Origin of the sequence: Streptomyces sp. NPDC101152, assembly GCF_044768275.1 — a bacterium.
Classification (GTDB): domain Bacteria; phylum Actinomycetota; class Actinomycetes; order Streptomycetales; family Streptomycetaceae; genus Streptomyces.
This window is the reverse complement of record NZ_JBIWPO010000031.1, coordinates 1-56,609: the sequence shown is the minus strand read 5'-3', so window position 1 is coordinate 56,609 and position 56,609 is coordinate 1. Positions and strand designations below refer to the sequence as shown.

The 56,609-nt window shown below is 70.9% G+C and carries 52 protein-coding genes (1 of these 52 running past the window's edge); 40 read left to right on the top strand and 12 right to left on the bottom strand.

Annotation, left to right across the window (positions count from 1 at the left end):
* The 7 genes from ACIRVK_RS31270 to ACIRVK_RS31240 form a co-directional block, all read left to right on the top strand.
* Positions 1-124 carry the 3' end of an enhanced serine sensitivity protein SseB C-terminal domain-containing protein gene (locus ACIRVK_RS31270; protein WP_404253043.1) on the top strand. Its footprint begins 635 nt before the window's first position, so only the last 124 of its 759 coding nucleotides appear in the window; its start codon lies beyond the left edge, outside the window; it ends in the stop codon at positions 122-124.
* 318 nt (positions 125-442) lie between these two features.
* Positions 443-1,450: an ABC transporter permease gene (locus tag ACIRVK_RS31265; protein WP_404252974.1), complete on the top strand. Its 1,008-nt coding sequence runs from the start codon at positions 443-445 to the stop codon at positions 1,448-1,450.
* A 71-nt stretch (positions 1,451-1,521) separates the two neighbouring features.
* On the top strand, positions 1,522-3,312 hold the full coding sequence (locus ACIRVK_RS31260; protein ID WP_404252972.1) for an ABC transporter substrate-binding protein: 1,791 nt from the start codon (positions 1,522-1,524) through the stop codon (positions 3,310-3,312).
* A 111-nt stretch (positions 3,313-3,423) separates the two neighbouring features.
* Complete coding sequence (locus ACIRVK_RS31255) at positions 3,424-4,422, top strand: ABC transporter permease (protein WP_404252970.1); 999 nt, start codon at positions 3,424-3,426, stop codon at positions 4,420-4,422.
* Positions 4,419-5,516, top strand: coding sequence for an ABC transporter ATP-binding protein (locus ACIRVK_RS31250; protein WP_404252968.1), 1,098 nt, complete (start codon positions 4,419-4,421; stop codon positions 5,514-5,516). The genes ACIRVK_RS31255 and ACIRVK_RS31250 overlap by 4 nt, the downstream gene beginning before the upstream one ends.
* A gap of 14 nt (positions 5,517-5,530) precedes the next feature.
* Complete coding sequence (locus tag ACIRVK_RS31245) at positions 5,531-6,775, top strand: ABC transporter ATP-binding protein (protein ID WP_404252966.1); 1,245 nt, start codon at positions 5,531-5,533, stop codon at positions 6,773-6,775.
* A 69-nt stretch (positions 6,776-6,844) separates the two neighbouring features.
* Positions 6,845-7,501 (top strand): trimeric intracellular cation channel family protein, encoded by a 657-nt coding sequence (locus ACIRVK_RS31240; RefSeq protein ID WP_404252964.1) that lies wholly within the window; start codon positions 6,845-6,847, stop codon positions 7,499-7,501.
* Here the strand turns inward: ACIRVK_RS31240 and ACIRVK_RS31235 are convergent.
* Positions 7,410-8,633, bottom strand: coding sequence for an alpha/beta hydrolase (locus ACIRVK_RS31235; protein WP_404252962.1), 1,224 nt, complete (start codon positions 8,631-8,633; stop codon positions 7,410-7,412). The two genes, ACIRVK_RS31240 and ACIRVK_RS31235, sit on opposite strands and share 92 nt — an antisense overlap.
* 156 nt (positions 8,634-8,789) lie before the next feature.
* Here ACIRVK_RS31235 and ACIRVK_RS31230 point away from each other — a divergent pair, with 156 nt between their 5' ends.
* Positions 8,790-9,650, top strand: coding sequence for a thioesterase family protein (locus ACIRVK_RS31230; protein WP_404252960.1), 861 nt, complete (start codon positions 8,790-8,792; stop codon positions 9,648-9,650).
* Here ACIRVK_RS31230 and ACIRVK_RS31225 read toward each other — a convergent pair.
* Positions 9,637-10,224: a TIGR03086 family metal-binding protein gene (locus ACIRVK_RS31225; RefSeq protein WP_404252958.1), complete on the bottom strand. Its 588-nt coding sequence runs from the start codon at positions 10,222-10,224 to the stop codon at positions 9,637-9,639. The two genes, ACIRVK_RS31230 and ACIRVK_RS31225, sit on opposite strands and share 14 nt — an antisense overlap.
* A 101-nt stretch (positions 10,225-10,325) precedes the next feature.
* Here ACIRVK_RS31225 and ACIRVK_RS31220 point away from each other — a divergent pair, with 101 nt between their 5' ends.
* On the top strand, positions 10,326-11,300 hold the full coding sequence (locus ACIRVK_RS31220) for a helix-turn-helix transcriptional regulator (protein ID WP_404252956.1): 975 nt from the start codon (positions 10,326-10,328) through the stop codon (positions 11,298-11,300).
* Positions 11,301-11,337: 37 nt separating this feature from the next.
* Positions 11,338-11,694, top strand: coding sequence for a hypothetical protein (locus ACIRVK_RS31215; protein ID WP_404252955.1), 357 nt, complete (start codon positions 11,338-11,340; stop codon positions 11,692-11,694).
* 4 nt (positions 11,695-11,698) lie between these two features.
* On the opposite strand, the gene ACIRVK_RS31210 is transcribed toward ACIRVK_RS31215, so the two are convergent.
* Positions 11,699-12,325, bottom strand: a complete 627-nt coding sequence (locus ACIRVK_RS31210) for a TetR family transcriptional regulator (protein WP_404252953.1) — start codon at positions 12,323-12,325, stop codon at positions 11,699-11,701.
* A 146-nt stretch (positions 12,326-12,471) separates the two neighbouring features.
* Here ACIRVK_RS31210 and ACIRVK_RS31205 point away from each other — a divergent pair, with 146 nt between their 5' ends.
* The 3 genes from ACIRVK_RS31205 (at position 12,472) to ACIRVK_RS31195 (ending at position 14,304) form a co-directional block, all read left to right on the top strand.
* Positions 12,472-12,627, top strand: a complete 156-nt coding sequence (locus ACIRVK_RS31205; RefSeq protein ID WP_404252951.1) for a hypothetical protein — start codon at positions 12,472-12,474, stop codon at positions 12,625-12,627.
* A gap of 44 nt (positions 12,628-12,671) precedes the next feature.
* Positions 12,672-12,950, top strand: coding sequence for a DUF4190 domain-containing protein (locus tag ACIRVK_RS31200; RefSeq protein WP_404252949.1), 279 nt, complete (start codon positions 12,672-12,674; stop codon positions 12,948-12,950).
* A 190-nt stretch (positions 12,951-13,140) separates the two neighbouring features.
* Positions 13,141-14,304: a cysteine desulfurase family protein gene (locus tag ACIRVK_RS31195; RefSeq protein ID WP_404252946.1), complete on the top strand. Its 1,164-nt coding sequence runs from the start codon at positions 13,141-13,143 to the stop codon at positions 14,302-14,304.
* Positions 14,305-14,602: 298 nt separating this feature from the next.
* On the opposite strand, the gene ACIRVK_RS31190 is transcribed toward ACIRVK_RS31195, so the two are convergent.
* The gene (locus ACIRVK_RS31190; protein WP_404252944.1) at positions 14,603-15,289 is read right to left on the bottom strand and encodes an N-acetylmuramoyl-L-alanine amidase; all 687 of its coding nucleotides are present in this window, start codon (positions 15,287-15,289) and stop codon (positions 14,603-14,605) included.
* Positions 15,290-15,349: 60 nt separating this feature from the next.
* Between ACIRVK_RS31190 and mnmA the strand changes: the two genes are divergently transcribed.
* Positions 15,350-16,474 carry a tRNA 2-thiouridine(34) synthase MnmA gene (gene mnmA, locus ACIRVK_RS31185; protein ID WP_404252942.1) on the top strand — a complete coding sequence of 375 codons (1,125 nt, stop codon included), beginning with the start codon at positions 15,350-15,352 and terminating at the stop codon, positions 16,472-16,474.
* Positions 16,475-16,479: 5 nt separating this feature from the next.
* On the opposite strand, the gene ACIRVK_RS31180 is transcribed toward mnmA, so the two are convergent.
* Both ACIRVK_RS31180 and ACIRVK_RS31175 read right to left on the bottom strand, forming a co-directional pair.
* Positions 16,480-17,265, bottom strand: coding sequence for an alpha/beta fold hydrolase (locus tag ACIRVK_RS31180; protein ID WP_404252940.1), 786 nt, complete (start codon positions 17,263-17,265; stop codon positions 16,480-16,482).
* A 37-nt stretch (positions 17,266-17,302) separates the two neighbouring features.
* A complete protein-coding gene (locus ACIRVK_RS31175) occupies positions 17,303-17,626 on the bottom strand; it encodes a DUF427 domain-containing protein (RefSeq protein ID WP_404252938.1) in 324 nt (107 codons plus the stop codon).
* Between the two features lie 51 nt (positions 17,627-17,677).
* Between ACIRVK_RS31175 and ACIRVK_RS31170 the strand changes: the two genes are divergently transcribed.
* The 5 genes from ACIRVK_RS31170 (at position 17,678) to ACIRVK_RS31150 (ending at position 24,658) form a co-directional block, all read left to right on the top strand.
* The gene (locus ACIRVK_RS31170; RefSeq protein WP_404252937.1) at positions 17,678-18,217 is read left to right on the top strand and encodes a TIGR00730 family Rossman fold protein; all 540 of its coding nucleotides are present in this window, start codon (positions 17,678-17,680) and stop codon (positions 18,215-18,217) included.
* Between the two features lie 17 nt (positions 18,218-18,234).
* Positions 18,235-18,933, top strand: a complete 699-nt coding sequence (locus tag ACIRVK_RS31165; RefSeq protein WP_404252936.1) for an SDR family oxidoreductase — start codon at positions 18,235-18,237, stop codon at positions 18,931-18,933.
* Positions 18,934-18,971: 38 nt separating this feature from the next.
* A complete protein-coding gene (locus ACIRVK_RS31160; RefSeq protein WP_404253041.1) occupies positions 18,972-19,928 on the top strand; it encodes a methionine synthase in 957 nt (318 codons plus the stop codon).
* 15 nt (positions 19,929-19,943) lie between these two features.
* Complete coding sequence (gene ligA, locus ACIRVK_RS31155) at positions 19,944-22,136, top strand: NAD-dependent DNA ligase LigA (RefSeq protein WP_404252934.1); 2,193 nt, start codon at positions 19,944-19,946, stop codon at positions 22,134-22,136.
* Positions 22,137-22,408: 272 nt separating this feature from the next.
* Complete coding sequence (locus ACIRVK_RS31150; protein ID WP_404252932.1) at positions 22,409-24,658, top strand: putative bifunctional diguanylate cyclase/phosphodiesterase; 2,250 nt, start codon at positions 22,409-22,411, stop codon at positions 24,656-24,658.
* 27 nt (positions 24,659-24,685) lie between these two features.
* Here the strand turns inward: ACIRVK_RS31150 and ACIRVK_RS31145 are convergent, their stop codons facing one another.
* Positions 24,686-25,273: a TetR/AcrR family transcriptional regulator gene (locus ACIRVK_RS31145; RefSeq protein ID WP_404252930.1), complete on the bottom strand. Its 588-nt coding sequence runs from the start codon at positions 25,271-25,273 to the stop codon at positions 24,686-24,688.
* Between the two features lie 97 nt (positions 25,274-25,370).
* Here ACIRVK_RS31145 and ACIRVK_RS31140 point away from each other — a divergent pair, with 97 nt between their 5' ends.
* The 12 genes from ACIRVK_RS31140 (at position 25,371) to ACIRVK_RS31085 (ending at position 37,255) form a co-directional block, all read left to right on the top strand.
* Positions 25,371-25,742 (top strand): DUF4267 domain-containing protein, encoded by a 372-nt coding sequence (locus tag ACIRVK_RS31140; protein ID WP_404252928.1) that lies wholly within the window; start codon positions 25,371-25,373, stop codon positions 25,740-25,742.
* A 26-nt stretch (positions 25,743-25,768) separates the two neighbouring features.
* Positions 25,769-26,260, top strand: a complete 492-nt coding sequence (locus ACIRVK_RS31135; RefSeq protein WP_404252926.1) for a cupin domain-containing protein — start codon at positions 25,769-25,771, stop codon at positions 26,258-26,260.
* Positions 26,261-26,342: 82 nt separating this feature from the next.
* A complete protein-coding gene (gene gatC, locus ACIRVK_RS31130; RefSeq protein WP_007384860.1) occupies positions 26,343-26,639 on the top strand; it encodes an Asp-tRNA(Asn)/Glu-tRNA(Gln) amidotransferase subunit GatC in 297 nt (98 codons plus the stop codon).
* A 6-nt stretch (positions 26,640-26,645) separates the two neighbouring features.
* Positions 26,646-28,139 carry an Asp-tRNA(Asn)/Glu-tRNA(Gln) amidotransferase subunit GatA gene (gatA, locus tag ACIRVK_RS31125; protein ID WP_404252924.1) on the top strand — a complete coding sequence of 498 codons (1,494 nt, stop codon included), beginning with the start codon at positions 26,646-26,648 and terminating at the stop codon, positions 28,137-28,139.
* Positions 28,140-28,186: 47 nt separating this feature from the next.
* On the top strand, positions 28,187-28,378 hold the full coding sequence (locus ACIRVK_RS31120) for a hypothetical protein (protein WP_099934423.1): 192 nt from the start codon (positions 28,187-28,189) through the stop codon (positions 28,376-28,378).
* A gap of 15 nt (positions 28,379-28,393) precedes the next feature.
* Positions 28,394-29,908, top strand: a complete 1,515-nt coding sequence (gene gatB, locus ACIRVK_RS31115) for an Asp-tRNA(Asn)/Glu-tRNA(Gln) amidotransferase subunit GatB (RefSeq protein WP_404252922.1) — start codon at positions 28,394-28,396, stop codon at positions 29,906-29,908.
* Between the two features lie 257 nt (positions 29,909-30,165).
* Entirely contained in the window at positions 30,166-32,409 is a 2,244-nt protein-coding gene (locus ACIRVK_RS31110) for an MMPL family transporter (protein WP_404252920.1), read from the top strand.
* Entirely contained in the window at positions 32,387-32,959 is a 573-nt protein-coding gene (locus ACIRVK_RS31105; protein ID WP_404252918.1) for a GNAT family N-acetyltransferase, read from the top strand. The genes ACIRVK_RS31110 and ACIRVK_RS31105 overlap by 23 nt, the downstream gene beginning before the upstream one ends.
* 35 nt (positions 32,960-32,994) lie before the next feature.
* Positions 32,995-33,549, top strand: a complete 555-nt coding sequence (locus ACIRVK_RS31100) for a hypothetical protein (RefSeq protein WP_404252916.1) — start codon at positions 32,995-32,997, stop codon at positions 33,547-33,549.
* Positions 33,550-33,743: 194 nt separating this feature from the next.
* Complete coding sequence (locus tag ACIRVK_RS31095) at positions 33,744-33,926, top strand: hypothetical protein (protein ID WP_404252914.1); 183 nt, start codon at positions 33,744-33,746, stop codon at positions 33,924-33,926.
* A gap of 59 nt (positions 33,927-33,985) precedes the next feature.
* On the top strand, positions 33,986-37,018 hold the full coding sequence (locus tag ACIRVK_RS31090; RefSeq protein WP_404252912.1) for an AAA family ATPase: 3,033 nt from the start codon (positions 33,986-33,988) through the stop codon (positions 37,016-37,018).
* 36 nt (positions 37,019-37,054) lie between these two features.
* Complete coding sequence (locus tag ACIRVK_RS31085; RefSeq protein ID WP_404252910.1) at positions 37,055-37,255, top strand: DUF6191 domain-containing protein; 201 nt, start codon at positions 37,055-37,057, stop codon at positions 37,253-37,255.
* Here ACIRVK_RS31085 and ACIRVK_RS31080 read toward each other — a convergent pair.
* Positions 37,252-38,397, bottom strand: coding sequence for a PQQ-dependent sugar dehydrogenase (locus tag ACIRVK_RS31080; RefSeq protein WP_404252908.1), 1,146 nt, complete (start codon positions 38,395-38,397; stop codon positions 37,252-37,254). The two genes, ACIRVK_RS31085 and ACIRVK_RS31080, sit on opposite strands and share 4 nt — an antisense overlap.
* Before the next feature lie 103 nt (positions 38,398-38,500).
* The gene (locus ACIRVK_RS31075; RefSeq protein WP_404252906.1) at positions 38,501-39,499 is read right to left on the bottom strand and encodes an aldo/keto reductase; all 999 of its coding nucleotides are present in this window, start codon (positions 39,497-39,499) and stop codon (positions 38,501-38,503) included.
* Between the two features lie 76 nt (positions 39,500-39,575).
* Between ACIRVK_RS31075 and ACIRVK_RS31070 the strand changes: the two genes are divergently transcribed.
* From ACIRVK_RS31070 to serA, 6 genes are all read left to right on the top strand, one after another.
* Positions 39,576-40,526, top strand: a complete 951-nt coding sequence (locus ACIRVK_RS31070; RefSeq protein WP_404252904.1) for a 2-hydroxyacid dehydrogenase — start codon at positions 39,576-39,578, stop codon at positions 40,524-40,526.
* Between the two features lie 432 nt (positions 40,527-40,958).
* Complete coding sequence (locus ACIRVK_RS31065) at positions 40,959-43,964, top strand: putative bifunctional diguanylate cyclase/phosphodiesterase (RefSeq protein WP_404252902.1); 3,006 nt, start codon at positions 40,959-40,961, stop codon at positions 43,962-43,964.
* 231 nt (positions 43,965-44,195) lie between these two features.
* Entirely contained in the window at positions 44,196-46,040 is a 1,845-nt protein-coding gene (locus ACIRVK_RS31060) for an acetolactate synthase large subunit (RefSeq protein WP_404252900.1), read from the top strand.
* A gap of 22 nt (positions 46,041-46,062) precedes the next feature.
* Entirely contained in the window at positions 46,063-46,587 is a 525-nt protein-coding gene (ilvN, locus tag ACIRVK_RS31055; RefSeq protein WP_404252898.1) for an acetolactate synthase small subunit, read from the top strand.
* A 109-nt stretch (positions 46,588-46,696) separates the two neighbouring features.
* The gene (ilvC, locus tag ACIRVK_RS31050; RefSeq protein ID WP_404252896.1) at positions 46,697-47,695 is read left to right on the top strand and encodes a ketol-acid reductoisomerase; all 999 of its coding nucleotides are present in this window, start codon (positions 46,697-46,699) and stop codon (positions 47,693-47,695) included.
* Positions 47,696-47,922: 227 nt separating this feature from the next.
* Complete coding sequence (gene serA / locus ACIRVK_RS31045; RefSeq protein ID WP_404252894.1) at positions 47,923-49,524, top strand: phosphoglycerate dehydrogenase; 1,602 nt, start codon at positions 47,923-47,925, stop codon at positions 49,522-49,524.
* Positions 49,525-49,555: 31 nt separating this feature from the next.
* On the opposite strand, the gene ACIRVK_RS31040 is transcribed toward serA, so the two are convergent.
* Entirely contained in the window at positions 49,556-51,049 is a 1,494-nt protein-coding gene (locus ACIRVK_RS31040; protein WP_404252892.1) for an MFS transporter, read from the bottom strand.
* Between the two features lie 97 nt (positions 51,050-51,146).
* On the opposite strand from ACIRVK_RS31040, the gene ACIRVK_RS31035 reads away from it, so the two are divergent.
* Positions 51,147-51,719, top strand: coding sequence for a TetR/AcrR family transcriptional regulator (locus tag ACIRVK_RS31035; protein ID WP_404252890.1), 573 nt, complete (start codon positions 51,147-51,149; stop codon positions 51,717-51,719).
* Here ACIRVK_RS31035 and ACIRVK_RS31030 read toward each other — a convergent pair.
* Both ACIRVK_RS31030 and ACIRVK_RS31025 read right to left on the bottom strand, forming a co-directional pair.
* Positions 51,706-52,359 carry an HAD family hydrolase gene (locus ACIRVK_RS31030; RefSeq protein WP_404252888.1) on the bottom strand — a complete coding sequence of 218 codons (654 nt, stop codon included), beginning with the start codon at positions 52,357-52,359 and terminating at the stop codon, positions 51,706-51,708. The genes ACIRVK_RS31035 and ACIRVK_RS31030 overlap by 14 nt on opposite strands.
* Before the next feature lie 2 nt (positions 52,360-52,361).
* Complete coding sequence (locus tag ACIRVK_RS31025; RefSeq protein ID WP_404252886.1) at positions 52,362-53,612, bottom strand: PucR family transcriptional regulator; 1,251 nt, start codon at positions 53,610-53,612, stop codon at positions 52,362-52,364.
* Positions 53,613-53,719: 107 nt separating this feature from the next.
* Between ACIRVK_RS31025 and ACIRVK_RS31020 the strand changes: the two genes are divergently transcribed.
* Together ACIRVK_RS31020 and pruA are read left to right on the top strand one after the other, a co-directional pair.
* Complete coding sequence (locus ACIRVK_RS31020; RefSeq protein WP_404252884.1) at positions 53,720-54,646, top strand: proline dehydrogenase family protein; 927 nt, start codon at positions 53,720-53,722, stop codon at positions 54,644-54,646.
* Positions 54,647-54,886: 240 nt separating this feature from the next.
* Positions 54,887-56,518 (top strand): L-glutamate gamma-semialdehyde dehydrogenase, encoded by a 1,632-nt coding sequence (gene pruA, locus ACIRVK_RS31015; RefSeq protein WP_404252882.1) that lies wholly within the window; start codon positions 54,887-54,889, stop codon positions 56,516-56,518.
* The last annotated feature ends 91 nt before the right edge of the window (positions 56,519-56,609 follow it).

Below are 56,609 nucleotides of genomic sequence, written 5' to 3'. Positions count from 1 at the left end.
TCCCGTCGCGCTGTGGATGCGGGCGAGTGCCCGCCCTTTCTACGACCGCGAGGCCCACGCGCCCGCGCCCGCTCAGGCTCCGGCAGGCGGATACGGCTATCCGCCGGCGCGCGGCGCATACTGAACACGCGGCTCATGGTCCAGACCGGACCCACCGAAGGTCTCCGCGCGTAGATAGCGCCGTAAGATCCTTTGATGTGCCGAATGTCCGAAAAGCCCACGTCCGACCCCCGTTACCCACTGTCCGGATAACGGAACCCTGCAGCCCGCATCACGTTTACGCATCCTTTCGCCGCCAAGTCTGGCAACAGATCGCCAAAGCGTTGAAGACTCCCGCTCCAGGGGACTTCGTCCCCGTGTACGAAGGACGGAACACCGCCGCCACAGCGGCAAGTGCGAGCCGGCTACCGCCGGTTGAATATCGAAGAGGGGTCCCTGCCAGATGACGGCACCATTGCACGAGCCGACCGCGGAAGCGGCCCCGAGCGCGGCCGAGGAAGCGGCTGCCGCCGCGGCCGGCGAGAAGGCCGTACAGGGACGTTCCCTGGGGCGGATCGCCTGGGAGCGCCTGAAACGGGACAAGCTGGCCCTCACGGGCGGCATCGTGGTGCTCCTCCTCATCGTGGTCGCGCTGCTCGCACCGGTGATCGCCAGCCTCTACGGCCAGGACCCCGACGCCTACCACGAGTCCCTGATCGACCCGCTCTTCAGCACCCCCAAGGGGTCGCTCGGCGGCGTCAGCGGCACCCACTGGCTGGGCGTCGAGCCCGTCAACGGCCGCGACATCTTCGCCCGCATCCTCTACGGCGCCCGGATCTCGCTCCTGGTCGGCTTCCTGTCCGCGATCGTGGCCGTCGTGCTCGGCACCGTCCTGGGCATCCTGGCGGGCTTCTTCGGCGGCTGGGTCGACTCGGTCATCAGCCGGATCATGGACGGTCTGCTGGCCTTCCCGCAGCTGCTCTTCATCATCGCGCTGGTCTCCGTCATGCCGGACAAGATGCTCGGCCTGACCGGGTCCAACGTGCGCGTGTTCGTGATGATCCTGGTCATCGGTTTCTTCGGCTGGCCCTACATCGGACGCGTGGTGCGCGGCCAGACCCTCTCGATGCGTGAGCGGGAGTACGTCGAGGCGGCCAGGTCCCTGGGCGCCGGGCGGTTCTACATCCTGTTCAAGGAACTGCTGCCCAACCTCGTCGCCCCGATCATCGTCTACACGACGATGATGATCCCCACCAACATCCTCACCGAGGCCGCGCTCAGCTTCCTGGGTGTGGGCGTCAAGCCGCCCACGTCGTCCTGGGGGCAGATGCTGTCCACCGCGATCGACTACTACGACTCGGACCCCATGTACATGATCGTCCCCGGCGTAGCGATCTTCATCACCGTTCTGGCATTCAACCTCTTCGGCGACGGCGTGCGGGACGCGCTCGACCCGAAGGGCTCCCGCTGAACCGCCGTACCGCACAAGCGTCCCGTGGCTCCAACACGGGGTCTCTCATCAAATCCGGAGGATCCGAGATCGTGACTACCCAACGCACCTCAGGGCGGCGTAAGCAGGCGCTGGCCGCTGCTGCCGCGGTCGCCGGGCTGCTGACCTTGGCAGCGTGCGGCGGCGGCAGCGGCAGCGGGGGCTCGTCGTCCGGCGCGGCCGGCTTCGACGCCGCGAACAACAAGGTCGCCCAGGCCGACCAGGTCAAGAAGGGCGGCACGCTGAAGTACGTGTCCACCCAGGACGCCGACTTCTGGGACACCACGCGTGGCTACTACGGCTTCATGTGGGACTTCGCGCGCTACTACAGCCGCCAGCTGCTGACCTACAAGACGGCGCCGGGCGCCGAGGGTGCCAAGCTCACCCCGGATCTCGCCACCGACATGGGCAAGGTCACCGACGGCGGCAAGACCTACACGTTCACGCTGCGCGACGGGAGCACCTGGGAGGACGGCAAGCCGATCACCTCCCAGGACATCAAGTACGGCATCGAGCGTGTCTGGGCGCAGGACGTGCTGTCCGGCGGTCCGATCTACCTCCAGCAGATGCTCGACCCGAACAACACCTACAAGGGTCCCTACAAGGACACCTCGCCGGACAAGCTCGGCCTGAAGGCGATCTCCACGCCCGACGCCAAGACGATCGTCTTCCACCTGCCGAAGGCGAACTCGGACTTCCCCGAGGTGCTGGCGATGGTCACGGCGTCCCCGGTCCGCCAGGACAAGGACACCAAGGCCAAGTACACCCTGCACCCCTTCTCCTCCGGCCCGTACAAGTTCCAGTCGTACAGCCCGGGCAAGGGCCTGGTGCTGGTCCGCAACACCAACTGGAAGGCGTCCTCGGACCCGGTCCGCAAGGCGTACCCGGACCAGATCACGCTGGACATCTCGTCCAACCAGAACGACTCCGACCAGCGTCTGATCAACGGCGACTACGACATCGACGCCAGCCAGACGGGCCTCGGCCCCCAGGCGCGTCAGATCGCCCTGAAGCAGCACAAGGACAACCTGGACAACCCGGTCTCCGGCTTCATCCGCTACGCGGTCTTCCCGCAGACGGTCAAGCCGTTCGACAACGTCCACTGCCGCAAGGCCGTGATCTACGCCGCCGACCACGTGTCGATCCAGACCGCCCGCGGTGGCCCGATCGCCGGTGGTGACATCGGCACCAACATGCTCCCGCCGTCGGTCGCCGGTGGCGAGGGCCAGAAGTACGACCCGTACGGCATCGCCGGTGCCAACAAGACGGGCAACGTCGACCTGGCCAAGCAGGAGCTCAAGGCCTGTGGTCAGCCGAACGGCTTCAGCACCACCATCGCCGTCCGCAACAACAAGTCGCAGGAGGTGGCCACGGCCACGTCCCTGCAGGCCTCGCTGAAGAAGGTCGGCATCAACGCCGACATCTACCAGTACGACGGTTCGCAGAGCTCCGGCATCATCGGTGCCCCCGCGAACGTGGCGAAGAAGAAGCTCGGCATCATCATCATGGGCTGGGGTCCGGACTTCCCGACCGTCCAGGGCTACGGCATCCCGCTGTGGGACAGCCACTACATCCTGCAGAGCGGCAACAACAACTTCGCCATGATCAAGGACCCGGCGATCGACGGCCTGTTCGACCAGTACATCGGTACGCAGGACGAGGCGCAGAAGACGCAGATCGCCACGCAGATCAACCACAAGGTGAGCGAGGGCGCGTACTACCTGCCCTTCACCTTCGAGCGGCTGCTGAACTTCCGTTCCTCGCGCATCGGCAACGTCTACACGTCGAACGCGTACAGCGGCTACTACGACTTCGTCAACATCGGTCTGAAGTCCACGAAGTAATCCCGGCACACCCGCCGAACGGCACGAAAGGCAGGTGAAGGCCGGCGCGGCGGGACCGTGGGCCACCGGACGACCTCCGGCGGCCCGCGGTCCTGCGGCGGGCCGTTAGCTGTGCTCGCTTACCTCATCAGGCGGCTCTTCGCCGCCGCAGTGATGCTGGTGGTCATCATCCTGGTGGTCTTCTGCATCTTCTTCCTCGTCCCCAAGTGGGCGGGCGTGGACATCGCCTCAAGCTTCGTGGGCAAGCAGGCCGACCCGGCGTCGGTGGCAGCGGTGCGCGAGAAGCTGGGACTGAGCGACCCGATCTTCGTTCAGGTCTGGCACTTCTTCAAGGGCATCTTCGTGGGCCGCACCTACGCGGCCGGCGGCGATGTCACCCACTGCGCCGCGCCCTGCTTCGGCTACTCCTTCCGCACCGAGCAGGACGTCTGGCCCGTGCTCACCGACCGCTTCCCGGTGACCCTGGGTCTGGCGCTCGGTGCGGCCGTGCTGTGGCTGGTCTTCGGTGTCGCGGCCGGTGTGCTCTCCGCGCTCAAGCGGGGCAGCCTGTGGGACCGCGGCGCGATGGTCATCGCGCTCAGTGGTGTGTCCCTCCCGATCTACTTCACGGGTCTGCTGTCGCTCGCGATCTTCAGCTACGGCCTCGGCTGGATCGACGGCAAGTACGTGCCGCTCACCGACAGCTTCTCCGGCTGGCTCGGCGGCATGATCCTGCCGTGGGTCACCCTCGCGTTCCTGTACGCGGCGATGTACGCCCGGATCACCCGCGCCACCATGCTGGAGATCCTCGGCGAGGACTACATCCGCACGGCGCGCGCGAAGGGCCTCACGGAGCCCGTCGTCATCGGCAAGCACGCCATGCGCTCCACGATGACGCCCATCCTGACCATGCTCGGCATGGACCTCGGCGCCCTCATCGGCGGCGCGATCCTGACCGAGACGACGTTCAGCCTGCCCGGCCTCGGCCAGGCGGTGCTCAACGCCATCAAGACCCAGGACCTGCCCATCATCCTGGGCGTCACCCTGATCACTTCTCTCGCGGTGCTGATCGCCAACCTCGTGGTGGACATCCTGTACGCCGTGATCGACCCCCGAGTGAGGCTCACATGACCGAACTGAGCAAGAGCGGAGCGGCCGTGGGTGAGCCCACGTCCACCTCTCCCGCCCCGACGTCCTTCCTGGAAGTGCGCGACCTGAAGGTGCACTTCCCGACCGACGACGGTCTGGTCAAGTCCGTCGACGGGCTCTCCTTCAAGCTGGAGAAGGGCAAGACCCTCGGCATCGTGGGCGAGTCGGGCTCCGGCAAGTCGGTGACCTCGCTCGGCATCATGGGCCTGCACACCGCGGGCCAGTACGGCAAGCGCAAGGCGCAGATCTCCGGCGAGATCTGGCTGGACGGCACCGAGCTGCTGTCCGCCGACCCGGACGAGGTCCGCAAGCTGCGCGGCCGCGAGATGGCGATGATCTTCCAGGACCCGCTGTCGGCGCTGCACCCGTACTACACGATCGGCCAGCAGATCGTGGAGGCGTACCGCATCCACCACGACGTCGACAAGAAGACCGCGAAGAAGCGCGCGGTCGAGATGCTCGACCGGGTGGGCATCCCGCAGCCGGACAGGCGGGTGGACAGCTACCCGCACGAGTTCTCCGGCGGTATGCGCCAGCGCGCGATGATCGCGATGTCGCTGGTCAACAACCCCGAGCTGCTGATCGCGGACGAGCCGACGACCGCCCTGGACGTGACCGTCCAGGCGCAGATCCTCGACCTGATCCGGGACCTGCAGAAGGAGTTCGGCTCCGCGGTCATCATCATCACCCACGACCTGGGCGTCGTCGCCGAGTTGGCCGACGACATCCTGGTGATGTACGGCGGCCGCTGCGTGGAGCGCGGCCCGGCCGACAAGGTGTTCTACGAGCCCCGGCACCCCTACACCTGGGGCCTGCTCGGCTCGATGCCCCGGCTCGACCGTGAGCAGCAGGAGCGCCTGATCCCGGTCAAGGGCTCCCCGCCGTCGCTGATCAACGTCCCCTCCGGCTGCGCCTTCAACCCGCGCTGCCCGTACGCGGACGTCCCGAAGGACAACGTCACCCGCACGGTCCGCCCCGAGCTGACCGAGGTCGGCAGCCAGCACTGGGCCGCCTGCCACATGACGCAGGAGCAGCGGGAGCGTATCTGGACCGAAGAGATTGCGCCGAAGCTGTGAGCGAGGACAAGGCCGTGACGATTCCTGGCCAGAGCGAAGGCACCGTGGCCACCAAGAAGGGGGCCGGCGGCGAGACCCTGCTGAAGGTCACCGGGCTGCAGAAGCACTTCCCGATCAAGAAGGGCCTGCTCCAGCGGCAGGTCGGCGCGGTGCACGCGGTCGACGGCCTCGACTTCGAGGTCAAGGCCGGCGAGACCCTCGGCGTCGTGGGCGAGTCCGGCTGCGGCAAGTCGACCATGGGCCGGCTGATCACCCGGCTGCTGGAACCGACCGGCGGCAAGGTCGAGTTCGAGGGCAAGGACATCACGCACCTCGGCGTCGCCGGCATGCGGCCGCTGCGCCGCGACGTGCAGATGATCTTCCAGGACCCGTACTCCTCGCTGAACCCGCGCCACACCATCGGCACGATCGTCGGCGCCCCCTTCAAGCTGCAGGGCGTCGAGCCCGAGGGCGGCGTGAAGAAGGAGGTCCAGCGGCTGCTGTCGGTGGTCGGTCTCAACCCCGAGCACTACAACCGCTATCCGCACGAGTTCTCCGGCGGTCAGCGCCAGCGCATCGGCATCGCCCGCGCGCTCGCCCTGAACCCGAAGCTGGTCGTGGCGGACGAGCCGGTCTCCGCGCTCGACGTGTCGATCCAGGCCCAGGTAGTCAACCTCCTCGACGACCTCCAGACGGAGCTGGGCCTGACGTACGTGATCATCGCCCACGACCTCTCGGTGGTCCGGCACGTCTCGGACCGGATCGCGGTGATGTACCTCGGCAAGATCGTCGAGCTCGCCGACCGGGAGTCGCTGTACAAGGCGCCGATGCACCCGTACACCAAGGCGCTCATGTCAGCGGTGCCGATCCCGGACCCGCGGCGCAAGAACGCCAAGAGCGAGCGCATCCTGCTCAAGGGTGACGTGCCCTCGCCGATCTCCCCGCCGAGCGGCTGCCGCTTCCACACCCGGTGCTGGAAGGCGACGGAGATCTGCAAGACCACCGAGCCGAAGCTCACCGAGCTCAAGCCCGGCCAGCAGGTGGCCTGCCACCACCCGGAGAACTTCGAGGACCAGGCTCCGCAGGACACGGTGCTGCTGACCGTGGCCAAGGAGGCTGCGGAACTCGTCGCCGACGAGGTCCTCGCGGAGTCCGCGGAGACGTCGGCGGCGGTGGCCGCCGAGGTCGCCGAGCACGCCGGGACCTCCGAGGAGCCGGCTGCGGAGAGCGCCGGGACGCCCGCCGAGGAAGCCTCGGACGACACGCCCACGGAGAAGTAGTACGGCACAGCGACGAGCCCCCGCCTTCGTTTGTAAGGTGGGGGCTCGCCGCTGCGTCAGAATATGAGAGTGCTCCTGCAGATATTCAGCCCCTCCGTCCAGCACACGCTCGATCTCGTCGGCATCTTCGTGTTCGCCATCTCCGGCGCGCTGCTGGCCGTGCGCAAGAACTTCGACCTGTTCGGCATCGCCGTGCTCGCCGAGGTCACCGCGCTGGGCGGCGGGCTGTTCCGGGACCTGATCATCGGTGCCGTGCCGCCCGCCGCGTTCACCGACCTCGGCTACTTCGTCACCCCGCTGCTGGCCGCGCTCCTCGTCTTCTTCCTGCATCCGCAGGTCGAGCGCATCCAGGTCGGGGTGAACGTCTTCGACGCGGCCGGTCTCGGCCTGTTCTGCGTGGCAGGCACGACCAAGGCGTACGAGTACGGGCTCGGCCTCACCCAGTCCGCCACCCTGGGCCTCGCCACCGCGGTCGGCGGCGGTGTGCTCAGGGACGTACTCGCCAACGAGGTGCCGTCACTGCTGCGCTGGGACCGCGATCTGTACGCGGTCCCGGCGATCGTCGGCGCCACCATGGTCGTGCTGTGCATCCACTACGCCGTTCTGAGCCCCTTCACCAGCGGTCTCGCGGCCCTCACGGCTTTCGTCCTGCGCCTGCTCGCGATGCGGTACCACTGGCGAGCGCCGCGTGCGTGGAACCGCCGTTCAACGGTGCGCGAGGATTAGCGGCCCCGGTGCGGGCGGTGTGCTGACCCATCTCCAGCGACAGCCAGCGGAACGCCGGGACCACCTGCGGCCGCCACAGCGCCATGTTGTGGCCGCCCGCGCTCTTGGGGATGTAGACGACGTGCACGGTCGTCGGTGCCTTCGCGATCTGCTCGAGGCCGACGGCGGCCTCGTAGCCGTCGTGCGGCTGGCCGGAGAGGTAGAGGGCGATCCGCGGCGGGGTGAGCTGCTTCTTCAGGAGCAGGAAGGGGTTGTTGGCGTCGCGGACCGTCAGGTTCTGCGAGGCGAGGGAGTTGCGCTCGCCGATCGGGTCGTTGTAGCCGGAGAAGCTGATCGCCCCCATGTAGCGGTTCGGGTGCGCGACGGCCAGCTTGACGGCGCAGTGCGCGCCCGCCGAGTACCCGGCGGTCGCCCAGCCCTTCGGCGCGGGCTCGGCCCGGAAGTTGTCCGTGACCATCTTCGGCACGTCGATGCTGAGCCAGGTGTCGGCGTTGACCGTGCCCGGGATGTTGGCGCAGCCGGTGTCGATGTTGGTCAGCAGGTTGGTCCGCGGTGCGACCAGGATGAACGGGGCGACCTGGCCGCTGCGCATCAGCGGCTCGAGGTCGCGGGTCACATGCAGCGAGCCGAACCAGGCCTTCGCCGAGCCGGGGTAGCCGGGCAGCAGTTCCACGACCGGGAAGTTGTGGTTCTTGTACTTCGGGTCGTCGTACTGCGGCGGCGTCCACACGTAGACCTCGGCGTTCACGCCGGAGACGCGGCCCTTGAGCTGGGTCTGGCGCACCCCGGCCATGCCCGGTCCGGTGGCCGGCACGAAGTTCTGCTTCACCTTGGGCAGCTTCCGTACCGCGATGCCGCCGGTGCCGTCGGCGCCGAGGTTGGCCGCCTGCTGCACGTGGTTGCCGGTGCCGAGCAGGTCGCCCCAGTTGTCGTACAGGCTGTTGGCGTTGTTGACGAGGACGAAGACCAGCGCGACCGCCGTCCCCTGCGCGAACAGCAGCATCAGTACCCGGGTCGCGGCGCGCAGGGCTTTTGGCCCGCGCATCCGCGACCACAGGACAAGAGGCAGTATCAGGGCGACCGCGAACAGCACGATCAGCGTGTAGAGGAACGGAGTCCCGGTGAGGCTCATGTCCCCATAGAGGGGCAGGACGCGGTCTGGGTTTCGGGCGAGAGAGGACACTTACCAAGAAATTGCAGAACCTCACCCGGGAGGGTGGCCTGGGCCGTCATCCAGGCGTAACACAGAAAGCTACCGCTTAGTAGTTTCTCGCTGTACGGTTCAGTCATGCCAGAAGCAGCTTCCGCAGGGGCCACCCGGGCCGTCATCGGCGACAGCGAGTTCGACCGCGACACGGCGCTCACCCGACGCGCGCCCGATGTCTACGCCCTCGACCTGTCGGCCGGCTGGACCATCATCAACGCCGTCAACGGCGGCTATCTGCTGGCCGTCCTCGGCCGCGCCCTCGCGGACGCGCTGCCGCACTCCGACCCGTTCACCATCTCCGCCCACTACCTCACCGCCTCCCAGCCGGGCCCCGCGGTGGTCCGCACGGACGTGGTCCGCACCGGCCGTACCCTCTCCACCGGCCAGGCCTCCCTCTTCCAGTACGACGAGGAGGGCCACGAGGTCGAACGCATCCGCGTCCTCGCCTCCTACGGCGACCTGGACTCCCTCCCCGACGACGTCCGTACGAGCGCTCGGCCGCCCGCGATGCCGCCGCTGGAGGAGTGCTTCGGCCCCGGTGACGGTCCAACCCCCTTCACCGGCAGTTCCGCCATCACGGACCGCCTGATGATCAAGCTGGACCCCGCCACCCTCGGCTGGGCGGTCGGCGCGCCCTCCGGCAAGGGGGAGATGCGCGCCTGGTTCGGCCTCGCGGACGGCCGTGACGCCGACCCGCTCTCGCTGCTCCTGGCGGTGGACGCGCTGCCGCCCACCGCCTTCGAGATCGGTCTCTCCGGCTGGGTCCCCACGGTCGAGCTGATGGTCCATGTCCGCTCCCGCCCGGCCCCCGGCCCGCTGCGCGTCTCCATCACCACCCGCAACCTCGCCGGCGGCTTCCTGGAGGAGGACGCCGAGGTCTGGGACAGCACGGACCGCCTGGTCGCCCAGTCCCGCCAACTGGCCCGGGTCAGGCTCGGCTGAGCGGTTCCCGTCCCAGCCAGGCCGCCAACCGTCCGTAGGTGTCGGCCGTTTCGAGAGCCGGCACCGCCGACGCGAAGGGTGTCTGCTCGTCGCGCTCGGGGTCGGGCAGCACGCGGCGGGCCGTGGCGAGCGCGAACTCGGCGAGTTCCGGGTCGAGTTCGACGGGGCGGCCGAGGGACTCGGACAGGTCCCAGGTGTGGGTGACCAGTTCCATCACATAGCCGGACAGGGCCGCGCGCCCCGGCACCTCGCCCCAGGGCACCCGCACCGGCGCCTCCAGCCGGTCGTCGCCCTCCCAGGCCTCGAGGACACGGGCACGCACCTCCTCGTAGGCCGCGATCCACCCGTCGTCCGGGACGCCGTCCGCGACGGGGCGCACCGCGAGCCCGTCCCCGCCCTCACCGACGACCGCGATGCGCAGGCTTCCCCCGACGATGTGACCGAGCAGCGCGCGGACGTCGAACTCGGTACAGGGGGTGGGGGAGTCGAGCTGGTCCGCGCGCACGGTATTGATGAGCGCGGCCGCCTGCTCGGTGGCACGGGTGTAGAACGGGCGGGGGTCGATGGCGTCCATGGGGACCTCTCTCTCGGGTTGGTGCTTCGATGGTGGCCCCATAACCTGACAGTTGCCGTCAACATTTGCGGACGGCCCGCGAGGGGCACGATCCTGGTGCCGTGAAGGCCGACCGTCTCCTCTCGATCCTGCTGCTCCTGCAGACCCGTGGCCGGGTGCCCGCGCACGAGCTCGCCGAGCGGCTCGAGGTGTCGGTGCGGACGATCTACCGGGACGTCGAGGCGTTGTCGGCCTCCGGAGTGCCCGTCTACGCCGAGCGCGGGCGGCACGGCGGGATCGAACTGCTCGCCGGGTTCCGTACCGACGTGACCGGACTGACCGCCGACGAGTCCCGCGCGCTGTTCATCCTGGCCGCACAGGGGACGCACGCCGCGCTCGGCCTGGACGCGGCCCTCGGATCGGCCCTGCGGAAGGTGATGGCCGCGCTGCCGGCGCCGTACCGCCCGGCCGCCGAGGTGACCTCCCGCCGCATCCTGGTCGACGGCACCCGCTGGAAGGGCGGCCCGCGCAAGGCCGTGGACCTCGACGTCCTGCAGGACGCGGTCTTCGCCGACCGGCGCCTGCGGCTGCGCTACCGGCACAGCGGGGACCAGGAACCGCGGACGTACACCGTGGACCCGTACGGGCTCGTGTCGAAGGCCGGCGTCTGGTACCTGGTCGCCGACCGCCGAGCGACCCCGCGGCTCTTCCGCGCCGACCGGGTGCGTTCGGCGACCGTGCTGGAGGATCCCGTCCGGCGGCGGCCCGGCGTGGAACTCGCGGACGCCTGGGAGGAGTTGCGCCGTCAGGTGGAGGAGCGGCCCGGCGGGATCGATGTCACGGCCCGCGTCCGCCGCGGCCGCCTCGACATGTTCCTGCGCCTGAACGCGGCCCAGCTGACCGAACTCCCGGACACGGAGGGCGAGGAGGAGTGGGTGACCGTACGGCTGTCGTACGGCGTCCTGGGACAGGCCCGTCAGCTGCTGCAGTTCGCCCACCACGTCGAGGTCCTCCAGCCGCCCGAGGTACGCGCGGAACTGGCGGCCGCGGCCGCCTCTGTCACGGAGCTGTACCGGCGAGCAGGCCGGCCGGATTAGCGAAGGACCAGGTCGGAGGGGTTCTTTGGGGCCGCCTGTGCGACTCGTCCCCGCGGTGGCCCTGCTGGCGCTCTCGCCCCTGGTCCTGGCGGCCTGCGGCTCGAGCGGCTCCTCGTCGTCCTCGGGCACCGGCGGCGGCTCAGCAGGGCAGCAGCAGGCGTGCTCGGTGCCGTCGGGCAGGCCCTCGGGCGCTGCCTCGGGCAAGGCGACCGCCAAGCCGACCGGCAGGCCGACCGGGGCACCCTCCGGCATGCCGAGCGGCGCGCCGGGCGGAGGTCAGGGCGGTCGCGGGGGCGGCGGCACGGGCGGCTGCGGCGGGCCCGGTGGGGCCGGCGGTGCCGCGCCGACCGGCGCTCCCAGCGGCCGTCCGACGGCCCCGGCGACCAGGAACTGACCGTTCAGCCCAGCCAGTGGTGGCGGCCGATGCTGATGAGCCGCATCTGCCGGGTGGCGACCTGTTCGACGCGCGCCCGGTCCTCCTCGGTGCCCTCCATCGCCTCCAGGAACAGGGAGGCGGTGATCAGCATCTGGTCCACGTACAGATGGGCCAGCATGAGCAGGTCGTCGTCGCTCCAGCCCACGGACTCCGGGTCCTTGGCGAGTTCGGCCCGCACCTCCTCGGCGAACCGGGCCAGTTGGTCGCGTATGGCCTCCCGCACCGGCTGGACTCCGCCATGTCGCTCGCGGGCGATAAAACGGACATGGGCCGGGTACTCGCGGACATGACCGGCGATCAACCCAATGGCGCGTTCGATGCGTTGGTCACTGTCGTCGGTGGTGGCCACCGTCGTCCTGATCATCGGGTGCAGGCTGCCCAAGGCCTCCTCGACCAGGGCCACGCCGAGATCCGCGATGGAGCGGAAGTGCCGGTAGAAGGCCGTCGGGGCGACACCGACGGCACGGGTGACCTCGCGCAGACCCAGGCTGCTCAGGCTCTGCCCCTCCAGCAGACCGAGCGCCGCGTCGAGGAGCGCCTGCCGGGTCTTCTGCTTCTGGACCTGCCGGATGCCGAGGGTGTGACTCATGTCATCCAGTTAACAACTGTTCTCTGGATTTGGAAAGCCGGTGAGACGCGCTAGACTCTGAAGTCAGTGAACAACTGTAACCACAACTGTTCACCGAACCGTAACGAAGAGGCGCCCGCGAGGCGCCTCGGAGGGGGATCCATCCCATGCTGTTCCTCGTCGCCGCCCTTCTGCTCTTCGGCGCCCTGCTGGGCACCGTGGCCCACGCGCCGTTCGCCTTCACCCTCGTCGCGGCCGCCGTCATCGCCGCGTGGCTCGGCATCTTCGCCCTCCGCGAGCGCCACGGCCGCCGTACTCACTGACCCCTGAACCGCCCGCCGCAACGACAGCCGGGAGCTGACCCGTCATGCAACTCACCGCTCGCGCCACCGACCGCCCCACCGCCGCCCCCACCCGCCGCGACGCCGACGGCATGGCGGTGGCGTCCTTCATCCTCGGCCTGGTCGGCCTGCTCGTCCTGAACGTCTTCCTCGGCCCGGTCGCCATCGCCCTGGCCGGCGCCGCCCTGTGGCGCGGCACCACCCGCCGCGGCCGAGCCTTCCTCGGCCTGGGCCTGGGCCTAGCCGACCTCATCGTCCTGATCGCCTTCATGCAGGCAGACAGCACGATCTCCTGGAACTTCTGACCGTTACCGCCGGGGCAGTCGACCGCCGTCGTCACCCCCGCTACTGCCGTGGGCAGTCGTTCCGCAGGGCGATGGGGGAGGGTGGGCACGGCCTGCAGCACCGGGTGCGGCCCAAACCGACCTCAGCGGCAACGCAGGCCAGGAGGACAGCCCAAGCCCGGCACCGCGGCACCGTAGAATCGTCCGCACCATGGCATACCTCGACCACGCCGCGACCACCCCGATGCTCCCGGAGGCAGTCGAGGCACTCACCGCGCACCTGAGCGTCACCGGCAACGCCTCCTCCCTGCACGCGTCCGGCCGCCGCGCGAGGCGAACCGTCGAGGAAGCCCGCGAGACCCTCGCGGACGCGCTCGGCGCCCGCCCCAGCGAGGTCGTCTTCACCTCCGGCGGCACCGAGGCCGACAACCTCGCCGTGAAGGGCCTGTACTGGTCCCGCCGCGACGCCGACCCGAACCGCACCCGGGTCCTCGCCAGCCCCGTCGAGCACCACGCCGTCCTCGACGCCGTGCACTGGCTGGGAGAGCACGAGGGCGCGACCGTCGAGTACCTGCCGGTCGACACCTACGGCCGGGTCCACCCCGACGCCCTGCGCGAGGCCATCGCCAAGAACCCGGACGACGTCGCCCTCGCGACCGTCATGTGGGCCAACAACGAACTCGGCACCGTCTTCCCGGTCCGCGAACTCGCCGACGTGGCCGCGGAGTTCGGGGTCCCGCTGCACGCCGACGCGGTGCAGGCCTTCGGCCAGGTCCCGGTCGACTTCGCCGCCTCCGGCCTCGCGGCGATGACCGTCTCCGGCCACAAGATCGGCGGCCCGTACGGCATCGGCGCCCTGGTGCTGGGCCGCGAGCACACCCCCGTACCGGTCCTGCACGGCGGTGGCCAGGAGCGCCATGTCCGCTCCGGCACCCTGGACGTCCCCGCGATCGCCTCCTTCTCGGTCGCCGGCCGCCTCGCCGCCGAGCAGCGCGAGTGGTTCGCCCGCGAGATCGGCGCCCTGCGCGACAGCCTGATCGAGGCGGTGCGTACGGCCGTACCCGACGCGATCCTCGGCGGCGACCCGGTCGACCGGCTCCCCGCCAACGCCCACTTCACCTTCCCCGGCTGCGAGGGCGACTCCCTGCTACTGCTCCTGGACGCCCAGGGCATCGAGTGCTCCACCGGCTCCGCCTGCACCGCCGGTGTCGCCCAGCCCAGCCACGTCCTGCTCGCCACCGGCACCGACCCGGACCTCGCCCGCGGCACCCTCCGCTTCTCCCTCGGCCACACCTCCACGGAGGCCGACGTGGAGGCGGTGGCCAAGGCCATCGGCCCGGCGGTCGAGCGCGCCCGAGCAGCCGGGCTGACCTAGGGGGTGTTTTGAAAGCCCGGCACAGCACCCACGATGCCCCGCACGCACCCTCGCCGCACCGGCCAAAGGCCCGAGTAGCTCCTCCCCCACTCTCGGCTACGCTCGAGCGGGGGGACCCCCATCCAGGACCTCCGTCCGGCACGCCGAGGCCACGCACCGAACACCGCGGGCACCGCACTGGACTTTCAAAACACCCCCTGGGACGGCGCTGATCCCACCGGCGTCGACAGGTCACCTCCGCCACAAGGGACGCAACGGACAGGCGAAGCACCGGGATACGCACAGGGTCACGATTACGTCACCGGGGTCGGGCCTGCCCGGCCTGTCCCGCCTGCCCGGCCCGTCGTACGAGCCCCATGTACCGGTCCCAGTCCCAGGAGGGCCCGGGATCCGTGTGGTCCGTCCCCGGCACCTCCACGTGCCCGATGACGTGCCTCCGGTCGGCGGGTATGCCGTACCGGGCGCATATCGCGGCGGTCAGCCGCGCCGAGGAGGCGTACATCGTGTCCGTGAACGAGGATCTCTTCTCCACGAAGCCCTCGTGCTCGATGCCGACACTGCGTTCGTTGTACTCCCGGTTGCCCGTGTGGAACGCCACGTCCAGTTCGCGGATCATCTGCGTGACCTGCCCGTCCTGGCGGACGATGTAGTGGGCCGCGGCCTGGTGGCCCGGGTCCTCGAAGGCCTTCACCGCGCTCGCGTAACCGCCCTGGGTGACATGGACGACCACACGGTCGACCGCGTAGTCGTCCGGCCGGTTCGCCCGCCGGTAGTTCGCCTCAGAGGCCGGGATCCACCGCGCGCCCCGGAAGTCCACCGCGCCCGCCACCCGCGGTTTCTCCACCCCCGGCAGCCGCCACCACAGGTGGGACAGCTCGTCGCGGCCCAGCGCGGCCGTGCCCACGGCGGCCACCACCCCGCCGACGATCAGCGCACGGCGCCCCAGCCGCCGGTCGGCGTCCATGCCCATCTTCTCGTCCCCCATGTGATCGTCAACGGATACTCGGGGGCTGCGGTTCCCGGCGGCCCGTACTCTTGAGGGGTTATGACTGAGACCCCGCAGCGCCCCCTCCGTGTCCTGGCCGCCATGTCCGGCGGCGTGGACTCCGCCGTCGCCGCCGCCCGCGCCGCCGAGGCCGGGCACGACGTGACCGGAGTCCACCTCGCGCTCTCCGCGAACCCCCAGTCGTTCCGCACCGGCGCGCGCGGGTGTTGCACCATCGAGGACTCGCGGGACGCCCGCCGGGCCGCGGACGTCATCGGCATCCCGTTCTACGTCTGGGACCTCGCCGACCGCTTCCGCGAGGACGTGGTCGAGGACTTCGTCGCCGAGTACGAGGCCGGCCGCACCCCCAACCCGTGCCTGCGCTGCAACGAGAAGATCAAGTTCGCCGCCCTGCTGGACAAGGCCCTCGCCCTCGGCTTCGACGCGGTCTGCACCGGCCACTACGCGAAGATCGTCGAACTGCCCGACGGCTCCCGGGAACTGCATCGCGCCTCCGACATGGCCAAGGACCAGTCCTACGTCCTCGGCGTGCTCGACGAGAGGCAACTCGCGCACGCGCTCTTCCCGCTCGGCGACACCATCACGACCAAGGACGAGATCCGCGCCGAGGCCGAGCGCCGGGGCCTCGCGGTCGCCAAGAAGCCCGACTCGCACGACATCTGCTTCATCGCCGACGGTGACACCCAGGGCTTCCTGGCGAACCGGCTGGGCCGGGCGCAGGGCGACATCGTCGACGAGTCCGGCGCCAAGCTGGGCACCCACGAGGGCGCGTACGGCTTCACCATCGGCCAGCGCAAGGGCCTGCGCATCGGCACCCCCGCGCCCGACGGCAAGCCCCGCTACGTCCTCGACATCTCCCCGGTGAACAACACCGTGACGGTCGGCCCCGCCGACGCCCTCGACGTCACCGCCCTCACCGCGATCAGGCCCCGCTGGTGCGGCACGGCCCCCTCCGGCCCCGGCACCTACACCGCGCAGCTGCGCGCCCACGGCGGCGAGAGCGAGGTCCGCGCCGAACTCGTGGACGGCACCATCGAGGTGACCTTCACCGAGCCCGTCCGCGGCGTCGCCCCCGGCCAGGCGATCGTCCTGTACGACGGCACGCGCGTGGTGGGCTCGGCGACGATCGCGACGACCACGCGCGCGAGGACGGCCGTCGCCTAGGAGGACTAGGAGGCCGACGAGAGGAACTCCGCCAGCGCCGGCGCGAGCGCCTGGGGATCCACCATGTGCGTCTGGCCCTCCAGCGTCCGGTAGGTCCCCTGGGGCGTCGCCTCGGCCACCGCCCGGGCGGCCTCCCGCATCCACGCGGGGCTCGCGCCGCCCCCGAGGGACAGGACGGGCACGGAGACCGAGGCCAGCCGGGCCTCGGGCACCAGCCCGTCACCCAGCACGGCGTCGTCGTAGGCGAGGCTCGGGGCGAGGGCTTCCATCCCGGGCCACATCGGCGACTGGCGGGCGCCCTGGATCATCTCCTCGGCCAGGCCCGTCAGCCGCAGGAACAGCTCCACCGCGTCACCGCGCCGGCCCTGCTCCAGCGCCTCGGTGAGGCTGTGGGTGTACTCCGCCCGTTCCTTGGCGCCGCCCTTGTAGACCGCGTACGGCACCTCGTACACGGCCACCTGACGCAGCGGCAGCCCGCTCGCCGCCGCCTCCAGGACCAGCGCGCCGCCCGAGGAGTGGCCGAACAGCGACGCGTCGCCGCCCACCGCGTCGATCAGCGCGGCCAGGTCCTCGACCTCCCGGGCGACCGCGTAGGGCTTGGTGTCGCCGCTCGCACCCCGGCCCCTGCGGTCGTAGGAGACGACGGTGAAGCGGTCCGCGAGCGGCACCCCGAGGGGCGCCACCGTCGCTCCCGTCGACATCGCCCCGCTGACCAGGATCACCACGGGTCCCGTGCCGGTGCGTTCGTACGCGAGGGAGGTGCCGTCGCGTGAAATGGTCTTGTTGTCCATGCCTCAGCAGACTGCCCCACGGCACGGAACTAATCGCTCACGACACCTCGACTTCGTAGAAGCAGAGGTGATCCTTGATCTGCGCCACGTCCGGCTTGGGCTCCGGGTACGCCCAGACGAGGTCCGCCGCGTCCGGCAGCGACCAGTAGGACGCCGTGCCCTTGAAGGGGCAGTACGTGTGCGTCTCGGAGGGCTGCAGCAGGTCGAGCCGTACGTCCTCCGGCGGGATGTAGTACCGCACCGGACAGCCCGTCTCGCGCAGCACGAGGGCCCGATCGCTCTCCGCCAGTACCTGCTCGCCGTGCACCACGCGCACGTGCTTCTCGCCCTGCTCGATGGTGATCTCATGTCCTTCGGCCATGGAAGGAAGAGCGCTCGCGGGCCGCCGGTTCTTCCCGCGTACGGTGGCCTCATGCGAATCTGCGTCTTCCTCTCCGCCGCCGACCTCGACGACCGGTACACGCGCCCCGCGCGCGAGTTCGCGAAGCTGCTCGGCAAGGGCGGCCACACGCTCGTGTGGGGCGGCTCCGATGTCGGCCTGATGAAGGTGGTCGCCGACGGTGTGCAGGAGGCGGGCGGACGGCTCTGCGGGGTCTCCGTGGACTTCCTCGCGGCCAAGGTGCGGCCGGGCGTCGAGGAGATGGTGATCGCGAAGGACCTCGCGGAGCGCAAGAAGCTGCTGCTCGAGAAGGCCGACGCCGTGGTGATCATGGTTGGTGGCACCGGAACGCTCGACGAGGCGACCGAGATCCTGGAGCTGAAGAAGCACGGCCACACCGAGAAGCCGGTGGTGCTGCTCAACACCGCGGGCTTCTACGACGGGCTCAAGGAGCAGTTCCGGCGCATGGAGGACGAGGGGTTCCTGCCGCGTCCGCTGAGCGACCTGGTGTTCTTCGCGGAGGAGCCGGTGGCTGCGCTGGCCTACATCGAAGAGAGCCAGGGCATCGAGTAGCCCCGGCGGGTGCGAGCATGACGGGCATGGCTACACATGTGATCACCGGAGCGGGTTCCGGCATCGGCGCGGCCGTCGCCCGCCGCCTCCACGCGCGCGGGGAGGAACTCGTCCTGCACGCGCGCGACGCGGGCCGCGCCAAGGAACTCGCGGCCAGGTTCCCGGGGGCGCGGACGCTGGTGGGGGACCTGGCCGAGCCGGACCGGCTGTCCTGGGCCTTCTCCCACCAGACGCTGCCGGACCGCGTGGACTGCCTGCTGCACATCGCCGGAGTGGTCGACCTCGGGCCGGTCGGCGAGCTGACCCCCAAGGCGTGGCGCCACCAGCTGAACGTCAACCTGATCGCCCCCGCCGAGCTGACCCGCCACTTCCTTCCGCAGCTGCGGGCCGCGCGCGGGCACGTGCTCTTCGTCAACTCGGGGGCCGGGCTGAACGCGAGCGCCGACTGGTCCGCGTACGCCGCCTCCAAGCACGGCCTGAAGGCCCTCGCCGACTCCCTGCGCCACGAGGAGCACGCGAACGGGGTCCGCGTGACCTCCGTCTACCCCGGGCGCACGGCCAGCCCCATGCAGGCCAAGGTCCACCAGCAGGAGGGCAAGGAGTACGACCCCGCGCGGTGGATCGACCCGGAGTCCGTAGCGACGACGATCCTGATGGCCCTCGACCTGCCCGCCGACGCGGAGGTCAACGACCTGACGGTGAGGCCGGGCCGGTGACCGAGTTCAGGTTCGGCGCCGCCACGGGCATCGGTTCGATGCCCGGCGGTGACGCCCGTGAGGCCGCCAAGACCGTGACGGGCACCTTCGAGGACTTCCCGTTCCTGCCCGAGCTGCCCGCGCGGGGACCCGGAGCGGACATGATCGGGCGGACCGCCGGGATGCTGGTCGAGCTGTACGCGCGCGTGGAACCCAGCGGCTGGCGGCTGGGCGACCGGCCCGGGCGGGACACCAGGCGCGCCCGCTCCTGGCTCGGCGAGGACCTCGACGCGCTGGAGGAGTTCACCCAGGGCTACGAGGGCCCGCTGAAGGTGCAGGCCGTGGGGCCCTGGACGCTCGCCGCCAGCCTGGAGCTGAGGAACGGCGAGGTCTCCCTCTCCGATGCCGGCGCCTGCCGCGACCTCGCCGCCTCCCTCGCCGAGGGACTGCGGCTGCACCTGGCGGAGGTGAAGCGCCGCGTGCCCGGCGCGCAGGTCGTGCTGCAACTCGACGAACCGTCCCTCATCGCCGTCCTGCGCGGCCAGGTGAAGTCCGCCAGCGGCTACCGCACCCACCGCGCCGTCGACCGGCAGCTCGTCGAGGCCACCCTCCGGGACGTCCTCGGGGTTCACAGCGACGGCCCCGGCGTGGTCCACTCCTGCGCACCGGACGTCCCGTTCGCCCTGCTGCGCCGGGCGGGCGCGGCGGCGGTCTCGTTCGACTTCGCCCTCCTCACCGAACGTGACGACGACACGATCGGTGAGGCGGTGGAAGGGGGTACCCGGCTCTTCGCCGGAGTCGTGCCCGGCACGGACACGGCATTGTCAGACCCGGCAGGTAGCGTCATGGGTGTCAGGACGCTGTGGCGCAGGCTGGGGCTGCAACCGGGACTTCTCGCGGAAGCGGTGACGGTCACGCCGTCGTGCGGACTCGCGGGGGCTTCCCCGGACTACGCGCGCAGGGCTCTCGCCCACTGCGTCCGGGCGGCGAGATCACTCGCGGACAACCCAGAGTAACGGGAGGACGACACGGTGGCCGGCGAACAGCAAGCGCAGACGACGGTGCCCGCCGAGGCGCGGGAGAAGCACGCGAAGCTCGCTGAGCAGATCGAGGAGCACCGCTTCCGGTACTACGTGAACGATGCCCCGGTCATCAGCGACGCGGAGTTCGACGAGCTCCTGAAGACGCTGGAGGCGCTGGAGGAGGAGTACTCCGAGCTGCGCACGCCCGACTCGCCGACACAGAAGGTCGCGGGGGCGTACGAGACCGAGTTCACGGCGGTCCGGCACGCCTCACGGATGCTGTCCCTCGACAACACCTTCAACGACGAGGAACTCGCCGCCTGGGCCGAGCGCATCCAGCGGGAGCTCGGCGAACAGGACTACCACTTCCTGTGCGAACTCAAGGTCGACGGCCTCGCGGTCAACCTCACCTACGAGCGCGGCCGCCTGGTGCGCGCGGCGACCCGCGGCGACGGCCGCACCGGCGAGGACATCACGCCCAACGTCCGGACGATCGCCGAGATCCCGGACCGGCTGAAGGGCGACAAGGTCCCCGACCTCGTGGAGATCCGCGGCGAGGTCTACTTCCCGATGGAGAAGTTCGAGGAGCTCAACGCCCGGCTGGTGGAAGCCGGGGACAAGCCCTTCGCCAATCCGCGCAACGCGGCGGCCGGTTCGCTGCGCCAGAAGGACCCGCGCGTCACCGCCACCCGCCCCCTCCACATGGTCGTCCACGGCATCGGCGTGCTGGAGGGCTTCCAGGGCCTCACCCGTCTCTCCCAGGGATACGACCTCCTCAAGACCTGGGGCCTGCCCACCTCCCCGCACAACAAGGTGGTCGACGACCTCGACGGCGTGCGGGAGTTCATCGCCTACTACGGCGCGAACCGCCACTCCGTGGCGCACGAGATCGACGGCGTGGTCGTCAAGCTCGACGAGATCCCGCTGCAGGGCCGGCTCGGCTCCACCTCCCGCGCCCCGCGCTGGGCGATCGCGTACAAGTACGCGCCGGAGGAGGTCAACACCAAGCTCGTCAACATCCGCGTCGGCGTGGGCCGCACGGGCCGGGTCACGCCGTACGCCCAGGTCGAGCCGGTCACGGTGGCGGGCTCCGAGGTCGAGTTCGCGACACTGCACAACCAGGACGTCGTCAAGGCCAAGGGTGTCCTCATCGGCGACACCGTGGTGCTGCGCAAGGCGGGTGACGTCATCCCGGAGATCCTCGGCCCGGTCGTCGACCTGCGCGACGGCAGCGAGCGCGAGTTCGTGATGCCGTCCGAGTGCCCCGAGTGCGGTACGGCGCTGCGGCCCATGAAGGAGGGCGACGTCGACCTGCGCTGCCCCAACGCCCGCACCTGCCCTGCCCAGTTGCGTGAGCGCCTGTTCTATCTCGCGGGCCGCAAGGCGCTGGACATCGAGCACTTCGGCTACGTCGCCGCAGCCGCCCTCACCAAGCCGCTGGAGCCGGCCGACCCGCCGCTCAAGGACGAGGGCGACCTGTTCGACCTCACCGTGGAGCAGCTGCTGCCCATCCGGGCGTACGTCCTCGACCAGGACAGCGGTCTGCCCAAGCGGGACCCGAAGACCGGCGAGGAGAAGGTCGTCACCGTCTTCGCCAACCAGCAGGGCGAGCCGAAGAAGAACGCGCTCGCCATGCTGGAGAACATCGCCGCCGCCAAGGGGCGCCCGCTCGCCCGGGTGCTGACCGGCCTGTCGATCCGTCACGTCGGCCCGGTCGCCGCGGAGGCGCTGGCCCGAGAGTTCCGCTCGATCGAGCGGATCGAGCAGGCCACCGAGGAGGAGCTGGCGAACACCGACGGGGTCGGCGGGATCATCGCCGCCTCCCTCAAGGAGTGGTTCGCCGAGGACTGGCACCAGGAGATCCTGCGCAAGTGGCGGGCCGCGGGCGTGCGGATGGAGGAGGAGAGCACCGGCGAGGACGAGGGGCCGCGTCCGCTCGAAGGCATGACCGTCGTGGTCACCGGCACGCTCGAGCACTTCACCCGCGACGGCGCCAAGGAGGCGCTGCAGAGCCGCGGGGCGAAGGTGACCGGTTCCGTCTCCAAGAAGACGTCCTTCGTGGTCGTGGGTGACAATCCTGGTTCCAAGTACGACAAGGCGATGCAGCTCAAGGTGCCGGTTCTGAACGAGGACGGCTTCGGCGTCCTCCTGGAGCAGGGACCGGACGCCGCCGCCGAAGTTGCGCTTCCCACAGAGGAGTAGCGGTTGAAGGCCACCCGATCGGCGCATACCAGATGCATACGGGTGGCCGGGGCGCATTCGGGCAACCGTCCACGACCGCTGCCCGCGGAGGCCTTCTGCGGCCTACTGTTGAGACGTGCGCCTGCCGTGCCCGGCTGCGGTTGGGGCATGCCCGTTGTCCCCGAGGGGCTCTTCGGGGGCGGAGCGGAAGGGTATGCCAACGCGGCGCCGTTGATGGATGTGGGACATCGGGCCGCCTGGCGTGGGCACCGCCGGCTGTGAGAGGGACGGGAATGGAACCGACCGAGAGCGCCGCCCCGGACTCACGGCTGCGCCGGCGCCGGGTCATCGGTGCCTGGCGGCCGAGCCGATGGGCCGGGCGGCCCCCGGGCCATCCGGGCGCGGAGGGGCGCGCCACCGGACAGTACACCGCCACCCCGGTGCACGGCGCCCCCCGGCTCCCGGCCGGACACCCCTCCGCCCTGCAGGACCCCGACCACGAACGGCACCTGTCCTGGCCCGCGCTGCCCGCCGCGGTCGTCGCGGCGGCCGGGTTCGTGCTGGGCGCCGGCTTCTACCGCGCGTACACCGGCACCCACGCGCTCTTCCCGTCCGGCACCGTCGGCTGGTCCCTGGCCGTGCTGACCGGCATCATCGTCGGCCACCTCGTGATGCTCGGCCGCTCCCGCTGGTGGGGCGGCACAGGCTCCGGCGCCGCCCTCACCCTCGCCGTCCTGGTGCTGTACGGCTGGGTTCCGGCCGGAATGGTCAGCCTCACCGTCGTCGTGCTCGTCGGCATAGCCCGGCGCAACCGCTGGCGGCAGGGCGTGCTGCACGGCTCGGTGGACATACTCGGCATCGGCGCCGGCGCCCTGGTGCTGGGCTGCTTCGGACGCCTCCCGTCCGTCGAGCGGCCGTGGAACCCCGAGAGCTGGACGATCTGCACGGCCCCCGAGGTGGTGCTGGTCGCCGCCGCGTATCTCCTGGTCAGCCGCACCCTGTTGTGGTACCTGCACGCGCCCCGCCGCGCCGGACTGCCCACCGTCGCCCGCACCGCCCTGGTCAGACAGGGCCTCGTCGCGGTCGCCCTGCTCGGCATCGCCCCGCTGGTGTGCGTGGTCGCCATCGCCAAGCCGCTGCTGCTGCCCCTGTTCTCGATCCCGCTGATCGCCCTCGACTCCACCCTGTGGATAGCCCGCGCCAGGGCCGAGGAGCAGCTGCGCGACCCGCTGACCGGGCTGCCCAACCGGCAGTGGCTGCTGGAACGCATCTGGTCCGCGCTGGACGACGCCGAGCGGATCGGCGCACGGTCCGCGCTCATGCTCATCGACCTGGACCGGTTCCGGTCCGTCAACGACACGCTGGGGCATCTCGCCGGCGACCGGCTGCTGCTGCAGATCGCCGACCGGCTGCGGCTCGCCCTGCCGCGCGGAGCGGAGGCCGCGCGGCTCGGCGGCGACGAGTTCGCCGTTTTACTGCCGGTCGCCGACTCGACCACGTCCGCGACCCGGGTCGCCCGCGGCCTGGTCGCCGCGCTCAGTTCCCCGTTGGACCTGGACGGGCTCACCCTCGTCCTGGAGGCCAGCGCGGGCGTCGCCGTCTTCCCCGACCACGCCCTGGACGCCGAGGGACTGCTGCGGCGGGCGGACGTCGCGATGTACCAGGCGAAGCGGGACCGTACGGGCGTCGAGGTGTACGAGTCCAAGCGGGACTCCAACACACCGGACCGGCTCGGACTGCTCGGTGATCTGCGCCGGGCGCTTGACGCGCACGAGGTGCAGCTGCACTACCAGCCCAAGGTCCGCTTCGACGGGCAGGTGGCCGGGCTCGAGGCCCTGGTCCGCTGGGTGCACCCGGAGCGCGGGAAGGTGCCGCCGGACGAGTTCATAGCGATCGCCGAGTCCTCGGGGCTGATGCCCCACCTCACCGAGTACGTACTGGAGACGGCGCTCGGGCAGGTCGCCCAGTGGCGTGCCCAGGGGCTGTACGTGCCCGTCGCGGTCAACGTCTCCCCGCGTGACGTCCACACCCCCGGCTTCGCCGGTTCCGTCGCCGCGCGGCTGGCCCGGCACGGAGTGCCCGCGGGAGCGCTCCAACTGGAGATAACGGAACACGTGCTCCTGGAGGACCCGCAGCGGGCCGCCGACACCCTCAACGGCCTGACCGGGCACGGCGTGAAGATGTCGCTGGACGACTTCGGCACCGGCTACTCCTCGCTGGTGCATCTGCGGCGGCTGCCGGTGAGCGAGCTGAAGATCGACCGCTCCTTCGTGGCGCGGCTGGCCGTCGACACCGAGGACGCGGAGATCGTGCGCTGCACGGTCGACCTGGCGCATTCCCTGGGGCTGCTGGTCGTGGCGGAGGGCGTCGAGGACGACGAGACGTGGGAGCGGCTGCGGGACCTGGGCTGTGACGCCGTACAGGGGTGGCTGGTCGCGGCCGCGATGCCGCCCGAGGAGACGACGGCGTGGCTGCGGGCGCGGGGGGCGCGGGGATGGCAGCGGCCGCGCGCGGCCCTGCCGGCGGCGGCGACCGACGAGTAGCCGCGCCCCCTTGCCGCGCCGGTCCGCTCAAGCAGCCGTTCCGGCCGCGAAATGACCGATCAGTAGCGCCAGCCTCTGCTCGTGGGCGCGCTCGGGCAGGCGGCCGCTGCGCATCAGCGTCACCAGGCCGTGCAGGCCCGCCCAGTAGGTCTCCGCCAGCAGGGCCGTGTCCTCGCCCTCGGCCGCGATCGGCTCCACCACCGCGGTCAGCCCCCGGAACGCCTCCCACAGCGCCGCCGGAGCCTCCGGTGTGGCGAACGGGAGGTCCACGGCGAGGGTGAACATCGCGTCGTACAGCGCCGGGCGCCGCCGCCCGAAGGACGCGTACGCCTCGCCCACCGCCGCCAGCGCCTCGCGCGGACCCTTCGCCGCCGTGCGCGCCGCGCGCAGTTGCACCGCCAGGTCCGCGCAGCCCTGCACCGCGACCGCCGCCATGATCGCGTCCTTGCCCTTGAAGTGGCTGTAGAGGACCGGCTGGCTGTACTCGATCTCGGCGGCCAGGCGCCTGGTGGTGACCGCGTCCCAGCCCTCCGCCTCGGCCAGCTCCCGGGCGGCCGTGACGATCAGCCGCTCGCGTTCCGCGCGTTCGCGCTCCCGGCGCGTCTGGATCGACATGCCAGGGATTCTAGCAGCGCTAGCCAACCTGTCGACGCTCTGCTATCTTCGCTCTTGTCGCTAGCGTTGCTAGCGAGACGACGAAGGAGCGAGAGACATGACCGTGACCGCCTACACCCTGGCCGTCCTGCTCGACCTGTTCTGCCTGTTCCTCGGCTACCGCTTCCTGTTCCAGCCCGGCGCATCCGCCGCCGGCTACGGCGTCCCGGCCGACCCCGCGGGAGACGCCGGCGCCTACCTCTCGATCAAGGGGTTGAGGGACGGCACGATCGGCGTCGCAGGACTCGCGGTGCTGGCCTTCGCCGGCGCGCACGCCGAGGCCTGGCTGATGCTGTGCCTGGCGCTCATCCCGTTCGGTGACACCCTGATAGTCCTGCGGCACGGCGGTGCGAAAGCCGTGGCGTTCGGGATCCACTTCGCCACGGCGATCGTTGTACTCATCAGCGCCGGACTGCTCTTCGCGGTCTGACGACGCATCACAGGGGGAGCGAAACCATGTCGCTGTTCGTGCCGAAGTTCGACGAGACCGTCCTGGTCCGTGCCGCTGAGGCCGAGGTCGTCGGCGGTGATCCGGTCGCCGTGCGGCTGCTGGCCGACAGCAGTTCCACCGGCGGCGCGCTGTCCACCGTGCGCGTCACCCTCGGCGAGGGCGTCGACGGCGCCCGCCCGCACCTGCACCGCAACTCCGCCGAGATGTTCTACCTGCTCGACGGTGAGGCCGAGGTCCTCTCCGGCGACGACGTCGTCACCGCCTCGCGCGGCGACCTGATCATCGTCCCGCCCGGCCGCCCCCACGCCTTCGCCGCCGCCCCCGGCGCCCCGGCGGACCTGCTCATCGTCATCACGCCGGGCGTCGAGCGCTTCGAGTACTTCCGCCACCTGCAGCGCATCCGCCTGGGCGAGGCCGGCGCGGACAGCCTCCTCGAGGTCCAGGAGCTGTACGACAACCTGTTCCTGAGGAGCGAGCCCTGGGAGGCTCGCCGCTGACCGGAGAAACCGTTTAACGGAGAGCCCCGTCCGCACCCTAGGATTGGGCGCAAAACACTCACTCACCCCAGAGGAACGCTGCATGCCTGGCATCACGCGCGAGGAGGTCGCCCACCTCGCCCGGCTGGCGCGTCTGGAGCTGAAGCCCGAAGAGCTCGAGCACTTCGCGGGACAGCTGGACGACATCATCGGCGCGGTGGCCCGCGTCAGCGAGGTCGCCGACCAAGACGTACCGCCGACCTCGCACCCGCTCCCGCTGACCAATGTCATGCGGGCGGACGAGGTCCGTCCGTCGCTCACCCCCGAGCAGGCGCTCTCCGGCGCCCCGGCCCAGGAGCAGCAGCGTTTCAAGGTGCCGCAGATCCTGGGGGAGGACTAGACCGCCATGACGGACATCATCAAGCTCACGGCCGCCCGGACCGCCGAGAAGATCGCCTCCGGCGAGCTGACGGCGGTCCAGGTCACCGAGGCCCACCTGGCCCGTATCGAGGCCGTCGACGAGAAGGTGCACGCCTTCCTGCACGTCGACCGCGAGGGCGCCCTCGCCCAGGCCCGTGCCGTCGACGCGAAGCGCGAGCGCGGCGAGAAGCTCGGCCCGCTGGCCGGCGTCCCGCTCGCGCTCAAGGACATCTTCACCACCGAGGGCATCCCGACGACCGTCGGCTCGAAGATCCTCGAGGGCTGGATCCCGCCCTACGACGCCACCCTCACCAAGCGCCTCAAGGCCGCCGACGTCGTCATCCTCGGCAAGACCAACATGGACGAGTTCGCCATGGGGTCTTCGACCGAGAACAGCGCCTACGGACCGACCGGCAACCCGTGGGACCTCACCAAGATCCCCGGCGGCTCCGGTGGCGGCTCGTCCGCCGCGCTCGCCTCCTTCCAGGCCCCCCTCGCCATCGGCACCGACACCGGCGGCTCCATCCGCCAGCCGGCCGCCGTCACCGGCACGGTGGGCGTGAAGCCGACGTACGGGGCCGTGTCCCGCTACGGCATGGTGGCGTTCTCGTCCTCCCTGGACCAGGGCGGCCCCTGCGCCCGCACGGTCCTGGACGCGGCCCTGCTGCACGAGGTCATCGCCGGGCACGACCCGCTGGACTCCACCTCCATCGACGCCCCGGTCCCGCCGGTCGTCGAGGCCGCCCGCAACGGCAGCGTCGAGGGCATGCGCGTCGGCGTGGTCAAGCAGTTCCGCGGCGAGGGCTACCAGGCCGGCGTCATCCAGCGGTTCGACGAGTCCGTCGCCCTCCTCAAGGAGCTGGGCGCCGAGATCGTCGAGCTGGACTGCCCGTCCTTCGACCTGGCGCTGTCCGCGTACTACCTGATCGCGCCCTCCGAGTGCTCCTCCAACCTCGCCCGCTTCGACGGCCTGCGCTACGGCCTGCGCACCGGCGACGACGGCACCCACTCGGCGGAGGAGGTCACCTCCCTCACCCGTGCGGCGGGCTTCGGCCCGGAGGTCAAGCGACGCATCATGCTCGGCACATACGCCCTGTCCAGCGGCTACTACGACGCCTACTACGGCAGCGCCCAGAAGGTGCGCACGCTCATCACGCGCGACTTCGAGAAGGCCTTCGAGCAGGTCGACGTGATCGTCTCGCCGACCACCCCGACCACCGCCTTCCCGATCGGCGAGCGTGCCGACGACCCGATGGCGATGTACCTGGCCGACCTGTGCACCATCCCGACGAACCTCGCGGGCAACGCGGCCATGTCGCTGCCCTGCGGTCTCGCCCCGGAGGACAACCTCCCGGTCGGGCTGCAGATCATCGCCCCGGCGCTGAAGGACGACCGTCTGTACAAGGTCGGCGCCGCCGTCGAGGCCGCCTTCGTGGAAAGGTGGGGGCACCCGCTCCTGGAGGAGGCTCCGTCGCTGTGACCAAGACACTCACCAAGGCTCAGGACTTCAAGAAGTCCAAGTCCGGTATGTACGTGTCCATCGCCACCACCGCCTTCGGCGCGTTCGGTGTCGCCAAGCGGATCAAGAAGGCACGCGCCGAGCAGGACGCGCTGCGGCTGATCGACGCGACGGTGGCCGCCGTCGGCATCGTCACCGGCCTCGCCGTCCTGTACCGAGAGCTGAAGCGGCTGGGCGACGACGACGTCCTGCTGGGCTGAGAGGGAACTTCCACCGTGACCACCACGACCGACCTGGTGTCGTACGAGGACGCGCTGGCGTCGTACGACCCCGTCATGGGCCTCGAGGTCCATGTCGAACTCGGCACCAAGACCAAGATGTTCTGCGGCTGTTCGACCGAACTCGGTCAGGACGCCAACACGCAGACCTGCCCCACCTGCCTCGGCCTGCCCGGCTCGCTCCCGGTCGTCAACGCGACCGGCGTCGAGTCCGCGATCAGGATCGGTCTCGCGCTGAACTGCGAGATCGCCGAGTGGTGCCGCTTCGCCCGGAAGAACTACTTCTATCCGGACATGCCGAAGAACTTCCAGACCTCCCAGTACGACGAGCCGATCGCCTTCGACGGCTACCTCGACGTGCAGCTGGAGGACGGCGAGACCTTCCGGGTGGAGATCGAGCGCGCCCACATGGAGGAGGACACCGGCAAGTCGACCCACGTGGGCGGCGCGACCGGCCGTATCCACGGCGCCTCGCACTCGCTGCTGGACTACAACCGCGCCGGCATCCCGCTCATCGAGATCGTCACCAAGCCGATCGTCGGCGCCGGCGAGCGCGCTCCCGAGGTCGCCCGGGCGTACGTCCGTGAGCTGCGCGAGGTCATCCGGGCGCTCGGCGTCTCCGAGGCCCGGATGGAGATGGGCCAGATGCGCTGCGACGTGAACCTGTCGCTGCGCCCCCACGGCACCGAGAAGTTCGGCACGCGCTCGGAGACGAAGAACGTCAACTCGCTGCGGTCCGTGGAGCGGGCCGCCCGCTTCGAGATCCAGCGGCACGCGGCCGTGCTGTCCTCCGGCGGCACGATCGTGCAGGAGACCCGGCACTTCCACGAGGACACGGGGTCGACGACCTCGGGCCGCGTGAAGGAGGAGGCCGAGGACTACCGGTACTTCCCCGAGCCGGACCTGGTGCCGGTGGCCCCCTCGCGTGAGTGGGTCGAGGAGATCCGGGCGGCCCTGCCCGAGCTGCCGCTGGCCCGCCGCAACCGCCTGGTCGCGGAGTGGGGCATCTCGGCCACCGACATGCAGGCGATCCTCAACGCCGGTGCGCTGGACCCGATCGTCGCCACGATCGACGCCGGTGCCGACGCGGCCTCCGCCCGCAAGTGGTGGATGGGTGAACTGGCGCGCAGCGCCAACGAGTCGGGCGTTTCCCTCGACGAGCTCGCCATCACCCCGGCGCAGGTCGCGCGGGTCACCGAGCTGGTCGCGAAGGGAGACCTGAACGACAAGCTGGCCCGGCAGGTCATCGAGGGCGTCCTCGCAGGCGAGGGCACCCCGGACGAGGTCGTCGACAAGCGCGGCCTGAAGGTCGTCTCCGACGAGGGCGCGCTGACCGCCGCCGTCGACGAGGCCATCGCGGGCAACCCGGGCGTCGCCGACAAGATCCGCGGCGGCAAGGTGGCCGCGGCCGGCGCCCTGGTCGGCGCGGTCATGAAGGCGACCCGCGGTCAGGCCGACGCGGCCCGCGTCAAGGAGCTGATCCTGGAGAAGCTCGGCGTCAGCGAGGGCTGAGCAGGTGCGGTACGGCCCCGGAGGAATGGACCTCCGGGGCCGTACGCGTGTGGCGGTGACGGTCCGGGCGACAGAGTGTCCGTTACTGTCCTGTGATCTGCCTCGCACTCTTGTGAATAAGCCCACGAATCGCCTAAACGATCACTTCCGCCTGCGAGAGTATTCCTCGCATTGCTCATGCGTTCTTTGCGGGCTGTTCATGTTGTGAACGACTGTTCCCGGTCAAAGATCCACATATCGCCCCTGGGAGCTCGTTCGTGGCAGCCCTTGCACGCTGGTGTGTTCGGCACCGCCTCGTCGCGGTCGTGGTCTGGCTCCTCGCCTTCGGCGGGGTCAGCGCCGCCGCGGCCGTCACCGGCTCCTCGTACTCGAACGACTACGAGGTCCCGGGCACCGAGTCGGGCGCCGCCAGCCGGCTGCTGCAGCAGGGTTTCCCGGGGCTCGGCGGCGACAGCGACACCGTCGTCTGGCACGTGAAGTCCGGCACCGTCCGGGCCGCAGACGTCGAACAGACCATGACCGGCGCCCTGGACAAGATCGCCGCCCTGCCCGGCGTGGCCTCCGTGAGCAGCCCCTACGACGGCCAGGGAGCGGGCCGGATCAGCGCCGACGGACACACCGCGTACGCCACCGTCACCTTCGACCACGGCGCCGCCGACATCAAGAAGTCCCAGGCCGAGGCGGTCGTGCACACCGCCAAGGCCGCTGCGGCCGATGGCCTCCAGGTGGAGCTGGGCGGCAGCGCGGTCGCCCTCACGGAGTCCAGCGGCGGCCACCTCGCCGAGATCGTCGGCGTGGTCGTGGCGGCCGCCGTGCTGTTCCTCGCCTTCGGCTCGCCGGCCGCCTCGGTGCTGCCCATCGCCACCGCCCTGGTCGGCGTCGGCACCGCGTACGCCGGCATAGGGCTGCTCGGGCACGCCATGACCGTGGCCGACTTCGCGCCCATGCTCGGCATGCTGATCGGGCTCGGCGTCGGCATCGACTACGCCCTGTTCATCGTCACCAGACACCGGCGCGGCCTCAAACGCGGGCTCTCGGTCACCGAGGCGGTCACGGGCGCGGTCGCGACCACCGGACGGGCCGTGGTCTTCGCGGGTGCCACCGTTTGCATCGCCCTGCTCGGGATGCTGATCCTCCAGCTCAGCTTCCTCAACGGCGTCGCCGTGGCCGCCTCGCTGACCGTCGTCCTGACGGTCGCCGCCTCCGTGACCCTGCTGCCGGCCCTGCTCTCCTTCATCGGCATGCGCGCCCTCAGCCGGCGCGAGCGGCGACGACTGGCGGAGCACGGGCCGGAGCCCGAACTGCCGACCGGGTTCGCCCACCGCTGGTCGGCGTTCGTGGAGCGCCACCCGAAGGTGCTCGGCGTCGTCGCGCTGGCCGTGATGACCCTCCTCGCGCTGCCCACGCTCTCCCTCCACCTGGGCACCTCCGACCAGGGCAACGACCCGAAGTCGGCCACCACCCGGCAGGCCTACGACCTCCTCGCCGAGGGCTTCGGCCCCGGCGTCAACGGCCCGCTGACGCTCGTGACGCGCGTCGACGGCGCAGAGGACAAGCTCGCCCTCGACAACCTCGACGCCACCATCCGCATCACCGAGGGCGTCGCCTCGGTGACCCCGGTCACCTACGACGGCGGCGGCGACATCGCCTACTTCACGATCGTCCCGACCTCCGAACCCCAGTCGCAGAAGACCAGCGACCTCGTCGACCGGCTGCGCACCGAGGTGCTGCCGCGCGCCGAGACCGGCACCAGCCTGGACATCCACGTGGGCGGTGTGACGGCGTCGTACGACGACTTCGCGGCCGTCATCGTCGGCAAGCTGCCCCTGTTCGTCGGCGTCGTCATCGGCCTCGGCTGTCTGCTGCTGCTCATGGCCTTCCGCTCCCTCGGCATCCCCCTGAAGGCCGCCGCGATGAACGTGGCCGCGGTCGCCGCCGCCTTCGGCATCGTCGTCGCGATCTTCCAGTGGGGATGGGGCAGCGAACTGCTGGGCCTCGGCCGTGCGGGCCCCATCGAGCCCTTCCTCCCCGTGATCATGGTGTCGGTGCTCTTCGGCCTCTCCATGGACTACCAGGTCTTCCTGGTCAGCCGGATGTACGAGGAGTGGCTGGAGACCGGCGACAACCGGCGTGCCGTCCGCGTCGGGCTCGCCGAGACCAGCCGGGTGATCAACTCCGCGGCGGTGATCATGATCTCCGTCTTCCTCGCCTTCGTCCTCAGCGGCGACCGCGTGATAGCGATGTTCGGCATCGCGCTCGCCTCCGCCGTGGCCCTCGACGCGTTCGTCCTGCGCACCCTGCTCGTCCCGGCCCTGATGCACCTGCTCGGCGGCGCCAACTGGTGGCTGCCCCGCTGGCTGGACCAGCGCCTGCCCCGCATCAGCATCGAACCGCCCGAGTGCCGCGCCGCCCATGAAAGGCTGGCAGCGGCCACGGACGCCGAGGTGGCGGACGTACTGGCGGAGGGGGAACAGCGAGATGTACGCGATACCACTGGGTGAGGGCGCCGAACTGCGGCCGCTCGAGCCCTGGCACGCCGAGGAGTTCCTGGCGCACCTGGACCGCGGCAGAGAGTTCATCGGGAGGTTCATCCCGTTCGGCTCGCAGGCCGTCGACGTGCCCTCCGCGCGCGCCACGCTCCAGCGCTACGCCGACCTGCGGGCCGCCGACAGCGCCTCGTACCACGGCATCTGGCTGGACGGAAAACTCGTCGGCGGGGTGCTCACCCTGAACTTCGACGCCGCGACCGGCAACGCCGAGGTCGGCTGCTGGCTGGAGCCCGCCGCCACCGGGCGCGGGCTGATCACCCGGGCGATGCGGGTGCTGATCGACTGGGCCGTCGAGGAACGTGGCATCCACCGCGTCGAATGGGTCGCCGCCTCGGGGAACGTCCCCAGCCTGAACGTCGCCCGGCGCCTGGGAATGACCCGCGATGGGGTACGACGCCAGGCGCACCCCTATGGTGGGGTGCGGCACGACCTCGAGGTGTGGTCGATCCTCGCCCCGGAGTGGCGCGAAGCACGCGCGCGTGCCGAGCACAACGATCATTAAGACCCCTCTCAGAGAGCGTCCGTACGGTGCCAGACATGGGAATCAAGACAGTTGACGAAGCAGGCACGAGTGAGGCCGCCGAAGTGAAGCACGACGAGGAGGCCGTGGACGCCACCGGGACCGAGGCCACGGCCGAGGAGGAGCAGAGCGGGGCCGGTGAGGTGCTCGCGTCGGGCGCCGAGGAGGAGCCCTCCGGCGTGGGCCAGGGCGCGGGTGCCGTCGTCTCCGCCGCGCTCGGTGTCGTCTCGCTGACCGGCAGCTGGGTCGGGACCGTCGCCTCCGCGCGCCAGTCCCTCATCGGCCAGCTGCACGCGCAGACGGCCACCTCCTCCAACGTCGGCAAGCTCCTCAAGGAGGGCTACGGCGACGCCTGGCAGGCCACCGCGTTCTGGGGCGGCGTCTTCGCGCTGCTCGCGCTGATCGTCGGCGTCGTGGTCCTCGCCCGTCCCGCGTTCGGGGCCCCGGGCAGGCCGCAGCCCGTGTGGATCAAGTCGGTCGCCTGGGGCGGTGTCGCCCTCGGCGTCATCGGCCTCCTGCTGGCCGTCCTCAAGTACACCGACGTCCTGCTCGGCCTGCCCTCGGCACGCTGAGTACCCGCAGGTCCTGAGGGGTCTTAGGGCATCCGTGAGCACCTTACGGAGCCCCTGAGGCCCCTCCTGCGCGTCTAAGGCCCCCACGGCCCCGGAAGATGCGGAACTCTCCCGATGTGGCGCACCCCCCTCACCGACGAAGGTTGGGACATCGCAGAAAGCGAAGCCCGCACCGACTCACCGAGGGACACACCATGTACGAGTACGAGATCTCCCGCCTCCGCTCCGCCGAACTGATCCACCGGGCCGAGCAGGAGCGCCTGGCCCGCGAGGCCGCCCAGGGCCGTCGCGCCGCCCGCCGCGAGGCACGACCCGCCACGGAGGACGAGTCCCATACGCCCCGCCTCCGCAGGCTCCGGTCCGCCCGCGCCGCATGAGCGCGGTACTCCACGAGGGCTCGCGGAAAACCGGTGCCGCCCCGCCGGACCCTCATGCGATGCTCGCCCTCGTGGAGACCAGGTCCGTAAGCAGGGTGTTCGTCGGCCGAACCGAAGAGCTGGGAACGCTGAACGACGCGCTCGCCCGTGCCGCCACGGGCGAGCCGCAGGCGTTGCTGATCGGCGGAGAGGCCGGCGTCGGCAAGACCCGGCTGGTGGAGGAGTTCGCCACCGCCGCCTGCCGTGCCGGCGCCGTCGTCGCGCTCGGCGGCTGCGTGGAGATCGGCGCCGACGGCCTGCCCTTCGCCCCCTTCTCCACCGCCCTGCGCACACTGCGCCGCGAACTGCCCGAGGAAGTGGCCGCCGCGGCGGCCGGACAGGAGGAGGAACTCGCCCGGCTGCTGCCCGAACTCGGCGAAGCCTCCCGCGGCCGGCACGACGAGGAGGGCATGGCCCGTCTCTTCGAACTCACCGCCCGCCTCCTGGAACGCGTCGCCGCCGAGCGCACCGTCGTCGTCGCCCTGGAGGACCTGCACTGGGCCGACGCCTCCACCCGCCACCTCCTGTCCTACCTGCTGCGCACCCTGCGCACCGGCCGCCTCGTCGTCCTCGCCACCTACCGCGCCGACGACATCCACCGCCGCCACCCCCTGCGCCCGCTGCTGGCCGAACTCGACCGGCTGCGCACCGTCCACCGCATCGAACTCGCCCGCTTCAACCGGCAGGAGGTCGGCCGCCAGATCGCCGGCATCCTCGCCGCCGAACCCGACCCCGGGCAGGTCGACGACATCTTCGAACGCTCCGACGGCAACGCCTTCTTCGTCGAGGAACTCGCCGTCGCCGCGAACGACGGCTGCTGCACCGGCCTCACGGACTCCCTGCGCGACCTGCTCCTGGTCCGGGTCGAAGGCCTGCCGGAGAGCGCCCAGCGGGTCGCCCGGATCGTCGCCGAGGGCGGCTCCACCGTCGAGTACCGGCTGCTCGCCGCCGTCGCCCGGCTCGCCGAGGACGACCTGATCGAGGCGCTGCGAGCCGCAGTGGGCGCCAACATCCTGCTCGCCACCCCGGCCGGCGACGGCTACCGCTTCCGCCACTCCCTGGTCCGCGAGGCCGTCGGCGACGACCTGCTGCCCGGCGAACGCTCCCGGCTCAACCGGCGGTACGCCGAGGCCCTGGACGCCGACCCCACGCTCGTCCCCGCCGACGAGCGGATCATGCGCCTGGCCAGCTACTGGTACCACGCCCACGACGCCGCCAAGGCGCTGCCCGCCGTCCTGGACGCCTCCGTCGAGGCCCGCTGCCGCCACGCCTACAGCGAGCAACTCCGGCTCCTGGAACGGGCGATGGAGCTGTGGGACACCGCCCCCGAGGACGTACGGGCCGCGCTGCGACTCGGCGACTACTGCGAGGTCTACGCCCCCTGCGGCTGCGACCCCGCCACCACCCCGCTGCACTACCTCGACCTCATGGCCGAGGCCGCCGGCGCCGGCCGGCTGAGCGGCGAGCGGGAACGCGCCCTGAAGATCACCAGGAGGGCGCTGCACCTGCTGGAGGACGAGCACGATCCGCTGCGCGCCGCCTGGTTCTGGGTCCAGCGCTCCCGGCTGGTGCAGGCGCTGGCCCGCGGGGACGGCTGGCAGGAACTGGCCACCGCCCAGGAACTGGTGCGCGGGCTGCCCCCGTCCGAGGTGCACGCCGAGGTCCTGGACACGGTCGCGGGCTGGCTGATGCTCCACGAACCCGGCCCCGACGCCCTCACGGCCGCCGAGCGCGCCGTGGAGTACGGCCGCATGGTCGGTGCCCGGGAGATCGAGCTCAACGCCCGCCTCACCCTCGGGGCCCTGATGGTCGACGCCGGCTCCGTCGAGGCGGGCCTCGCCGACATGACCGAGGTCAAGGAGCTCGCTCTGGCGGAGGGTGTCGTCCGGGTCGCCGGCCGCGCCTTCGTCAACCTCCCCGCCGAACTCGACGCGGTCGGCCGCACCCGGGAGGCCGTACCCCTCCTCGAGGAGGGGCTGGCCTTCACCCGGAGGTTCGGCCTGCGCGACCCGGAGTCCTGGGTGTGGGCCAACCTGTCCGAGGCGCTGTACTCGCTCGGCCGCTGGGACGAGGCCATCGAGGCCGCGGCCGGTGTCCTGCGGGCGGGCCGCGGCGCCAAACCCCAGGGCGACGGGGCCATGTGCCTGGCCCACATCGCCCTCGCCCGCGGCGACCTGTCCGAAGCCGGCCGCCAACTGGCCGCCGCACACGGCTACCTGGGCATCCACGACCCCATGCCCCAGCACACCCTGCTGCTCTCCCGCATCGCGATCGGCGTGGCCGTCGGCGAGGGCCGGCTCCTCGACGCCCGCGCCGAACTGGCCCGCGCCCTGGACGGCGGCCTCCCCGCCGGCACCCAGCGCTACGGCTGGCCCCTGCTGGTGGCCGCCGCCACCGCCGAGGCCGACGCCCGCGACCTGCCGGCCGCCGCCCAGGGCAGGGCCGCCGTGCTCCAACGGCTCCTCGACGCGGCCAGGAAGGCCACCACCGCCACCCCCATCTGGCGCGCCCACGAGAAGTGGGTACGGGCCGAACTCGCCCGTGCCGAGGGCCGGGACACCCCGGACACCTGGTCGGACGTGGTCACCGCCTTCGAGTGCCTGGATCGGCCCTACGACCTCGCCCGGGTCCGCCACCGACTCGCCGAGGCGCTGCTGGCGATCGGCGGCGACGAGGAGCGCGACCGTGCCGGCGAGCTGCTGCGGCTGGCCCACACCGTCGCCGACGACCTCGGTGCCCGCCCGCTCGCCGAGGCCGCCGCGCTGCTCGCCCGGCGGGCCCGGCTCGCCCTGAACCGGGTCCCGGATCAGCGGCCCGCCGACCCCGTCGGAGCACTCGGCCTCACCAGCCGCGAACGCGACGTCCTCGCTCTGGTCGCCGCCGGCCGCACCAACCGCCAGATCGCCGAGCAGCTCTTCATCTCGCCGAAGACGGCCAGCGTCCACGTCTCGAACATCCTGGCCAAGCTGGGCGTCTCCGGGAGGGGAGAGGCGGCGGCGGTGGCCCATCGGGTGGGGCTGTCGGCGGTGGACCCGCTCACGGCGGCGGGGTGAGACGTACGCTGAAGGTGACCGGCACAGGGAGGCGCCGTGTTCAACGCTTTCGAGGAGCTGTTCGCGCCCGGCCGCAAGCACACCCGGGACGAGCAGAACCGGCTGGAGCTGACCCGGGAGGACGTCGGTGACAACGATCCCGGGCGTGGGCCGATAGACCTGGCGTCCGGAAAGGTCGTGGTGCGGCCGCCGAGGCCGGAGACGGAGGAAACCGCCGAGGGGGGACCGAGGGGCTAGGTCACTTCCACCTCCAGGATCCGGTCGTCGCCCGGTTTCGGTGTGCCCCTTCCGTCCGTGTTGCTGGTCGTCAGCCACAGCCTGTCGCCGCCCGCCGGGGCCACCGTGCGCAGGCGGCCGTACGCGCCCTCGAGGAAGGACTGGGGGTCGGCCGAGGCCTTCGTGCCGGCGAGGGGGATGCGCCACAGTCGCTCGCCCCTGAGGGCGGCCATCCACAGGGAGCCCTGGGCGTAGGCGAGTCCGCTGGGGGAGGCCTCGTCGGTGTGCCACTGGGCCATCGGGTTGTGGTACTCGGGGTTGGAGGACCTGCCCTCGGCGTCCGGCCAGCCGTAGTTGTCCCCCGCCTTGATCGCGTTGAGCTCGTCCCAGGTGTCCTGGCCGAACTCCGAGGCGAACAGGTGCCGTTCGCCGTCCCAGGCCAGGCCCTGGACGTTGCGGTGACCGTAGGTGTACACCGCGGAGCCCGGGAACGGGTTGCCGGGGGCCGGAGCGCCCTCCGGGGTCAGACGCAGGATCTTGCCGCCCAGCGACTTCCTGTCCTGGGCCAGGCCCCGCTCGCCGCTCTCACCCGTGCCCGCGTACAGCATCCCGTCCGGGCCGAAGGCGATCCGGCCGCCGTTGTGGATGGGGCCCTTGGGGATGCCCTTGAAGATCGTGTCCGGGGTGCCCAGCTGCTCGCCGGCCGGTTTCCGCGGGTCGTAGGGCAGACGGACGATGCGGTTGTCGGAGGCCGAGGTGAAGTAGGCGTAGATCATGTGGTCCGAGGCGTAGTGCGGGGACAGGGCGATGCCGAGCAGGCCGCCCTCGCCCGCGGGGGAGACCCCGGCCACCTTGCCCAGCTCCGTCTTCCCGCCCGTCCTCTCGTCGACCTTCGTGATCGTCGCCTGGTCGCGGGAGGCGACCAGCAGGCCGCCGTCGCCGGGGAGCGGGGCCAGGCCCCACGGGGTGTTCAGGCCCGTGGCGACGGTGCGCAGCACCTTGACGGAGCCCTTGGGAGGCGGCGTCTTGCCGGCCGTGTCCGGCGCCGGGGACGTGACCGCCGACGCTCCCCCCGGTGTCGTACCGCCAGAGCCCGCGGAGCAACCGGCGGTCAACAGGAGCGCGGTGGTGGCCAGCAACGCCGGTACAGCTCGTCGTAGCACGGTCCCGGTCCCTTCACGCGGCGGTCCAGCGGCAGGTTCCACCTCTGTCACACCGCCCGCGGCTCACAGGTTCCCGATCACCCGCGGCCCAATCGCGACCGCCTCACTCCCATGACCCGCGCGCGCCCGGCAGTCGTGAGATTTCGGCCAGGTCCTGCGGTGTCAGGGACAGCCCGGCCGCCGCCGCGTTCTCCGCCGCCCACCGCTCCCGCTTGGTGCCCGGGACCGGGATCACGTGCCGGCCCTGCGCCAGCACCCACGCCAGCGCGACCTGGGCGGGCGTGACGTCCTCGCCGTGGCGGGCCGCGACGCGGCGCAGACCGGCCACGATCGGCTGGTTGGCGGCCATCATCTCGGCGGTGAAGCGGGGGTGGCGGGCGCGGACGTCGTCCGGTTCGAAGCCCTCGCCCGGGGTGAGGGTGCCGGTCAGGAAGCCGTTGCCGAGCGGCATCGCGGCGAGGAAGCCGACGCCGCGCGCCTCGCACCACGGCAGCAGCGACTCCAGCGCCTCCGGCGACCACACCGACAGTTCGGCCTCCACCGCGCTCACCGGGAACACCTGCTGGACCCGCCGCAGCTGCTTGATCGTCGCGTCGTGCAGGCCCCCGCCCGAGCGCCGGCCGCCCCGCGCGCCCACCGCGCACAGCCCCAACGCCCGTACCTTCCCCGCCCGGACGAGCTCCGCCATCGCGCCCCACGTCTCCTCGACCGGGACCTCGGGGTCCGCGCGGTGCAACTGGTAGAGGTCGATCACGTCCGTCTGCAGACGGCGCAGCGACGCGTCGCAGGCCCGCCTCACATAGCCGGGACGGCCGTTGGCGACGATGTGCTGCTCTCCGACCAGCAGCCCCACCTTCGTCGACACGAAGGCGTCCGCGCGCCGCTCCTTGAGCACCCGCCCCACCAGCAGCTCGTTGGTGAACGGGCCGTACATGTCGGCCGTGTCCAGGAGCGACGAGCCCGCGTCCAGCGCCCGGTGGACCGCCCTGAGCGACTCCTCGCCGCGCTGCCGCGACCCGCTGTAGGCCCAGCTCATCGGCATGCACCCCAGGCCGACGGCCCCCACCGCGAGGGCCCCCGCGCCCATCGTCCTGCGCTCCACCTGCCCGTGACCCTCCTTCTGACGGATCCCCCAACCTAACCTCTGCGCTCCGGGCGGCCTGACATAGCCTCCTGACATGACTGCTGACGTGTGGCTTCCGATTCCCCCGGACGAGATAGAGGGGCTCCCCGACGGCCTCGACTACCGCTTCTGGAACGGCGAGGAGGACTTCCCCGCCGACCCGGCCGACTGCGTCTACTACGTCGTCCCCTACATGAAGCCCGCCGAGATCGTCGTACGTCCCCTGCCGCTGCTCGACTCCGTCCAGGTCGTCCAGACGCTGTCGGCCGGCATCGACAGCCTGGAACCCGGTCTGCGGCACCTGCGTCCCGGCGTCCCCGTCTGCAACGCGCGCGGTGTGCACGAAGCGAGTACCGCCGAGCTGGCCCTGACGCTGATCCTCGCCTCCCTGCGCGGCGTCCCCGACTTCGTGCGCGGCCAGGACCTGGGGGAGTGGCGGGGTGGCTTCCGGCCCGCCCTGGCCGACAAGAACGTGCTCATCGTCGGGTACGGGGCGATCGGATCCGCCATCGAGGACCGGCTCGTGCCGTTCGAGGTCGCGCGGGTGGCGCGCGTCGCGCGCTCCGCGCGCACCACGGAGCGCGGCCCCGTGCATCCGCTCACCGATCTGCCCCGGCTGCTGCCCGAGGCGGACGTCGTCGTCCTGATCACGCCCCTGACCGAGTCCACGCGCGGCCTCGCGGGCGCCGACTTCCTGGCCCGGATGAAGGACGGAGCGCTCCTCGTCAACGTCGCGCGCGGCTCCGTCGTCGACACGAAGGCGCTGCTCGCCGAGCTGGAGAGCGGCCGCATCACCGCCGCGCTCGACGTCACCGACCCGGAACCGCTGCCCCGCGAGCACCCCCTGTGGACGGCGCCCGGCGTGCTCATCAGTCCCCATGTGGGGGGACCCACCTCCGCGTTCCTGCCCCGCGCGAAGCGACTCATCGTGAACCAGCTGACACGGTTCGTGAACCAGGAGCCCCTCGCCAACGTGATCCTTACGACGGGTCCGACCGGCGAGTAGCGCACGGACGGGCGCGGTCGAGCGCGGGCGCGCAACCGGCGCGTCATCCGCTTCCGGTACCCTCCGCAATCTTCCGGACGCGGTACGTGCTCGCATCGCCGCTGGTCGTTACGGAGCGTAGAGGAACTATGTCCCTGAGTGACGAGACTGGTGTATCGTCCCGAGCAGGGGCTGCGCCGCGCACCGTTTCGGCGCCGGGGACGGACATTTCAGACTGTGAGGGGGGCGACGGGCGATGCACGGCCTATGGACGAACGATCCGACGCGGCGAGGCCGCCGGCGGCGACCCTCGCCCACGGCGACCCGCAGACGCGGCAGCCACGGCTGCCGTCACAGCCATCACCACCGCAGGCACAGCAGCCGCAGGAGGCATGCGCACCCTGCGCACCGGGACCCTTGGGACCCGGGAGCGGCGCGGACCGGGAGGGCCCGGTGACCTCGCCGCCGCCTGTCACGACCACCCTGGACGGAGTGCGGCCACAGCCCTCGCCGGGGCAGCGGTCGCCGAACCCGCCGGCCGTCGGCCGCGGCGGGAGCACCCTGGTCCGCCAACTCGTCCTGGCCCTGGTCTGCGCGGGATACGCCGTCGGTTCCGCGATCGACTGGGGTTCGAACGAACTCTCCCTGATCATGGGTGACTTCGGCCTGGCCGCCGCGGCCGCGACCGCGGCGGTGTCCTGCTTCCTCCGCTCCCGCAGTCGCGGTGTCCGCTTTCGACCCGCCTGGCTGCTGTTCGCCCTGTCCGCGACGATGACGTCCCTGGGCAACGCGGTCTGGGGGTGGTACGAGGTCGTCCTCGGCGAGCAGGTGCCCAGCCCCAGCTACGCCGACCTGTTCTTCCTGTGCTTCGCGCCGCCCGCCATCGTGGGGCTGCTGGTGCTCGCCAAGCGGCCCGTGACCAAGGCCGGCTGGATCTGCCTCGTGCTGGACGCCTGGCTGATCGGCGGCTCGCTGCTGACCCTGTCGTGGAGCCTCGCGCTCGCCCAGGCGGCCCGGTTCGACGGGCCGAGCGTGGCGCAGACCGCGCTGTCACTGGCGTACCCGCTGCTGGACATCGCCCTGGTCAGCATGGTGCTCGCGCTGCACTTCCGGCGCTCGGCGGTCAACCGCACGGCCGTCAACACCGCCATCGGCGCCCTCGCGCTCACGGTGATGTGCGACGCCCTGTTCACCTCCCCGCTGCTGCGTGACCACTACCACTCGGGCCAGCTGCTCGACGCGGGCTGGTTCGCCGGCTCCCTGCTGCTCGCGTACGCCCCCTGGGCCGCGCCCCGGCACGCCCACCCGGAGGAGGACGGTCACACGCGCGTGGTGCACGAACACCTGCCGGGCCGGCGCCCCGGCACGCACCAGCACCACACGCCCCCGCACGGCGGCGATCCCAGCCGGTACCCGGCCGCCCGGCCCATCGCCGGCTCCCTGGCCGCCCTCACGCCCTACCTCGCCGCCGCCGTCTGCACCCTGGGGATCCTCTACAACGTCCTCAGCGGCCGCAGCGTCGACCGCGTGGTGCTCATCACCGGGGGCACGGTCGTGCTCGCCCTCGTGACGCGCCAGGGCATCATGCTGCTCGACAACATCACCCTCACCCAGGAACTCGCGCAGAAGGAGAACCACTTCCGCTCCCTGGTGCAGGGCTCCAGCGACGTCATCATGATCGCCGCCCCCAGCGGCGTCCTCCGGTACGTCTCCCCGGCCGCCGCCGGGGTCTACGGACGCCCCGCCGAGGAACTGGTGGGCAGCGAACTGGCCAGTCTCATCCACCCGGAGGACCTGGGCTGCGTGGTGCACGAGGTGCGCCGTTTCCTCGCCGCCAGCCCCCATGAGGAACCCACCACCCGCATCGAGTGCCGCTTCCGGTCCGGTGACGGGGGCTGGCTCAACGTGGAGTCCACCGTCAACCGCCACCACGGCGGTCTCCTCTTCAACAGCCGGGACGTCACCGAACGAGTGCGGCTGCAGGCGCAGTTGCAGCACAACGCCGAGCACGACCCGCTCACCGACCTGCCCAACCGCGCCCTGTTCACCAAGCGGGTCCAGCAGGCCCTGTCCGGCCGTCGCGCCTCCGACCGGGGCGCCGCCCTGCGCGGCACCGCCGTCCTGTTCATCGACCTCGACGGCTTCAAGGCGGTCAACGACACCATCGGACACCAGGCCGGCGACGAACTGCTCGTCCAGGCCGCCCGCAGACTCCAGGACGCGGTCCGGCACGGCGACACCGCGTCCCGGCTCGGCGGCGACGAGTTCGCGGCCCTGATCGTCGGCGACGGCGCCCGGGACCGCACCGCCCGCGAACGTCACATCCTGGAGCTCGCCGACCGCCTCAGGATCACGCTCTCGCAGCCCTACCTCATCGACGGCAACGATGTCCGGGTGGCCGCCTCCATCGGCGTAGCCTTCGCCGAACCCGGTCTCGGGGCGGGCGAGTTGCTGCGCAACGCCGACCTCGCCATGTACCGCGCCAAGGCAGGCGGCAAGGGCCGCGTCGAGCTGTACGCGCCCCAGATGCAGCAGGACGTCCTACGCAAGGCGGAGCTGGCCACGCGCCTGCGTGCCGCGCTGCACGACGGCGAGTTCGCGCTGCTGCACCAGCCCGTGGTCTGCCTGGAGGACGGCCGGATCACGTCGGTCGAGGCGCAGGCGCGCTGGCGCTCGTCCCAGGGAGTGCTGTTCACCCCGGCCGAGTTCCTGCGGGTCGCCGAGGACAGCGACAAGACGGCCGACCTGGACCGCTGGCTGCTGGAGGAGGCCGTGAAACAGGCCGCCGAGCGCACCGCGACGGGGCTCGGCGTGCCCGTTGCCGTCCGGGTCGGCGCCCGGCGGCTGCTGGACCGGTCGATGCCGGTCGGCTCGATCGAGACCCTGCTGACCCGGCACGGACTGCCGTCCGGTTCGCTGGTGATCGAGCTGTGCGACATGGACCCGCGCGTCTCCCTGGACGAACTGGAGCGCAGACTGGGCGCCCTGCGCCGGCACGGCGTCCGGATCGCCCTGGACGGCTTCGGCGGCGGCTACGCGGCGATCACGGGCCTGCGCAGGCTCCCCGTCGACGTGCTCAAACTCGACCGCGGCCTGGTCGAGGGCGTCGTGGAGTCTGCACGGCTGCACAAGATCACCACCGGGCTGCTCAGGATAGCGAACGACCTCGGGCTGCAGACCGTCGCCGACGGCGTGGACCTGCCCGAACAGGTCGTCGCCCTGCGGGCCATGGGCTGCACCCATGGACGGGGCATGGCCTTCTCCGGTCCGCTGGACGAGTACCGGCTGCGCAGAGCGCTGGGATCCGGCCACTATCCGGTGCCGCACAGTCCGATCGAACCCGCGTTCGCCGCGATGGAAAGAGGCGGCGCGGGGGTGTACACAGGGAGTGTGACCGCGGTGCTGGGAGGCGGAACCGCGCTGCGCTCACATAATGAGACTCCCGTCCCACCCACTTGACACGTGGTGCGCGTCGGGGGGAGGGTCAATGCCATGCGCACCCGAATTCTCGTACTTGGAAAGCGCGTCGGCTGACGCTGAGCCCTCCATCGCTCAGCGACCTCCACCCGGCGCGCTCCCCTCGCTTGCCTTACGGCACGAGGGGTTTTTTGTTGCACAGGCACTTTTCGTGCAGCAGCCGAACACCGCACAAACCTCGCAAAAACCCTCAGCATCGAGAAGAGACCGACGATGACCGAGCAGGCCACCGGGGCCCATCCGCAGCCGCGGCCCCGATCCGGAGGACAGCAGTCCGCCCCCGAACACGTCACGGGTGCGCAGTCCCTCATCCGCTCTCTCGAGGAGGTCGGGGCCGACACGGTATTCGGCATTCCCGGCGGTGCGATCCTTCCCGCGTACGACCCCCTGATGGACTCGACCCGGGTGCGTCACGTCCTGGTCCGGCACGAGCAGGGCGCCGGCCACGCGGCCACCGGCTACGCGCAGGCCACCGGCAAGGTCGGTGTCTGCATGGCCACTTCGGGCCCCGGCGCCACCAACCTCGTCACGCCCATCGCGGACGCCCACATGGACTCGGTGCCGCTCGTGGCGATCACCGGGCAGGTGGCCTCCAAGGCGATCGGCACGGACGCCTTCCAGGAGGCGGACATCGTCGGCATCACCATGCCGATCACCAAGCACAACTTCCTGGTCACCAAGGCCGAGGACATCCCGCGCGTGATCGCGCAGGCCTTCCACATCGCCTCCACCGGCCGCCCCGGCCCGGTCCTGGTCGACATCGCCAAGGACGCCCTCCAGGCGAAGACCACCTTCTCCTGGCCGCCGGTGATGGACCTGCCCGGCTACCGTCCGGTGACCAAGCCGCACGCCAAGCAGATCCGCGAGGCCGCGAAGCTCATCACCTCCGCCAAGCGGCCCGTCCTCTACGTCGGCGGCGGTGTCATCAAGGCACACGCCACCGCCGAGCTCAAGGTCCTCGCCGAGCTCACCGGAGCGCCCGTCACCACCACCCTGATGGCGCTCGGCGCGTTCCCCGACAGCCACCCGCTGCACGTGGGAATGCCGGGCATGCACGGTGCGGTCACCGCCGTCACCGCGCTGCAGAAGGCCGACCTGATCGTCGCCCTCGGAGCCCGCTTCGACGACCGCGTCACCGGCAAGCTGGACAGCTTCGCCCCGTACGCCAAGATCGTCCACGCTGACATCGACCCCGCGGAGATCGGCAAGAACCGCGCCGCGGACGTCCCGATCGTCGGTGACGCGCGCGAGGTGATCGCCGACCTCGTCCAGGCCGTCCAGAAGGAGCACGCCGAGGGCCACCAGGGCGACTACAGCGCCTGGTGGAAGGACCTGTCCCGGTGGCGCGAGACCTACCCGCTCGGCTACGACCAGCCCGAGGACGGCTCGCTGTCCCCGCAGCAGGTCATCGAGCGGATCGGACAGCTCGCCCCCGAGAACACGATCTTCGCGGCGGGCGTCGGCCAGCACCAGATGTGGTCCGCGCACTTCATCCGGTACGAGAAGCCCGCGACCTGGCTGAACTCCGGCGGCGCCGGAACGATGGGCTACGCGGTCCCGGCCGCCATGGGCGCCAAGGCCGGCGCCCCGGACCAGACGGTCTGGGCGATCGACGGCGACGGCTGCTTCCAGATGACCAACCAGGAACTCACCACCTGCGCCCTGAACAACATCCCGATCAAGGTCGCCATCATCAACAACGGCGCCCTCGGGATGGTCCGCCAGTGGCAGACCCTCTTCTACAACCAGCGCTACTCCAACACCGTGCTGCACTCCGGCCCCGACGACGTCAACCCGGACGCCCGCGGCACCCGCGTGCCGGACTTCGTGAAGCTGTCCGAGGCGATGGGCTGCGTGGGCCTGCGCTGCGAGTCCCCGGACGACCTGGACAAGGTCATCGCGGAGGCGAACGCCATCAACGACCGCCCGGTCGTCGTCGACTTCGTCGTGCACGAGGACGCGATGGTGTGGCCGATGGTCGCCGCCGGCACCTCCAACGACGAGATCATGGCCGCCCGGGACGTCCGCCCCGACTTCGGCGACAACGAAGACGACTGAGCGAGAGAGACGTAAAAAGACCATGTCCAAGCACACGCTCTCGGTCCTGGTGGAGAACACCCCGGGCATCCTGGCCAGGATCGCCGCCCTCTTCTCCCGCCGCGGCTTCAACATCGACTCGCTCGCGGTCGGCGTCACCGAGCACCCCGACATCTCCCGCATCACCATCGTGGTGGGCGTCGAGGACCTCCCGTTGGAGCAGGTGACCAAGCAGCTCAACAAGCTGGTCAACGTCCTGAAGATCGTCGAGCTGGAGCCCTCGCAGGCCGTTCAGCGCGAACTCGTTCTGGTGAAGGTGAAGGCCGACAACGAGACGCGCTCGCAGATCGTCGAGATCGTCCAGCTGTTCCGCGCCAAGACCGTCGACGTCTCCCCGGAGGCCGTCACCATCGAGGCCACCGGCAGCAGCGAGAAGCTCTCGGCCATGCTCAAGATGCTGGAGCCGTACGGCATCAAGGAGCTCGTCCAGTCCGGCACGATCGCCATCGGGCGCGGCGCGCGCTCGATCACGGACCGCTCGCTGCGCGCCCTCGACCGCAGCGCGTGAGGCCATACGGGCGGCTTCGGCCGCCCGTATACCGAGACCCCCGAACCTCACCTCCGCCCCCCGTCATACGGTGGGACGCAACACCAGTACTCCAAGGAGAGAACCCAAAGTGGCCGAGCTGTTCTACGACGCCGACGCCGACCTGTCCATCATCCAGGGCCGCAAGGTCGCGGTCATCGGTTACGGCAGCCAGGGCCACGCCCACGCGCTGTCGCTCCGTGACTCGGGTGTCGACGTCCGCGTCGGTCTGCACGAGGGCTCCAAGTCCAAGGCGAAGGCCGAGGAGCAGGGCCTGCGCGTGGTGACGCCGTCGGAGGCCGCCGCCGAGGCCGACGTCATCATGATCCTGGTGCCGGACCCGATCCAGGCCCAGGTCTACGAGGAGTCCATCAAGGACAACCTCAAGGACGGCGACGCGCTGTTCTTCGGCCACGGCCTGAACATCCGCTTCGACTTCATCAAGCCCCCGGCGAACGTCGACGTCTGCATGGTCGCCCCCAAGGGCCCGGGCCACCTGGTGCGCCGCCAGTACGAGGAGGGCCGCGGCGTTCCCTGCATCGTGGCCGTCGAGCAGGACGCGACCGGTAACGGCTTCGCGCTCGCCCTGTCGTACGCGAAGGGCATCGGCGGCACCCGCGCCGGCGTCATCAAGACGACGTTCACCGAGGAGACCGAGACCGACCTCTTCGGCGAGCAGGCCGTGCTGTGCGGTGGCACCTCCGCCCTGGTCAAGGCCGGCTTCGAGACCCTGGTCGAGGCGGGCTACCAGCCGGAGATCGCCTACTTCGAGTGCCTGCACGAGCTCAAGCTGATCGTCGACCTCATGTACGAGGGCGGCCTGGAGAAGATGCGCTGGTCCGTCTCCGAGACCGCCGAGTGGGGCGACTACGTCACCGGCCCGCGCATCATCACCGACGCCACCAAGGCCGAGATGAAGAAGGTCCTCGCCGAGATCCAGGACGGCACCTTCGCCCGCGAGTGGATGGCCGAGTACCACGGCGGTCTGAAGAAGTACAACGAGTACAAGCAGCAGGACGCCGACCACCTGCTGGAGACCACGGGCAAGCAGCTCCGCAAGCTGATGAGCTGGGTGGACGAGGAGGCGTAAGCCTCACGGTCACGGGGCCGGAGCGCACTGCTCCGGCCCTTTGTCCAACCCGTCGCATCACGGACGGGTGATCCTTCCGCAGAGGCGCAGGACTCTGCCCGCCACACCACTACACTGCCGTATACATACGCGTCAGGCCCACAATGTCGTGCGTCTCCACGCGGCTAGCCCCTCCACCGCCAGCGGCCGTCGGGACGGCCGTCCGCATTGGACTTGTGAGGACTCACGTGAGCTCGAACCCCAGCAAAAAAGCCACGGTACTCATCGCGGAAGAGCTGTCGCCCGCGACCGTGGACGCGCTTGGCCCGGACTTCGAGATCCGGCACTGCAACGGAGCGGACCGAGCCGAACTGCTCCCTGCCATCGCCGACGTCGACGCCATCCTGATCCGCTCGGCGACCAAGGTCGACGCCGAGGCGATCGCCGCCGCGCACAAGCTGAAGGTCGTCGCACGAGCCGGCGTCGGCCTGGACAACGTCGACGTCTCCGCCGCCACCAAGGCCGGCGTGATGGTCGTCAACGCACCCACCTCGAACATCGTGACCGCCGCGGAACTCGCCTGCGGTCTGCTCATCGCCACCGCCCGCCACATCCCGCAGGCCAACGCAGCGCTGAAGAACGGCGAGTGGAAGCGCAGCAAGTACACGGGCGTCGAGCTCGCCGAGAAGACCCTCGGTGTCGTCGGCCTCGGCCGCATCGGCGCGCTCGTCGCGCAGCGCATGTCCGCCTTCGGCATGAAGGTCGTCGCCTACGACCCCTACATCCAGCCCGCCCGCGCCGCGCAGATGGGCGTGAAGGTGCTGTCGCTGGACGAGCTGCTCGAGGTCTCCGACTTCATCACCGTCCACCTCCCGAAGACCCCGGAGACCGTCGGCCTGATCGGCGACGAGGCGCTGCGCAAGGTCAAGCCGAGCGTACGGATCGTCAACGCCGCGCGCGGTGGGATCGTCGACGAGGCGGCGCTGTACTCCGCCCTCAAGGAGGGCCGGGTCGCCGGTGCCGGTCTCGACGTGTACGCCAAGGAGCCCTGCACCGACTCGCCGCTGTTCGAGTTCGACCAGGTCGTCAGCACCCCGCACCTCGGTGCCTCCACCGACGAGGCGCAGGAGAAGGCCGGTATCGCCGTCGCCCGGTCGGTGCGGCTCGCGCTCGCCGGCGAGCTGGTGCCGGACGCGGTGAACGTGCAGGGCGGTGTGATCGCCGAGGACGTCAAGCCCGGACTGCCGCTCGCCGAGCGCCTCGGCCGCATCTTCACCGCGCTCGCGGGCGAGGTCGCGGTCCGCCTCGACGTCGAGGTGTACGGCGAGATCACCCAGCACGACGTGAAGGTGCTGGAGCTGTCAGCCCTCAAGGGTGTCTTCGAGGACGTCGTCGACGAGACCGTCTCGTACGTCAACGCCCCGCTGTTCGCCCAGGAGCGCGGCGTCGAGGTGCGGCTGACGACCAGCTCGGAGGCGACCGACCACCGCAACGTCGTCACCGTCCGCGGCACGCTCGGCAGCGGCGAGGAGGTCTCGGTCTCCGGCACGCTGGCCGGTCCGAAGCACCTGCAGAAGATCGTCGCGGTGGGCGAGTACGACGTGGACCTCGCACTCGCCGACCACATGGTGGTGCTGCGGTACGAGGACCGTCCCGGTGTCGTCGGCACCGTGGGCCGGATCTTCGGCGAGGCGGGGATCAACATCGCGGGCATGCAGGTGTCCCGTTCGGTCGCGGGCGGCGAGGCGCTGGCCGTGCTGACCGTCGACGACACGGTGCCCTCCGGGGTGCTGGCCGAGGTGGAGACGGAGATCGGGGCGACGTTCGCCCGCTCGGTGAACCTGGTCTGAGGTCCCTTTGGCGCCGGACGGGCTGAGTTGGTCAGCTCGTCCGGCGCCCGTATGTCGCCGCCACCGCGGCCGCCCCGGCCAGCAGCACCGCGCCCGCGATCGCCGCGCCCTGCATGCCGTTGGTGAAGGCTTCCCGCGCCGCCGTCGCCAGGCCCGGCACGCGGTCGGCGACCGCCAGCGCGCCGCCCAGGGTCTCGTGTGCCGCGTCCGGCGCCGACGCCGGGATCTCGTGGCGGTAGACCGCCGTACCGATGGAGCCGAGGATCGCCATGCCCAGCGCGCCGCCGAACTCCGCGGCCGTCTCCATCAGCGACGCCGCCGAGCCCGCCCGCTCCGCCGGGGCGCTGCCCAGCGCGAGGTCGGTGATCAGGGAGACGACCATGACGATGCCGGACGCGAGGACGCCGCAGGCCACCAGGACGAGCCAGAGCGAGTCGGTGCCGGCCAGGGACAGCAGGGCGTAGCCGACCGCGGCGATCACGAAGCCCGCGGTGACGACGTACGCGCGGTTGGTGCCCTTCTGGACCAGGGCGGTCGCCAGCGGGGCCGTCATGCCGATCGGCACGGAGGGGAGCAGCGCCCACAGAGCGGCTTCCAGCGCGCTCTTGCCGAGCACGGACTGCAGGTACTGCGTGGTGAAGAAGGCCGATCCCATCATGCCGAACGTGGCGAGGAGGTTGAGCACCACCGAGGGGGCGAAACCGCGGCCACGGAACAGGACCGGGTCGATCATGGGGTGCGCCGTCGTGCGCTGGCGGTGGACGAAGACCGCCGCGAAGAGCAGGCCGACGGTGACCGAGACGACGTACCGGACGTGCCAGCCCTCGGAGGGGATCTCCTTCAGGCCGTAGACGACGGGGAGCACGGCCGCCATCGAGAGCGGGACGCTCGGCCAGTCGAAGCGGCCGGGCTCGGGGTCGCGCGACTCAGGCAGCAGGAACGGGCCCAGGAGCAGCAGCAGCGCCATCGCCGGCAGGTTGACCAGGAAGACCGAGCCCCACCAGAAGTACTGCACCAGCACTCCGCTCATCACCGAACCGAGCGCGACACCGGCCGTCATCACGCCGGACCACAGCCCGATCGCCTTCGCGCGCTGGCCGGGGTCGGTGAACATCGTGCGGACCAGCGCCATCGTCGACGGCATCAGGGTCGCGCCGCCGATGCCGAGGACCGCGCGGGCGGCGATCAGGGTCCCGGCGCTGTCGGCGTAGGCCGCGACGACCGAGGCGGTGCCGAAGGCGGCGGCGCCGATCAGGAGGAGCCTGCGGCGACCGACGCGGTCGCCGAGCGAGCCCATCGTCATCAGCAGCCCGGCCAGCACGAAGCCGTAGATGTCGAAGATCCACAGTTGCTGTGTGCCGCTGGGTTCCAGGTCAGCGCTGATCGCCGGGATGGCGAAGTACAGGACCGAGACGTCCATCGAGACCAGCAGCAGCGGGAGCATCAGCACGCCGAGTGCGGTCCATTCACGACGGCCGGCGAGGGTGCCGGCCGGGGTTGTGGTGGTGCTCGTCGGGTTCGTCATGACGGCGACTGTACGGCCGTCTTAAACAGATGTATAGAACGTATGTATAAGTCACTCGTCTGGGACGGCTGTATGGATCGGCGCTATGATGCCGTGCATGGGACACCGTGAGGATCTGCTCGAGGGCGCCAAGCGCTGCCTGCTGGAGAAGGGGTTCCTGCGGACGACCGCGCGGGACATCGTCAAGGAGTCGGGGACCAACCTCGCCTCGATCGGCTACCACTACGGCTCGAAGGACACGCTGCTGGCGCAGGCGTACATCGCGCTGGTGGAGGAGATGTCCTTCGAGGGGGACGCCGGCATCACCGCGGCTCCCGGGTCGCCGGAACGGTTCCGGGAGGTCTGGTCGAACATCGTCGACTCCATGCGGGAACCCGGATCGATGTGGCGGCTCAGCATGGAGGTCATGGGGATGGGCGACCGCCTGCCCGAGGTGCGCGAGCAACTGTCCCGCGCACAGCGCGAAGGGGGCCGGGGGCTGGTCTCACTCCTGCAGGGCATTCCCGAGGAGGAGGTGTCCGACCGAACGGCCGACACCCTCGGCCGGTTCTACATGACCCTCATGTCCGGACTCATCGCCCAGTGGACCTTCGACCCGAAGACGGCCCCCGACGCCGACGACCTCACCGAGGGACTGCGGCAGATCACCGAGGGCTTCAGGAGGAGCTGACCCGGAGCGCGAGTCTGATGCCCGAGGCTGTGTCGCGGGTGGTGTGGGTGGGGTGGTAGGTGTGCTCGGGCCAGGTGCGGCCGCTCGACACCCATACGCTCCATGCTCCGATGTCGATCGCGCCGCGCACGTCCGCGTGTGGTGAGTCGCCCACCACCCAGGCTCCGTGGGGTGATGCGCCGACCGTTCCGGCGGCCGTCTCGAAGATCGTCGGGTCGGGTTTCTCGCGGCCGACGGCCTCGGAGATCACCCAGGCATGTACCAGGGTGTCCAGCCCGGTGCGCCGGATCTTCTGCTCCTGTTGGGCGACCCGCCCGTTGGTGACGATCACGCAGTCCCAGCCGGCCGCGGCGGCCTCGACCAGGGCCTGACGGGTGGGCTCCGCCAGGGTGACGCGCTCGGCGGCGCCCCGGTCGAGGAAGGCCCGTACCTCGGCCTCGGGGACCGCGGCGCCGTACCGGGCGGTGACGGCCCGGGCCACGTCCGCGCGCGGCCTGTACCCGCTCGCGTCGACGGTCATCAGCCAGTCGAGGTCGCGAGCGGGCAGCGCATGCTCGGCCAGGAAGCGGGACGTGGCCTCGCGGAAGGCGGCGTCACGGTCGACGAGGGTGTTGTCGAGGTCGATCAGGAGGAGGGGCACGCCTACAGTCGTGCCCGCTTCAACGCCATGTGCAACAGCAGGCGGTCCTCGCCGTCGTCCAGGTCCAGGCCCGTGAGCTGTTCCACGCGGGAGAGGCGGTAGTAGAGGGTCTGGCGGTGGATGCCGAGTTCGGCGGCGGTGCGGCCCGCCTGTCCGGCGCAGTCGAGGTAGACCTCGGCGGTGCGGGCGAGTTCCCGGTGGGCGGGGGAGAGGAGGGCGGTCACGGCCGGGTCATGGGCCGCATCCGGCGGCAGCGCGGTCAGCAGGCGGTACGGACCGATGTGCGCCCACTCGGCGACCGGGCCGAGCCGCGGCTCCGCGAGCGCCGCCCGCGCCGCCGCCGAGGCCTCCCGCCACGCCGTACCCAACTCCGCCAGCCCGGTGCGCGGAACGGCGACTCCGGCGGCGGCGATCGGGGGCCCGAGGCCGCTGGTCGGGGTGCCGGTGCCCACCGACCCCGCCCGCTCCAGCAGCCTTCCCGCCGCCGAGGCAGCCGGGGTCGGCACGTCTGGCGACCGCAGGCGTACCAGCAGGGCGAGGGACTGGGACTCCGCGCCCCACGGCACCGTGCACAGCGCCGTCGCACCCGGCACCGTACGCACCGAAGGCGCGTCGTCCGGGTCGGCGGACGGCCAGGGGGTCACGCAGACCACCGTGTGGTGGCCGTCGGCCCGGGCGCCGAGCGCGGCGCGCAGTTCCGCCACCGCCATGTCCCGCTGCCAGTCCCGCTCGGCGACCAGCACGGCCCGCAGCTCCCGGCTCAGATCCGCCCCGTGCTGCGCCTCGTCCGCGAGCAGCGCCCCGATCCGCACGGTCACCTCCATGGCCGCGGTCAGCTGCCGGTCGGTGGGACCCGGGTCGGAGTCGAGCAGCCAGACGTAGCCCAGCACGACCCCCCGATGGCGTACGGGCAGGCAGACGCGTCCCCGGTACACGCCCGCCTCCGGCGTGGGCGGGATGCGGACCGGGCCCTTGGCGCGGGTGATGCCGAAGCCCTCGAACCAGGTCCGGACCGCGGCCGTGGAACGCCGGGTCAGGATCGAACGGGTGCGCACCGGATCCAGCGCCGACGCGTCCAGGTCGCCCTCGCTGTCGTAAGCGCCGAAGGCGATCAGCTCGAAGTCACGGTTCTCCAGCGTCGCGGGCGCGCCCAGCAGCTCCGAGATCTCGTCGACCAGCTCCTGGTAGTCAGCGCTCAGGTAATCCGGTGTCACGTGGGCATTCTCCCGCACGCCGGCACCGCCTTCATACATCTGTCTGAGATCTGCGGCACGGATGCGTGACAGCTGTCGATGGCCCACCATCGGAGGGATCCTTAGGTTTCACGGTGGTCCTGTCTGCTGGTTTGTGGAGGTGCCCCGTGCTGGGTCCCGTGATTCTCGCCGCCTCGCGCAGCGACCGGATGCGACGTCTGATCTCGGCGGCCCCGGTGACCAAACAGGTCGTCGAGCGCTTCATCCCGGGCGAGACGGTCGACGAGATCGTGCCGATCGTCCGTGACCTGACGGCCAGGGGCCTCGAGCTGACCATGGACGTCGTCGGTGAGGACATCACCAGGCCCGAGCAGGCCGCCGCCGCCCGCGACGCCTACCTGGCGCTCGTCGACCGGCTGAAGGACCTGGAGCTCGGCACCCGCGCCGAGATGTCCGTGAAGCTGTCGATGTTCGGTCAGGCGCTCCCCGGCGGCCACGAGCTGGCCCTCGCGAACATCCGGCCGGTTGTCGAGGCCGCCGCCGCCATCGGGACGACCATCACGCTCGACGCCGAGGACCACACCACCCTCGACTCGATGTTCGCCATCCACGAGGAGCTGCGGAAGGACTTCCCGCAGACCGGCTGCGTCATCCAGGCCTACCTCTACCGCACCGAGGCCGACGCCCGCCGCCTCGCCGCGGCAGGCAGCCGGGTGCGGCTCGTGAAGGGCGCGTACAAGGAGCCCGCCGAGGTCGCGTACCAGCGCAAGCACGAGATCGACAAGGCGTACGTACGCATCCTGAAGATCCTCATGGAGGGCGAGGGGTACCCGATGATCGGCTCCCACGACCCGCGCCTGATCACGATCGCCCAGGAACTCGCCCACCGCGCCGGCCGCAAACCGGACGAGTACGAGTTCCAGATGCTGTACGGCATCCGCAGCGACGAGCACCTGCGCCTCGCCGCCGAGGGCCACCGCATGCGCGTCTACACCGCCTACGGCACGGACTGGTACGGCTACTTCATGCGCCGCTTGGCTGAGAAGCCGGCCAACCTGCGCTTTTTCGCCCGGTCGATGGTCAGCAAAGGGTGAGCGGCAGCTGTCGGCACCCGGGTGCAAGCTGGGTGACGGCAGCTACCGCCCATCGTTCGGCCTAGCCGACCCGGTTCCCGGAAAGGAGTTACGGAACCCGTGACTCCGCCCCCGTGGGGGCTTCTCACTCGCTCGCCGCAGCGGGCTCGTGACGGTTAAGCCCTAACCGCCTCCCAATCTACGCACGCGGCATCGGCTCCAGCGGGCCGAGGCCAGGGATTCACTCGGAAGAGGTAGCTAATGGACGCTGTGACCCAGGTCCCCACCCCCGTCAACGAGCCGGTGCACGGCTACGCCCCCGGCACGCCCGAGCGTGCCCGGCTGGAGGCCAGGCTCAAGGAGCTGGCCGAGAACCCGATCGAGCTGCCCATGACCATCGGCGGCGAGAAGCGGCTCGGCGGCGGTGAGCCCTTCGAGGTCGTGCAGCCGCACCACCACAAGGCCGTCATCGGCACCGGCCGCCACGCCACCCAGCAGGACGCACGGGACGCCATCGACGCGGCCCTCGCCGCCGCGCCGGCCTGGCGCGCGATGGCCTTCGACGACCGTGCCGCGATCATCCTGCGCGCCGCCGAACTCCTCGCCGGTCCCCGGCGCGAGACCATCGCCGCGTCCACCATGCTCGGCCAGTCGAAGACCGCCCAGCAGGCCGAGATCGACACGCCCTGCGAGCTGGTCGACTTCTGGCGCTTCAACGTCCACTACGCCCGCCAGATCATCGCCGAGCAGCCCCCGGCCAACTCCCCGGGTGTGTGGAACCGCCTCGACCACCGTCCGCTGGAGGGCTTCGTCTACGCGATCACGCCGTTCAACTTCAGCGCGATCGCCGGCAACCTCCCCACGGCGCCCGCGCTCATGGGCAACGTGGTCGTCTGGAAGCCCTCGCCGACCCAGACCCACGCGGCCGTCCTGCTGATGCAGCTGCTCGAGGAGGCCGGGCTGCCCAAGGGCGTCATCAACCTCGTCACCGGCGACGGCATCGAGGTCTCCAAGGTGGCCCTCGAGCACCGCGACCTGGCCGGCATCCACTTCACCGGTTCCACCAAGACCTTCCAGTACCTGTGGAAGACGGTCGGCAACAACATCGAGAAGTACCGCTCGTACCCGCGCCTGGTCGGCGAGACCGGCGGCAAGGACTTCGTGGTCGCCCACCCGAGCGCCGACCGCGCGGTCCTGAAGACGGCCCTCACCCGGGGCGCCTTCGAGTACCAGGGCCAGAAGTGCAGCGCCACCTCCCGCGCCTACATCCCGGCCTCCATCTGGAACTCCGGTTTCAAGGAGGAGTTCGCCGCGGAGGTCGACGGGATCGCCATGGGGGACGTCACCGACCTGTCGAACTTCATCGGCGCCGTCATCGACGAGCGCGCGTTCGAGAAGACCAAGGCGGCCATCGACCGCGCCAAGTCCGACCCGGCCTGCACGATCGTCGCGGGGGGCACCTACGACGGCTCGGTGGGCTGGTTCGTCCGTCCGACGGTCGTCGAGTGCGGCGACCCCGAGAACGAGGTGTTCCGCACCGAGTACTTCGGCCCGTTCCTCGCCGTGCACGTCTACGAGGACGACCAGTACGACGAGATGCTGACCCAGATGGAGTCGGTGTCGGACTACGCGCTGACCGGCTCGGTCATCGCCGGCGACCGTGCGGCGGCCGCGTACACGATGGACAAGCTGCGCTACGCGGCCGGCAACTTCTACATCAACGACAAGTCGACCGGCGCCGTCGTCGGCCAGCAGCCCTTCGGCGGCGGCCGTGCCTCCGGCACCAACGACAAGGCCGGCGCCCCGCAGAACCTGCTGCGCTGGACGCTGACCCGTGCCATCAAGGAGACCCTGGTCCCGCCGACCGACTACACGTACCCGCACATGGGCTAGTAGCTTGTTGCGGCTTATTTTCGCTGTGTGGTTGGGTAGAGGTGGCGTAGTTTCACGCGTGCGTCGTCGGTGGTGAAGTGCCAGTGGACTT

Excerpts from the sequence above, each read along its gene's own strand:
- ACIRVK_RS31210 (WP_404252953.1), bottom strand. The coding sequence starts at position 12,325 with ATGAGTCACACCCTCGGCATCCGGCAGGTCCAGAAGCAGAAGACCCGG.
- ACIRVK_RS31160 (WP_404253041.1), top strand. The coding sequence starts at position 18,972 with ATGCCCGGCGGTGACGCCCGTGAGGCCGCCAAGACCGTGACGGGCACC.
- ACIRVK_RS31090 (WP_404252912.1), top strand. The coding sequence starts at position 33,986 with ATGCTCGCCCTCGTGGAGACCAGGTCCGTAAGCAGGGTGTTCGTCGGC.
- ACIRVK_RS31175 (WP_404252938.1), bottom strand. The coding sequence starts at position 17,626 with ATGGCCGAAGGACATGAGATCACCATCGAGCAGGGCGAGAAGCACGTG.
- ACIRVK_RS31230 (WP_404252960.1), top strand. The coding sequence starts at position 8,790 with ATGCCAGAAGCAGCTTCCGCAGGGGCCACCCGGGCCGTCATCGGCGAC.
- ACIRVK_RS31165 (WP_404252936.1), top strand. The coding sequence starts at position 18,235 with ATGACGGGCATGGCTACACATGTGATCACCGGAGCGGGTTCCGGCATC.
- ACIRVK_RS31150 (WP_404252932.1), top strand. The coding sequence starts at position 22,409 with ATGGAACCGACCGAGAGCGCCGCCCCGGACTCACGGCTGCGCCGGCGC.
- ACIRVK_RS31040 (WP_404252892.1), bottom strand. The coding sequence starts at position 51,049 with ATGACGAACCCGACGAGCACCACCACAACCCCGGCCGGCACCCTCGCC.
- ACIRVK_RS31250 (WP_404252968.1), top strand. The coding sequence starts at position 4,419 with ATGACCGAACTGAGCAAGAGCGGAGCGGCCGTGGGTGAGCCCACGTCC.
- ilvN (WP_404252898.1), top strand. The coding sequence starts at position 46,063 with ATGTCCAAGCACACGCTCTCGGTCCTGGTGGAGAACACCCCGGGCATC.
- ACIRVK_RS31025 (WP_404252886.1), bottom strand. The coding sequence starts at position 53,612 with ATGTATGAAGGCGGTGCCGGCGTGCGGGAGAATGCCCACGTGACACCG.
- ACIRVK_RS31235 (WP_404252962.1), bottom strand. The coding sequence starts at position 8,633 with ATGAGCCTCACCGGGACTCCGTTCCTCTACACGCTGATCGTGCTGTTC.
- ACIRVK_RS31105 (WP_404252918.1), top strand. The coding sequence starts at position 32,387 with ATGTACGCGATACCACTGGGTGAGGGCGCCGAACTGCGGCCGCTCGAG.
- mnmA (WP_404252942.1), top strand. The coding sequence starts at position 15,350 with ATGACTGAGACCCCGCAGCGCCCCCTCCGTGTCCTGGCCGCCATGTCC.
- ACIRVK_RS31265 (WP_404252974.1), top strand. The coding sequence starts at position 443 with ATGACGGCACCATTGCACGAGCCGACCGCGGAAGCGGCCCCGAGCGCG.
- ACIRVK_RS31095 (WP_404252914.1), top strand. The coding sequence starts at position 33,744 with ATGTACGAGTACGAGATCTCCCGCCTCCGCTCCGCCGAACTGATCCAC.
- ACIRVK_RS31205 (WP_404252951.1), top strand. The coding sequence starts at position 12,472 with ATGCTGTTCCTCGTCGCCGCCCTTCTGCTCTTCGGCGCCCTGCTGGGC.
- ACIRVK_RS31035 (WP_404252890.1), top strand. The coding sequence starts at position 51,147 with ATGGGACACCGTGAGGATCTGCTCGAGGGCGCCAAGCGCTGCCTGCTG.
- ACIRVK_RS31170 (WP_404252937.1), top strand. The coding sequence starts at position 17,678 with ATGCGAATCTGCGTCTTCCTCTCCGCCGCCGACCTCGACGACCGGTAC.
- ACIRVK_RS31190 (WP_404252944.1), bottom strand. The coding sequence starts at position 15,289 with ATGGGGGACGAGAAGATGGGCATGGACGCCGACCGGCGGCTGGGGCGC.
- ACIRVK_RS31070 (WP_404252904.1), top strand. The coding sequence starts at position 39,576 with ATGACTGCTGACGTGTGGCTTCCGATTCCCCCGGACGAGATAGAGGGG.
- ACIRVK_RS31200 (WP_404252949.1), top strand. The coding sequence starts at position 12,672 with ATGCAACTCACCGCTCGCGCCACCGACCGCCCCACCGCCGCCCCCACC.
- gatC (WP_007384860.1), top strand. The coding sequence starts at position 26,343 with ATGCCTGGCATCACGCGCGAGGAGGTCGCCCACCTCGCCCGGCTGGCG.
- ACIRVK_RS31100 (WP_404252916.1), top strand. The coding sequence starts at position 32,995 with ATGGGAATCAAGACAGTTGACGAAGCAGGCACGAGTGAGGCCGCCGAA.
- ACIRVK_RS31060 (WP_404252900.1), top strand. The coding sequence starts at position 44,196 with ATGACCGAGCAGGCCACCGGGGCCCATCCGCAGCCGCGGCCCCGATCC.
- ACIRVK_RS31145 (WP_404252930.1), bottom strand. The coding sequence starts at position 25,273 with ATGTCGATCCAGACGCGCCGGGAGCGCGAACGCGCGGAACGCGAGCGG.
- gatA (WP_404252924.1), top strand. The coding sequence starts at position 26,646 with ATGACGGACATCATCAAGCTCACGGCCGCCCGGACCGCCGAGAAGATC.
- ACIRVK_RS31195 (WP_404252946.1), top strand. The coding sequence starts at position 13,141 with ATGGCATACCTCGACCACGCCGCGACCACCCCGATGCTCCCGGAGGCA.
- ACIRVK_RS31140 (WP_404252928.1), top strand. The coding sequence starts at position 25,371 with ATGACCGTGACCGCCTACACCCTGGCCGTCCTGCTCGACCTGTTCTGC.
- ACIRVK_RS31120 (WP_099934423.1), top strand. The coding sequence starts at position 28,187 with ATGTACGTGTCCATCGCCACCACCGCCTTCGGCGCGTTCGGTGTCGCC.
- ACIRVK_RS31225 (WP_404252958.1), bottom strand. The coding sequence starts at position 10,224 with ATGGACGCCATCGACCCCCGCCCGTTCTACACCCGTGCCACCGAGCAG.
- ACIRVK_RS31135 (WP_404252926.1), top strand. The coding sequence starts at position 25,769 with ATGTCGCTGTTCGTGCCGAAGTTCGACGAGACCGTCCTGGTCCGTGCC.
- pruA (WP_404252882.1), top strand. The coding sequence starts at position 54,887 with ATGGACGCTGTGACCCAGGTCCCCACCCCCGTCAACGAGCCGGTGCAC.
- ACIRVK_RS31180 (WP_404252940.1), bottom strand. The coding sequence starts at position 17,265 with ATGGACAACAAGACCATTTCACGCGACGGCACCTCCCTCGCGTACGAA.